Origin of the sequence: Flavobacterium sp. (assembly GCF_052437795.1) — a bacterium.
GTDB lineage: Bacteria > Bacteroidota > Bacteroidia > Flavobacteriales > Flavobacteriaceae > Flavobacterium.
The window spans coordinates 115,344-173,014 of the sequence record NZ_JBQVPA010000006.1 but is presented as its reverse complement, the minus strand read 5'-3'; the positions used below and the strand labels follow the sequence as shown (position 1 = coordinate 173,014).

The 57,671-nt window shown below is 47.0% G+C and carries 45 protein-coding genes (2 of these 45 cut by a window edge); 24 read left to right on the top strand and 21 right to left on the bottom strand.

The genetic code is table 11. The features are described 5' to 3' along the window. On the bottom strand, window positions 1-3,184 hold the 5' portion of the coding sequence (locus ACT6R0_RS17500; protein ID WP_444655161.1) for a choice-of-anchor L domain-containing protein. Its footprint begins 3,794 nt before the window's first position; the window shows 3,184 of its 6,978 coding nt (coding positions 1-3,184); its start codon is at window positions 3,182-3,184; the stop codon falls past the left edge of the window. Window positions 3,185-3,406: 222 nt separating this feature from the next. Between ACT6R0_RS17500 and ACT6R0_RS17495 the strand changes: the two genes are divergently transcribed. After that, on the top strand, window positions 3,407-4,153 hold the full coding sequence (locus ACT6R0_RS17495) for a UDP-2,3-diacylglucosamine diphosphatase (protein ID WP_444655159.1): 747 nt from the start codon (window positions 3,407-3,409) through the stop codon (window positions 4,151-4,153). A gap of 14 nt (window positions 4,154-4,167) precedes the next feature. Here the strand turns inward: ACT6R0_RS17495 and ACT6R0_RS17490 are convergent, their stop codons facing one another. From ACT6R0_RS17490 to ACT6R0_RS17480, 3 genes are all read right to left on the bottom strand, one after another. Beyond that, window positions 4,168-4,518, bottom strand: coding sequence for a hypothetical protein (locus ACT6R0_RS17490; RefSeq protein WP_444655157.1), 351 nt, complete (start codon window positions 4,516-4,518; stop codon window positions 4,168-4,170). 245 nt (window positions 4,519-4,763) lie between these two features. Further along, window positions 4,764-6,461: a single-stranded-DNA-specific exonuclease RecJ gene (gene recJ / locus ACT6R0_RS17485; RefSeq protein WP_444655156.1), complete on the bottom strand. Its 1,698-nt coding sequence runs from the start codon at window positions 6,459-6,461 to the stop codon at window positions 4,764-4,766. 1 nt (window position 6,462) lies between these two features. Next, on the bottom strand, window positions 6,463-7,527 hold the full coding sequence (locus tag ACT6R0_RS17480) for a hypothetical protein (protein WP_444655155.1): 1,065 nt from the start codon (window positions 7,525-7,527) through the stop codon (window positions 6,463-6,465). A 127-nt stretch (window positions 7,528-7,654) separates the two neighbouring features. Between ACT6R0_RS17480 and ACT6R0_RS17475 the strand changes: the two genes are divergently transcribed. Beyond that, window positions 7,655-8,776 carry a hypothetical protein gene (locus tag ACT6R0_RS17475; RefSeq protein ID WP_444655154.1) on the top strand — a complete coding sequence of 374 codons (1,122 nt, stop codon included), beginning with the start codon at window positions 7,655-7,657 and terminating at the stop codon, window positions 8,774-8,776. Between the two features lie 7 nt (window positions 8,777-8,783). Here the strand turns inward: ACT6R0_RS17475 and ACT6R0_RS17470 are convergent, their stop codons facing one another. The 3 genes from ACT6R0_RS17470 to ACT6R0_RS17460 all read right to left on the bottom strand — a co-directional run bounded on the left by ACT6R0_RS17470 (window position 8,784) and on the right by ACT6R0_RS17460 (window position 12,595). Then, window positions 8,784-10,481 (bottom strand): leucine-rich repeat domain-containing protein, encoded by a 1,698-nt coding sequence (locus tag ACT6R0_RS17470; protein ID WP_444655152.1) that lies wholly within the window; start codon window positions 10,479-10,481, stop codon window positions 8,784-8,786. Window positions 10,482-10,562: 81 nt separating this feature from the next. Further along, the gene (gene rsmI, locus ACT6R0_RS17465; RefSeq protein ID WP_444655151.1) at window positions 10,563-11,273 is read right to left on the bottom strand and encodes a 16S rRNA (cytidine(1402)-2'-O)-methyltransferase; all 711 of its coding nucleotides are present in this window, start codon (window positions 11,271-11,273) and stop codon (window positions 10,563-10,565) included. After that, the gene (locus ACT6R0_RS17460) at window positions 11,273-12,595 is read right to left on the bottom strand and encodes a hypothetical protein (protein ID WP_444655150.1); all 1,323 of its coding nucleotides are present in this window, start codon (window positions 12,593-12,595) and stop codon (window positions 11,273-11,275) included. The genes rsmI and ACT6R0_RS17460 overlap by 1 nt, the downstream gene beginning before the upstream one ends. 101 nt (window positions 12,596-12,696) lie before the next feature. Here ACT6R0_RS17460 and ACT6R0_RS17455 point away from each other — a divergent pair, with 101 nt between their 5' ends. The 13 genes from ACT6R0_RS17455 (at window position 12,697) to ACT6R0_RS17395 (ending at window position 25,808) form a co-directional block, all read left to right on the top strand. Next, window positions 12,697-13,335, top strand: a complete 639-nt coding sequence (locus ACT6R0_RS17455; protein ID WP_444655149.1) for a thymidine kinase — start codon at window positions 12,697-12,699, stop codon at window positions 13,333-13,335. Between the two features lie 5 nt (window positions 13,336-13,340). Further along, the gene (locus tag ACT6R0_RS17450; protein WP_444655147.1) at window positions 13,341-14,021 is read left to right on the top strand and encodes a hypothetical protein; all 681 of its coding nucleotides are present in this window, start codon (window positions 13,341-13,343) and stop codon (window positions 14,019-14,021) included. A gap of 40 nt (window positions 14,022-14,061) precedes the next feature. Next, window positions 14,062-14,205: a hypothetical protein gene (locus tag ACT6R0_RS17445; protein ID WP_444655146.1), complete on the top strand. Its 144-nt coding sequence runs from the start codon at window positions 14,062-14,064 to the stop codon at window positions 14,203-14,205. A 2-nt stretch (window positions 14,206-14,207) separates the two neighbouring features. After that, a complete protein-coding gene (locus tag ACT6R0_RS17440) occupies window positions 14,208-16,649 on the top strand; it encodes a bifunctional UDP-N-acetylmuramoyl-tripeptide:D-alanyl-D-alanine ligase/alanine racemase (protein ID WP_444655145.1) in 2,442 nt (813 codons plus the stop codon). A gap of 144 nt (window positions 16,650-16,793) precedes the next feature. Further along, complete coding sequence (gene mscL, locus ACT6R0_RS17435; protein WP_444655144.1) at window positions 16,794-17,195, top strand: large-conductance mechanosensitive channel protein MscL; 402 nt, start codon at window positions 16,794-16,796, stop codon at window positions 17,193-17,195. 409 nt (window positions 17,196-17,604) lie between these two features. Beyond that, window positions 17,605-18,594: an aspartate-semialdehyde dehydrogenase gene (locus ACT6R0_RS17430; RefSeq protein WP_444655142.1), complete on the top strand. Its 990-nt coding sequence runs from the start codon at window positions 17,605-17,607 to the stop codon at window positions 18,592-18,594. 138 nt (window positions 18,595-18,732) lie between these two features. Continuing rightward, complete coding sequence (locus ACT6R0_RS17425) at window positions 18,733-18,981, top strand: hypothetical protein (RefSeq protein ID WP_444655141.1); 249 nt, start codon at window positions 18,733-18,735, stop codon at window positions 18,979-18,981. After that, complete coding sequence (locus ACT6R0_RS17420) at window positions 18,981-19,379, top strand: PIN domain-containing protein (protein WP_444655140.1); 399 nt, start codon at window positions 18,981-18,983, stop codon at window positions 19,377-19,379. The genes ACT6R0_RS17425 and ACT6R0_RS17420 overlap by 1 nt, the downstream gene beginning before the upstream one ends. Before the next feature lie 71 nt (window positions 19,380-19,450). After that, window positions 19,451-19,795 (top strand): hypothetical protein, encoded by a 345-nt coding sequence (locus tag ACT6R0_RS17415; RefSeq protein ID WP_444655138.1) that lies wholly within the window; start codon window positions 19,451-19,453, stop codon window positions 19,793-19,795. Between the two features lie 183 nt (window positions 19,796-19,978). Beyond that, a complete protein-coding gene (locus ACT6R0_RS17410) occupies window positions 19,979-22,351 on the top strand; it encodes a TonB-dependent receptor (RefSeq protein ID WP_444655137.1) in 2,373 nt (790 codons plus the stop codon). A gap of 19 nt (window positions 22,352-22,370) precedes the next feature. Then, complete coding sequence (locus ACT6R0_RS17405; RefSeq protein WP_444655136.1) at window positions 22,371-22,934, top strand: type 1 periplasmic binding fold superfamily protein; 564 nt, start codon at window positions 22,371-22,373, stop codon at window positions 22,932-22,934. Between the two features lie 137 nt (window positions 22,935-23,071). Beyond that, a complete protein-coding gene (locus tag ACT6R0_RS17400; RefSeq protein WP_444655135.1) occupies window positions 23,072-23,446 on the top strand; it encodes a DoxX family membrane protein in 375 nt (124 codons plus the stop codon). A gap of 178 nt (window positions 23,447-23,624) precedes the next feature. Then, window positions 23,625-25,808 carry a prolyl oligopeptidase family serine peptidase gene (locus ACT6R0_RS17395; protein ID WP_444655134.1) on the top strand — a complete coding sequence of 728 codons (2,184 nt, stop codon included), beginning with the start codon at window positions 23,625-23,627 and terminating at the stop codon, window positions 25,806-25,808. An 82-nt stretch (window positions 25,809-25,890) separates the two neighbouring features. Here the strand turns inward: ACT6R0_RS17395 and ACT6R0_RS17390 are convergent, their stop codons facing one another. From ACT6R0_RS17390 to ACT6R0_RS17380, 3 genes are all read right to left on the bottom strand, one after another. Beyond that, window positions 25,891-26,832 (bottom strand): lipid A deacylase LpxR family protein, encoded by a 942-nt coding sequence (locus ACT6R0_RS17390; RefSeq protein ID WP_444655132.1) that lies wholly within the window; start codon window positions 26,830-26,832, stop codon window positions 25,891-25,893. After that, entirely contained in the window at window positions 26,822-27,514 is a 693-nt protein-coding gene (gene mtgA, locus ACT6R0_RS17385; protein ID WP_444655131.1) for a monofunctional biosynthetic peptidoglycan transglycosylase, read from the bottom strand. Before mtgA ends, ACT6R0_RS17390 begins: the two co-directional genes overlap by 11 nt. 135 nt (window positions 27,515-27,649) lie before the next feature. Next, complete coding sequence (locus ACT6R0_RS17380; protein WP_444655130.1) at window positions 27,650-31,252, bottom strand: GEVED domain-containing protein; 3,603 nt, start codon at window positions 31,250-31,252, stop codon at window positions 27,650-27,652. 253 nt (window positions 31,253-31,505) lie between these two features. On the opposite strand from ACT6R0_RS17380, the gene ACT6R0_RS17375 reads away from it, so the two are divergent. The 5 genes from ACT6R0_RS17375 (at window position 31,506) to ACT6R0_RS17355 (ending at window position 37,853) form a co-directional block, all read left to right on the top strand. Beyond that, window positions 31,506-32,738, top strand: a complete 1,233-nt coding sequence (locus ACT6R0_RS17375; RefSeq protein WP_444655129.1) for a dicarboxylate/amino acid:cation symporter — start codon at window positions 31,506-31,508, stop codon at window positions 32,736-32,738. A 24-nt stretch (window positions 32,739-32,762) separates the two neighbouring features. Then, on the top strand, window positions 32,763-33,494 hold the full coding sequence (locus ACT6R0_RS17370) for a DedA family protein (RefSeq protein WP_444655128.1): 732 nt from the start codon (window positions 32,763-32,765) through the stop codon (window positions 33,492-33,494). A 1-nt stretch (window position 33,495) separates the two neighbouring features. Continuing rightward, window positions 33,496-34,608 carry an NAD(P)/FAD-dependent oxidoreductase gene (locus tag ACT6R0_RS17365; RefSeq protein ID WP_444655171.1) on the top strand — a complete coding sequence of 371 codons (1,113 nt, stop codon included), beginning with the start codon at window positions 33,496-33,498 and terminating at the stop codon, window positions 34,606-34,608. Window positions 34,609-34,675: 67 nt separating this feature from the next. After that, window positions 34,676-36,577: a S9 family peptidase gene (locus ACT6R0_RS17360; protein WP_444655127.1), complete on the top strand. Its 1,902-nt coding sequence runs from the start codon at window positions 34,676-34,678 to the stop codon at window positions 36,575-36,577. A gap of 76 nt (window positions 36,578-36,653) precedes the next feature. Continuing rightward, a complete protein-coding gene (locus ACT6R0_RS17355) occupies window positions 36,654-37,853 on the top strand; it encodes an aminopeptidase C (RefSeq protein WP_444655126.1) in 1,200 nt (399 codons plus the stop codon). 51 nt (window positions 37,854-37,904) lie between these two features. Here the strand turns inward: ACT6R0_RS17355 and ACT6R0_RS17350 are convergent, their stop codons facing one another. From ACT6R0_RS17350 to ACT6R0_RS17340, 3 genes are all read right to left on the bottom strand, one after another. Further along, a complete protein-coding gene (locus ACT6R0_RS17350; protein ID WP_444655125.1) occupies window positions 37,905-38,300 on the bottom strand; it encodes a hypothetical protein in 396 nt (131 codons plus the stop codon). Window positions 38,301-38,463: 163 nt separating this feature from the next. Continuing rightward, the gene (locus ACT6R0_RS17345) at window positions 38,464-38,898 is read right to left on the bottom strand and encodes a hypothetical protein (RefSeq protein WP_444655123.1); all 435 of its coding nucleotides are present in this window, start codon (window positions 38,896-38,898) and stop codon (window positions 38,464-38,466) included. Between the two features lie 13 nt (window positions 38,899-38,911). Beyond that, window positions 38,912-39,289 (bottom strand): hypothetical protein, encoded by a 378-nt coding sequence (locus tag ACT6R0_RS17340; protein ID WP_444655122.1) that lies wholly within the window; start codon window positions 39,287-39,289, stop codon window positions 38,912-38,914. Between the two features lie 93 nt (window positions 39,290-39,382). Here ACT6R0_RS17340 and ACT6R0_RS17335 point away from each other — a divergent pair, with 93 nt between their 5' ends. After that, window positions 39,383-39,769, top strand: coding sequence for a hypothetical protein (locus ACT6R0_RS17335; protein ID WP_444655121.1), 387 nt, complete (start codon window positions 39,383-39,385; stop codon window positions 39,767-39,769). Between the two features lie 26 nt (window positions 39,770-39,795). Here ACT6R0_RS17335 and accC read toward each other — a convergent pair whose 3' ends face one another. The 6 genes from accC to pdxA form a co-directional block, all read right to left on the bottom strand. Continuing rightward, window positions 39,796-41,142 carry an acetyl-CoA carboxylase biotin carboxylase subunit gene (accC, locus tag ACT6R0_RS17330; protein ID WP_444655120.1) on the bottom strand — a complete coding sequence of 449 codons (1,347 nt, stop codon included), beginning with the start codon at window positions 41,140-41,142 and terminating at the stop codon, window positions 39,796-39,798. Between the two features lie 89 nt (window positions 41,143-41,231). Beyond that, the gene (gene accB / locus ACT6R0_RS17325; protein WP_444655118.1) at window positions 41,232-41,717 is read right to left on the bottom strand and encodes an acetyl-CoA carboxylase biotin carboxyl carrier protein; all 486 of its coding nucleotides are present in this window, start codon (window positions 41,715-41,717) and stop codon (window positions 41,232-41,234) included. Window positions 41,718-41,742: 25 nt separating this feature from the next. Further along, window positions 41,743-42,741, bottom strand: coding sequence for a beta-ketoacyl-ACP synthase III (locus tag ACT6R0_RS17320; RefSeq protein WP_444655116.1), 999 nt, complete (start codon window positions 42,739-42,741; stop codon window positions 41,743-41,745). Window positions 42,742-42,902: 161 nt separating this feature from the next. Further along, window positions 42,903-43,097 carry a 50S ribosomal protein L32 gene (gene rpmF / locus ACT6R0_RS17315; RefSeq protein WP_108735870.1) on the bottom strand — a complete coding sequence of 65 codons (195 nt, stop codon included), beginning with the start codon at window positions 43,095-43,097 and terminating at the stop codon, window positions 42,903-42,905. 13 nt (window positions 43,098-43,110) lie between these two features. Then, window positions 43,111-43,650, bottom strand: a complete 540-nt coding sequence (locus tag ACT6R0_RS17310) for a YceD family protein (RefSeq protein WP_444655115.1) — start codon at window positions 43,648-43,650, stop codon at window positions 43,111-43,113. 102 nt (window positions 43,651-43,752) lie between these two features. Next, window positions 43,753-44,817, bottom strand: coding sequence for a 4-hydroxythreonine-4-phosphate dehydrogenase PdxA (pdxA, locus tag ACT6R0_RS17305; protein ID WP_444655114.1), 1,065 nt, complete (start codon window positions 44,815-44,817; stop codon window positions 43,753-43,755). A gap of 53 nt (window positions 44,818-44,870) precedes the next feature. Here pdxA and ACT6R0_RS17300 point away from each other — a divergent pair, with 53 nt between their 5' ends. Continuing rightward, window positions 44,871-45,461 (top strand): riboflavin synthase, encoded by a 591-nt coding sequence (locus ACT6R0_RS17300; protein ID WP_444655113.1) that lies wholly within the window; start codon window positions 44,871-44,873, stop codon window positions 45,459-45,461. 105 nt (window positions 45,462-45,566) lie between these two features. On the opposite strand, the gene ACT6R0_RS17295 is transcribed toward ACT6R0_RS17300, so the two are convergent. Next, window positions 45,567-54,482, bottom strand: a complete 8,916-nt coding sequence (locus tag ACT6R0_RS17295; RefSeq protein ID WP_444655112.1) for a choice-of-anchor L domain-containing protein — start codon at window positions 54,480-54,482, stop codon at window positions 45,567-45,569. Window positions 54,483-54,904: 422 nt separating this feature from the next. Here ACT6R0_RS17295 and ACT6R0_RS17290 point away from each other — a divergent pair, with 422 nt between their 5' ends. Further along, entirely contained in the window at window positions 54,905-56,164 is a 1,260-nt protein-coding gene (locus ACT6R0_RS17290) for a putative DNA modification/repair radical SAM protein (RefSeq protein WP_444655111.1), read from the top strand. Between the two features lie 11 nt (window positions 56,165-56,175). Beyond that, window positions 56,176-56,952 (top strand): TIGR03915 family putative DNA repair protein, encoded by a 777-nt coding sequence (locus ACT6R0_RS17285; protein WP_444655110.1) that lies wholly within the window; start codon window positions 56,176-56,178, stop codon window positions 56,950-56,952. A gap of 149 nt (window positions 56,953-57,101) precedes the next feature. On the opposite strand, the gene ACT6R0_RS17280 is transcribed toward ACT6R0_RS17285, so the two are convergent. Further along, window positions 57,102-57,671, bottom strand: partial view of an AsmA family protein gene (locus ACT6R0_RS17280; protein ID WP_444655109.1) — the end only. Its footprint extends 1,896 nt past the window's final position; the window shows 570 of its 2,466 coding nt (coding positions 1,897-2,466); the start codon falls outside the window, past its right edge — the gene reads right to left on this strand; it ends in the stop codon at window positions 57,102-57,104.

Below are 57,671 nucleotides of genomic sequence, written 5' to 3'. Positions count from 1 at the left end.
CGGCTGTAGTAAGCGCCAGCGCATCTACGAAAAGATCCTGCGGCTTAGGACATGGCGGAGGTGTACAGTCTGCCTCATCGTTCTCATATAGTATAGTACCCTGAGCTCCCTGGCCCGGAAGCTTAGTGTAAAGGTCTTCTTCAAATGGAGTATACACAACAACTCCTACCTCATTAGCAAAGTTACCTCCGAAATTCCATTGTAGTTCAAAACCTACGCCAGGACATAGCGGTACTTCAACAGTTTGAGATGTTCCTGTTGTAAATGTAGAACCAAATGTACCTACCGGTACGCCATTTTGGAGAACCGTCATTGTATTGCCATTCCAGCCATCGCCGAAAGAGTCAACCATTTCAAACACATAATTACATTGGTCGGCCTCAGCACATACAAGGCTGTGGAATTCGAAAGGACCGGCCCATGTACTGTTGGTAGATGCATCACAAATTACCCTCACATAGTAGTCATAGTTGATACCAGGTGTTGGAAGTGGCACTTCAACAGGGTTAGTAGTAGTAAGTGTGCCTGTAGAAGAAGCTGTTGGTGCAGGGTCGTTCGCAGGAACTACATACACTTCCCAGTTACCTGTAGCAGGGCCATCCCACTCTAGCATGGCTGAATCTACTTCAAAATCATAAGCCGTAAGGCCGGTTGGAGGAAGACACAGTGGATTATCACAATCGATCGTTCCTGAATATAGTACACTATTTTGCGCACCGGTACCCGAAGGCTTCGTGAATATTGTCTGGCTAAAGCCGTTAACAATAGACACACCTACTTCACCAGGGAAGTTACCGCCTGCATTCCAGAACAATTCGAACGGCTGGCCATTACACATGGCCACGTTAACCGTTATAGGGCCCTGGCCTGTAGTGAACGTAGAACCGATAGTTGCAACGGTCGCGCCGTTCTGTGTTATGGTCATAGTGTTACCGTTCCAGCCATCACCCCATGAATCTGTCATGATAAAGCTGTAGTTACACTGTTGTGCCAACGGGCATACAGCTGTTGTGAACGGGAATGGGCCTGCCCATGTACTATTGGTCGAGCCGTCGCACACGATCCTTACATAATACACATAGTTGGTACCGGCAACCAGTCCGGTAGTTACGTCCACCGGTTTTGTGGTCGTGTTAACACCTGTTGTAGATGATGTAGGCGCCGGGCTTCCGGCAGTCACAACATAATAATCCCAGTTACCCGTGTTAGGGCCAGCCCAGTCAAGAGTAACGGATGTTGTTGAGATATTGGATACACTAAGTCCGTCAGGAGGAAGACACGCAGGGGTATCACAATCGATAAGACCTGTGAAAAGCGATGAGTTTTGCGCTCCTGTTCCGGCAGGTTTTGTGTAAATGGTCTGTCCAAAGTTATTTTGGATAGATACGCCTACTTCGCCTGCAAAGTTACCACCCGCGTTCCAGAATAGCGAAAGCGGAAGGTCATCACATATAGGGACCGTAACCGAAACAGGGCCAACACCTGTAGTAAATGTTGAACCGATAGTTGCAACAGCAATGCCGTTTTGCGACACCGTCATGGTATTGCCGTTCCAGCCGTCGCCAAATGAGTCGGTCATTATAAATGTATAGTTACACTGGTCATTAGCCTCACAAAGAGTAGTATTGAACGCATAAGGGCCTGCCCACGCACTAAATGTGCCGTTACCGCAATTTGCCCTTACATAATATTCATAAGGAGTAGACGCGACCAATGCAGTACCGTCAAACTCGGCAGTTGTAACATAGTTCGTATTTGTATTCACAGTTGTACCTGCTCCCGCCGGCATACCGTCGCCCGGATCCTGCACCACTACCTGCCATGAGGTAGCGCCGCTTGGGTTAGTCCATGAAAGCTGCGCCGATGTCAGCCCGCCTACTGATGGCAAACCTACAGGAGGCGCACAGTTCACAGGCTGTATAACAAGAGTATAAGGAGTTGTTTGAGGAGCAGCCCATGTAGAAATAACAATGATATAGGTCTGGCCTGCAGTAACTGCAAATGTTGGGATCGCAAGTGGCGCCGGGGTAAAGCCTGTTACAGCACCACCCGCACAGCTCACACCTACATTGGTACAGCTATTATATACGAATACACCTGAATAGGCACCGTTGTTCGTTACATTAATACTGATAACACCTGTAGTGGCAGCAGTATAGGAGTAGAAAACATCATTACCGTTAAGGTACTGGTTGGCAGTACCACAACCTGCAGCGCCACCGGGAGAACCATCTACCGTGTCGCCATAGTTCCCTGTGTTATCTGTAGTAGAGTAAGAAGGCGTCGTAATTACGATCGGGGCCGTACAGCTTTCGCCAAGAGCCACCGTACTAAAATAGAATGGCCCTACCCAGTTACCGGTATTACCACCACCACAATCGGCCCTTACATAATACTTATAGTCAGTATTTGGCTGAAGCGGGTTGCCCGCGCTATCGGTAGTAGCCGTATATGGAGGAATACCTGTATACGATATACCCACCTGAGTAGGGGCCTGAAGCGCTCCTACGATATCAATATCCCACTCAGTAGCGCCACCCGGGTTAGCCCAGTTAAGCACTGCCTGGTTAAGGCCCACACTGTTCACTGCCAAAGTCGTAGGGTCAAGACACTGCGCGCCTACCATTACGTTATCAACAAGCCAGCGATCACCAAAGTCGCCGTTCATTACAAAGGCAATGTATGCCTGCTGCCCAAAGCTTGATGCAGGAAGGTTAAATACCTTTTCAAGATAGTCTGTCTGGAATGGGTCCGGGTTAATGTCAAGTTCACCCATTGTAGGCACGATAGGTGTATAAGCACTCGGATCGCCTGGCGTATTGCCGGTATGGATCATCAACCTGTAAGTGTTACCGTCATTACCGATTATGGTCAGCCTTGACTGAAAACGGAGTTGTCCGTTGGTAGGCACAAGGAACTGCTTGGTCACCAACCAGTCTTCTGCAGTACCGGTAGCCACGTTCTCCCTGTTGATAAAGGCCACCTTGCCCGACCCGCCGTATGCAGGTGACTGAATGGCATTGTGGTTCACCACATTCCATTCCTGTCCCGGCCCCGAAACGTTGATCTTGGACCAACCGGTTGGGAGGAGGTTACCGTTACTTTCAAACGTTTCCAATGCGAGCTGGGAGTAGCCACACCAGGAAAGTAACGACATGAAAAATAATAGGGTAATTTTTTTCATAGAATTATATTTAGTAGTTTATGTTTAAGTTCTCGAAAATAAACAAAAAATTTAACTTATAACTTAATATGTTAAAGATTATCTATCATTTATTTAAAAAAAACAAAATTAATTGTATTTGTTATGAATGTAAAACTCCCGCAACAATCTGCAAATAATCCAACAAAATTGTTAATTCCGCAATACTCTCGCTATATTTGACAGAATTATTGACCTTTGCGTATGGAAAATCGAATCAGGATATATTTCGCTTCAGACCAGCATTTTGGTGCCCCTACACCCGAAGAGAGTTTCCCGCGGGAACAAAAATTCGTAAAGTGGCTTGACGAAATAAAACATGATGCGCACACCCTGTTCTTACTGGGCGACCTGTTCGATTTCTGGTTCGAATACAAGACCGTTGTACCCCGCGGATTCGTACGGGTGCTGGGCAAGCTGGCCGAACTGCGCGACAGCGGTATCGAGATCCATTTCTTTACCGGCAACCATGATCTGTGGATGGGCGACTACTTCGAAAAAGAACTTAGCATTCCCGTATACCACAAGCCAAAAGAATTCACCTATAATAATAAGGTGTTCCTTATAGGGCATGGCGACGGGCTGGGACCCGGGGACAAGGGATACAAAAGGATGAAAAAGGTATTTACCAACCCGTTCTCCAAATGGCTGTACCGATGGCTCCACCCGGACATTGGCGTCAGGCTCGCACAATACCTTTCTGTTAAGAACAAGCTAATATCCGGGGAGGCAGATGTGAAATTCCTTGGTGAGGATAATGAGTGGCTCGTACTCTATTCAAAGCGTAAACTGGAGTCGAAGCATTACGACTACTTTGTGTTTGGCCACCGCCACCTGCCCATGGTAATTAAGGTAGGCGAAAACTCGTCCTATATCAACCTGGGTGACTGGATAGGCTACTTTACGTACGGGGTTTTTGACGGGGAGAAGTTTGAACTTAAAGAATATTAGACCCGGAACAGATCCTAATTCCTCCCTTCATTTTGTAGATAGTTGTAAAGCCCCATCTTAAAAAGAGTCCCCTCTACAAGGTCTTTAATGTGTTTCAATTCGCTTTTGGTCACGGCGAGGTCTATTTGCTGCAACGGGGTTTTAAGCAGGGATCTCTGACAGTTCCTCCGGCAACCGGCACAGCCTTGGAGTTCGTCGAACGTTTCGTCGATGATCAGTGCAAAGTCCCGGATCTCACGATGGGAAAAATACAACCCGGTCTCCTTAAACACCAACTGCACTTTTTCCTTCAGTACCACATCGTTCTTTTTCCAGTAAAATGCTACACCAAATTCATTATAATATATCTGCTCAACTTCCCTCATTGCTTTTTGGTTTTGAACAAAAGTAAACATTTATTTAAAATGATTCTAAATAGATGGTGGTTTTTTAATGATGATCTTTCAAACATTAAGAAAGGGAGGCGGATGACACGGATCAGGCAGATGACCGCAGACCTGCACAAGTTGGTAGATGGCAGAGTTGTTGAAAGAGCTAACTTCAACCAATGCAGAATGAAAAAATCCGTATAGACCTGCTGTATCCGCATTACATATCCTCAAATTGGAATTTACCCTTCACACCTGATGTCCCTAAGCCTCAATTGCAAGTTCGCCTCCCCGTTCCAAACATTTTCATCAATTGAATAGGCCGCTTCAAAAACCTCTCCGCCACAGGCCAGATCCATTTTTGAAGCAAGGCCGAAGCCAATGGCCCCAAACCCTTCCTGCCCCTCCTGGCGTACGAACAGCCGGAGGTGGCTCTCATCACTGCCGATGGGCTTACCAAAGCCAGTGTCCTTTAAATTCCGGGTAACGAAAACAGGCGTCATGTTGCCCGGTCCGAACGGTTCGAACTGCTTTATCAGGCGGAAGAACTTTGGTGTAATGTCGGTAAGGTCTATTTCCGCGTCAATGCTTATTTCGGGGGTAAGCAGTTCCGGATCGATAGTTTCGGACACCACCTGCTCAAACTTATCGCGGAACAACGGGTACTGCTCCTCCAACAGCGTAAGTCCTGCAGCATACATATGCCCGCCAAACTGCTCCAAATGTTCGGCGCAGGCCTCAAGGGCGTTATAAATATCGAAATCCTTGACCGACCGTGCCGAAGCCGCCAGCCTGTCACCGCTTTTGGTAAATACCAGTGTTGGGCGGTAATACGTTTCCGTTAGCCGCGATGCCACAATGCCTATCACACCCTTATGCCAGCTTTCCTTATATACGACTGTCGTGAACTTATCATGGTCGCTGTTCTCATCTATCTGCGTCAGCGCCTCTATGGTGATCTGTTTATCGAGGTCCTTGCGGTCAGCATTCAGCGATTCTATCTGCGCGGCGAACTCCTCTGCCTGCGTCAGGTCAAATTCTGTAAGAAGTTCAACCGCATAATTACCATGCTTTATACGTCCGGCGGCATTGATGCGCGGCGCGATAACAAAAACCACATCGCTTATGGTAAGCACCTGCCGCTTTAGGTTTTGTATCAGCGCTTTGATGCCCGGCCTTGGAGATGCATTGATAACATCCAACCCGAATTTTGCCAGCACACGGTTCTCTCCCGTTATGGGCACGATGTCCGCAGCAATAGCCGTAGCCACCAGATCGAGGTACGGCATCAGATCGGTAATAGTTAGCCCGCGCCTGCCAGCAAGAGCCTGCACCAGTTTAAAGCCTACGCCACAGCCGCACAGTTCGTCATAAGGATAGGTACAATCCTCCCGCTTAGGGTCAAGCACTGCTACAGCTTCCGGCAGTACGTTGCCGGGGCGGTGGTGGTCGCAAATAATGAAATCGATCCCCTTATCATTAGCATAGGCTACCTTATCAACAGACTTTATGCCGCAGTCGAGCGCAATGATCAGGGTACAGCCGTTATCGTCGGCATAATCTATTCCGGCAAAGGAAACGCCATAGCCTTCCCTGTAACGATCAGGAATGTATGTATCTACATTGGGATAGTACGACCTCAAATAGGAGGAAACCAATGAAACTGCCGTAGTACCATCAACATCATAATCGCCAAATACAAGTATATTTTCTCCTTTGGCAATAGCCGCCTCAATACGCTCCACAGCCCTGTCCATATCCTTCATCAGGAAAGGGTCGTGCAGGTCGTCCAGCGATGGACGGAAAAAGCTCCTCGCCTGTTCAAACGTTTCCACACCGCGCTGTATCAGCAGTGCTGCAATTACATCATCCACTTTTAGCGCTTCTGCCAGGTGTTGTACTTTTTCGGAGGGTGGTGAGGGTTTGAGGTTCCAGCGCATTTTAATAATATTGAATTTCGTAAGACATTTGCGAAACGATCTTGTCTTCGAGATATTGGGTGATCCTTGTAATGTTGCCTTTCATATCGTAGGTATAAACTTGCCTGTAATTGGATGGGCTTTTGGTAGGAAGGCCATAGGGCATAAGCTTGAAAACATCCCTGAAAGATGTAAAAGAATTTGTTGTTATTGCTTTTTCCGAAACTTTGCCCCGATCATTGTACTTTAATGCTATCGTAATCACACCATCTTCTTTTGTAACAACAATGCTGTCAGGTGAAGTTCCTGCATATCGATAATCTACAATGGTCTCGTTTAGAGGTGAAGTATACGTTGTGAATTTTTCCTTTACCAATAGTCCCTTATCGTAAAAATATTTGTTGTAATAACTAAGCTTCCTTACAGAATCAACCTGATGGTATACATTGTATTCAGTTAATTTGTTGTCATTATCATAGCTATAAATATATTCGAAATAATTAAACTTCATTGCCTTATCATTGGGTGCACTTTGCGCCCTGATACATGTAAGCCTGCCATTTTCCCATAAATATTCTGTTGCAATGTTCACCCTGTTATTCATCCTGTCTTCCCTGTTCACAATTTTACCATTTTCATATTTTAAGACAGCCCATTGTGTATTGAGTGTATCCTTATCCTTCATCTGATAGGTATACATTGCGATAATATTTCCATCTTTATCGTATACCGTTCGCGCAACACTATTATCTTTTTTTCTGTCAAGTGGTTCCCATGCCATTTCTCTGGCTCCTTTGTAACTGTAGGAATACACTTGATCAGCTTTGTTTTTTTGGTACCGGGTTGTCCTGATCTTCCTCCCGTTCCTGTCATATTCAAATTTGGACAGGGTGTCAGACTCCTGATACCCGTTAAGCGCATATTGAGTTCTAACCTGCGATACCTGCCTTATATTTTTGTCCACTTTATCCTCATAATATTCCTCGACGGGATAAGGCTTCGGCTCAGCAGAAACATCAAGTATAAATTGTGCATTCGCTACAGGGGAAAGGCAGAAAAAGCATAGCATTTGAAATATTTTCGTCATTATAGCAGGTTATGGTCCGGTTTAATGTTACAGCCCAAAAATACACAATACATTCCCGATTTCTCCATCGCATTGATAATCGTGTGAAAGATTCTTTACATTTGACGAAAACAAATTTATCACGGTAATGAAAGACAGCCAAACCCTCCTGATCCGCATCACCTGCCTGTTTTGGATCATGACCAAGCTGCTCAGTTACAGGGCATGGCTCGCCCATGGCAGGCAGTACCCTGTCGTACCGCCTTTTGAATTCCTTGATGTTGTCCCACCCGTGGCGCACGCTGCCAGTTTCTTCCTGTCATTGTCGGGGTTGGTACTATTATTTATATTTCCGCGCAAAACAGGTCTGATGGTCGCTCTGCTAACCATTATATTATTCTCCTGCCTGCTGGATGTTGTCCGTTGGCAGCCATGGGAATACCAATGCCTTTTTTTCCTGATCATATTCATCATCAACCGCCACAAACCCGCCGCCCTGTTTAGCGCCATAATTTTTGTCATGGGCTGCATTTACATTTACAGCGGCATCCATAAATTAAACGGCGGATACCTGTTCGTGGTTTGGGAGCAGCTGATATTACGCAGGATCATCGGACTATCAAAGGCCAATATCGCGCAATGGAACCTGCATTACATTGGGCTGATAATGCCAATCGTAGAAACACTGGCGGGCGTGCTGCTGATCACGGTAAAGAACAAAAAGATCCCATTGTTCCTACTAATGGCTATGCACGTGTTGCTGCTTTTCATGCTGAGCGCGGCAGGAATAAGCAAGAACAGGATCGTACTGCCGTGGAATGTATTCATGATGCTCATCCTGACCCTGTATTATTACCGTGGCAGCCAAAGCTTCTCGCTGCAATTGGTTTTGAGGGGACCTAACCTTGCCATACTGCTGTTTTGGGGAATTTTGCCTTCGCTGCACCTTGCGGGATATTGGGATAAAAAGCTTTCGGCAAGCATGTACTCCGGAAACATGAAATTCATGGATGTATGCGTAAAAAACCCTGAAACGATGCCTGGGTTCAAAAGACTGTTTACTGATAAAAACCCATATAATACCTGTACTGACGGCGAGGCCAGGCTATCCCTATCGAACCTGTCCGCAAAGGAATTCTACCTGCTTCCCTATCCGGAATACTGGTACTACAGAAAGTTTAAAAAGAAATGGGAAAAGCTGTACCCCCAAGCTGACATGGAATTCCGGGTGTATCAATATCCTTATAAGGAAGTTGTGGAGATCGAATGATCAGGATTTACTCAAATGATACTTTCATCTTCAACCCACGCAAAAACTTCACTACCTCTTTGTTATTCCCCATCAGGGTGATCTTCTTCAGATTAGGAAAGTACTTTACATCTTCGGCCGAACCCACATCGAATACCTCATCTTCGCCGTCCCAGTGCGGGATCAATTGGTGGTATATCTCATCACCTCCATCAGCCCTTAATTCCTTAATGTCCCAGAGAAGCTCCAAAGGAATGTCCAGATCTTCAAACCATGCCTTTACTTCCGGGATCATCTCGTAACTGATCTCGTTAAGGTCGATCTCACGGCCTTTGTAGTTTTCGGCAAATTCATATACGTCGAATTTCGGAAGAAGCACCTCATCATCATACATCAGGCGCTGTACGACCATAAGCTTAAAGTTCAGGTCGGCATTCATTTTCACGTAGCCCCTTGGCAATTTTTCCAGCTTCTTCTTTACTTTAGGGTTGTACAAGGCAATGTTGCGCTCTTCAAGGTCAATAGCTTTGCCCATGTCCAGCATGGCGGCAGGCAGCGTTTTGAACGGGTTCTTTTTAAGATAGACCGTACCGCTCACTTTCAGGTTCACGAACGATTCCGGCACTGTTTCCAACTGCGTTTGCGACAGGTTCAGTTCCTCCAGACTGGTAAACTGGCCTATCCACTCCGGCAATTCCCTCAGCGGGTTGTTGGCAAGGTTCAGCACCTTCAGGTTTTTCAATTGTAAAAGCGCTATGGGCAGTTCGGTAATTTTGTTGTTGGAAAGGTCGATGATCTCAAGCGAATCCATATTCGTAATTTCCGCCGGTATCGATGTTATGAAGTTATCATGCAGGTCCAGCTTTTTTATCTGTGTAAGATTCAAAAAGCCTTCCATATCCATAAAATTGTTATGCCTCAGGACAACCCTTTTCAGGTCGGCCAGCGTGTCGAGCCCCGGCGGCACGGCATTGAGATTGTTGTCGGTAAGGTTAAGTTCCGTAAGGTATTTGTAACCCTTTATCAGGTTGAAGGCTTCCGGCAGCAGCGACTTGTTGTTGGTCACCGATAAAACTACCATGTCCTTTAATGATGCATAGTATTTATTAAACCATTGATTGTCTGACCAGCTGGTACGCGGCTCGCCGAGGCTATAGCTCCTGAAGTCGCGCAGGTTGATGCATTGCAGTACCCTTTGCACACCGCCGTTGAAAAGCGCCAGCACGCGCTTGTCATCCTCGACATAATTCCCAAGTTCGTATAGCCTGTTCTTATCCCACGGATGTGTTGAAAACCACTCCGTAACTGTAGCAATGTAATCGTCCACCTTAAGCTTGTACACATGCTCCATCGGGTCGGGGTGGCTGTGGTAGTTGCTTTCCACAAAATAGGTTTCGCCTTTGCCCAAAGGCCCCAGCTTGTCCTGCAGCATCTGTACCGTGTCGCCGCCTAAATGGTTATGGTGGTATCTATAGATCGCTTTTTTATCCTCGCGGTATTTCCGGAATTCCTCCTCATTGGTCGCCAGCACTTCTGCCTCCGCCCTGAAATCCCTGCCATAAGTAAACGAGTTGATGTCGATAATTAAATATACACGCTCCCTTATCGGATTGAGTTCACTGTAAATGATGTGGCCTACCGGCGTGATGAATTCGGGCGTACGCTCTTTGCTGTTTTCAAAAAACAGGTTGAGGAACGGGAGATGGGATTGAGAGAGGGGCTGCATTTTGAAAAAGAGGGATCAGATATTTAAGCGGTTAATTACAGATAAAATGACAATTATCTTTTTAGGTGTTGTGGAGCATCATTAATCCTCTTTGCCAGGATGTTTAACCTTATTTTTATTACCCAAAAATCCCCCCACAATAACCACGATCTCCCCCTTTGGTTCTTTCTTCGTAAAATGCTCCAGTACCTCAGTTGCAGTACCGCGCACTGTTTCCTCATGCAGCTTGCTCAGCTCGCGGGAAACGGATACGGGGCGGCTTTCGCCAAAATATTGTACGAACTCACCCAGGGTCTTTACCAGCTTGTGCGGCGATACATAAAATATCATGGTGCGGGGTTCTTCAGTAAGGGCGAGGAAGCGGGTCTGCCGACCTTTTTTATCCGGCAAAAAGCCTTCGAAGACGAATTTGTCGTTGGGCAGGCCACTATTGACAAGTGCGGGCACGAATGCCGTAGCGCCGGGCAGGCACTCCACAGGAATGTTGGCCTCCACACAGGCGCGCGTGAGCAAAAACCCGGGGTCGGATATGGCCGGTGTACCCGCATCGGAAATAAGGGCGATAGTCTCGCCGTTCTGTATGCGCTGAATAATACCCTCCACCGTTTTATGCTCGTTGTGCATGTGGTGGCTGTGCATGTGGGTGCCAATGTCAAAATGCTTCAGTAGCTTGGCGCTGGTACGCGTGTCCTCGGCCAGGACCAGGTCAGCTTCTTTAAGCACCTTAATGGCACGGAAAGTCATGTCCTCCAGGTTGCCTATGGGCGTGGGAACGATATATAGTTTCGACATTAGCTAAACCTTTTCTCTACCAGTTCCATGAAGCGCGTTTCGTAATCTTCCTTACCCACCCAGTTGTTGTAATCGGGCTTTACAAGGTCTTCTATAAAGGCTTTGGCTTCATCATATGAGTTTTGCGTGTTGATCTGCGACACCACGCGGTTCAGGTCTTCACTACTGCCTCCGAAAAGGTTCTTCTCAAAAGCTATGCGGTCGTTCAGCCCCAGTGTTATCGTTTTCCCAAAAGATTCGCTTATCGGGCGTGATGTAGCAGGCTCTGCCGCCATTGTGGGCTTGGGTGCTTCCTGCTTAGGTTCCTCTTTTGGGATTTCTGGCTGTGGGTCTTTTTTAGGCTCCCAGTTGCGCCAGTTATCTTCCTCTTCAGCCTTTGGCTCTTCTGTTTTCTCCTCCAACGGTTGTGCCTGTGACTGCTTATTTGGCTCCCAGTTGCGCCAGTCGTCCGCTTCTGCTTTTGGCTCCTCCTTTTTCGGTTCTCCCGATTTAGGTGGCTCTACTTTCTTTTCGTCCTTTTTTATAAACTCCGGTTCTTTATAATCATGGAAATCCTCAAATGATATTTCCTTTTGCTTCTTCGGCTCTTCCGGCGCCGGCGTTCTTTCAAAAGCAAAGTCAAAACCTACATCCGACTTATCCGTTTTGGCATTGGCATCCGGCTCGATCGTTACCACTTCGGCATCGGCGGCTTTTTCCTCTTCGGCTATGGTGGCATTATCTTCCTTTTCGAAGACAGCTGCCGCGCTTTCTTCCATGGCTTTCACCTCAGCTTCAGGCTTTACCACCTCAACTTTATTTTCCGGCTCTTCAGTTGCTTCCTCTTTCTTCTCTTCTTTTACTTCAGGCTCCTTTACTTCAGGCTTTTCTTCTTTGGCAGGCTCCTCAACTTCTTCAGGTTTCTCATCCGCTTCCTCATCACCCCCTTCGCGGGCTGGGGGGCTTTGCTCCTTCTCCCCTTCAGATGCCTGGTATTCCTCTACTTTTTGTGTGGGGTCGGCGCTGCCTTCCGCTTCTCCCTCTTGGGGGGTCGGGGGGCTTTTCTTTTCGGCACGTGCCTTATCTTCGGCAGCCTCTACTTCATTAGCATGCACTTCCGGCACCTCCTCGATCCCGTAGATCTCCTCCAGCTTCCCTTCCGCCGAAGCATATCCGATAGTTGGCTTCACATCGGCAAAGTTATCCTCCACAAACCGCAGTACTGATATCTTTTCATACAGCTTCAGCGTCTCGGCCTGCAGCTGGTCAAGCTCCGACCTGTTCTTCAATTTCAGGATTCTGTGGGCTATGCTAATGAGTTCGGCTTCTAACTTTTTCTTCATAACTTTTGGGATTGTAAGGAGTGGCGCACTACTTTTTTAATAAATTTGTTTTATACAAAGTAACAGAAAATGTTTCTGTTTTACTGCCAGAAAAATACAAAATGTTTCTCGAAAATACTGTTAACCATAAAGAACAATTCGGGTGGATAGAGGTCATCTGCGGGTCGATGTTCTCGGGCAAGACCGAAGAGCTGATACGCAGGCTGAAACGTGCGCAGTTTGCCAGGCAAAAGATCGAGATATTCAAGCCATCCATCGATACCCGTTACCATGAGGAGATGGTAGTGTCGCACGACTCCAACGAGATCCGCTCTACGCCCGTAACCTCCTCGTCCATGCTGCGAATTTTGGCACAGGGATGTGATGTGGTGGGCATTGACGAGGCGCAGTTCTTTGATGATGAAATAGTAGCAGTTTGCAACGACCTTGCGAATAATGGCATCCGTGTTATCGTAGCAGGGCTGGATATGGACTTTAAAGGCAATCCTTTCGGCCCGATGCCCGCGCTTATGGCTACTGCCGAATATGTGACAAAAGTCCATGCCGTATGCACCCGTACCGGCAACCTGGCCAACTACAGCTTCCGTAAGGCGAACAACGACAACCTTGTGCTTTTGGGCGAGACCGAAGAATATGAGCCATTGAGCAGAGCAGCTTATTTTGAGGCGATGAGAAGCCCACTGGCCCCAAGCCCCCTAACCCCCGAGGGGGGGACTACAGGGAATGCGGAAAATTTGTAGCTACTATGAAATACCTTATTTTTCTGCTGTTGCTCATAACCGGCTGCAGCCTTTACAGGAACAGTTCCGGAAAAACATATAGTGCTGGCGCGTTTACAGGTGCCCATCGCCTTATACCCATTGCCGCGAATGACACCAGCTATACCAACTATTTTAACGTACGTGACACCACTACCCGCGATGGCTGGAAGATACAGTATTTGGTGATGGATGATGCCACACGCCATACCGATGCCTACATACAATGGGAAAAAGGCGATGTGAAAAGGGTATACAGATACAATAACGTGCTGCAATACCGCGGTTCGTTCATGCCGCAGCTGCTGGAAGAAAGCGATACACATATCTTTATGGAACACTGGTGCGCAACCGACTGTATGGCAGTATTAGCCTTGCCAAAAAACGGCCGCGATGATGCCATGGATATTGAGGCGATCATTGATCATAACCTTAGATCCGGGCAATTTGTGTATCGGGAATATAAAGATAACGGTGCTATAGCTGCCACGGCTATCGACCTGAAGAGACGGAAAAAGAGATCGGTGACTTTTAAAAATAAAATCTACTCAATGGGCAATTCTTTTGTAAAAAGCATCATTTTTAAAGGTAGCAGCATTGTAATTGAAGGTGAGTTTTTTGATAAGGACGGGGAAACGGTTAAGGAAGTACAGACGATACGGTTTTAATGAAAAACATAGTATCTTAGCATTGATCAAAATTCTATCCATGGACGAAGAACTAACATTGTATACCGATAGTGATATTTTCAAAAAGGCAGAAATATTTTCAAAGGAAAATGGGACTACAATTGAAGATTTTACAGCAAATATTATTAAAGATATTGCTGCCGGTACTACTGAAATTATTTAGCCTTGAGCATCCTCATAAAAAACATGATCCCCGCCCTGCATTCCGGTTTCGAAGGAATGCACCCCGGCGTGGCCATCGACAACGTTTCCATCGACAGCCGTTCATTGCAAAACAATTCCGGTACTTTATTTTTCGCGCTGGGCGGACAGAACCGTGACGGCCATATTTACATAAAAGACCTTATTGATAAAGGCGTGATCAACTTTGTGGTAAGCCACATTCCGGTTGACGTTCGCGGTAAAGCGAATTTTTTGGTCGTTGGCAATACACTGAAAGCCTTGCAGGATTTTGCGACATACTGCCGCAACCTCTACGACTTTCCTGTGATCGCCATTACGGGCAGCAGCGGCAAGACCATCGTTAAGGAATGGCTCAACTACCTGTTGGGGCCCGATCACAACATTATCCGCAGCCCGAAAAGCTACAATTCGCAGGTGGGTGTGGCATTATCGGTCATAGGCATTAACGAAAAACATAACTTAGGGATATTTGAGGCAGGCATTTCCACCGTGGGTGAAATGGAAAAGCTACAGCCCATCATCCGCCCCGACATCGGCATTCTGACCAATATTGGCAACGCACACGATGAAGGTTTTACAGATCGGCAGGAAAAGATACGCGAGAAGCTAAAATTGTTCGCCGGTGTTAAGCTGCTTATCCTTCAAAAAAATGCGGATGTGGAAAGGGAGCTCAACCCTGATATAAAAACATTTACCTGGAGTTTTGGCGAAACCGCCGATGTGGAGGTAGCGCAACAGCATGACGGCGGCAACACGATCCTGTCGATCGCATATTACAATGGGGCTTTTGATGTTACTGTGCCGTTCAACGATGCGCCATCGATAGAGAACGCCATTAATTCACTAATGGTACTGCTTCACTTCGGTTACAGCCACGACATCATACAAGAGCGAATGGCAGGCCTCTACCCTGTCGAATTGCGATTGCAGGTGAAGAACGGCATCAACGGCTGTACGCTTATCGACGACAGCTATAGCAGCGATTACCAGTCGCTCAAGATCGCGCTCGACTTCCTTGAGCAGCATAAAACGCATACCAAAAAGGCTATCATACTGTCTGATGTGTTCCAGAGCGGATTTGAGACCGAAGAGCTTTACGCAAAGGTCGCCAAAATGCTGGCCGGGCATAACATCAGCCAGGTTATCGGCATTGGCGAGACCATCAGCAAACAGCTGGCCGACTTCCCGAACTTTTACCCTTACGCCACCACACAGGAATTCCTGTCGAATTATAAAGCCGGCTCATTTGACCATGAAACGATACTGATCAAAGGGGCAAGGAGCTTTCGCTTTGACGAGATCGTGGTATTCCTCGAGGAAAAGACACACGAAACCGTTTTGGAGATCAACCTCAACGCCATTACGCACAACCTCAACTTTTATAAAGGCAGGCTGAAGCCGGAAACCAAGATCATGGTTATGGTCAAGGCGTTTGGTTATGGCAGCGGCAGTTACGAAATTGCTAAAGCGCTGTCCCACCAAAAGGTCGATCACCTGGGTGTGGCTTTCGCCGATGAGGGCATCGCCCTGCGCAATGCAGGCATCAGCACCCCGATCATCGTGATGAACCCGGAAAGCAGTGCCTTTGCGGCCATGGCAGCGTACAACCTCGAACCGGAGATCTACTCGGCGAGGGAACTGCGGGCTTTCATTGCGGTGGCACAGCAGAAGAACCTTTCCAACTACCCTATCCACATCAAGCTCGATACAGGTATGCACCGCCTGGGCTTCCAGGAAAACCAGCTGGAAGAGCTCATTGACCTGCTGAAGAACAACAACCTCGTTGCCGTGAAAAGTATTTTCTCGCACCTGTCGTCAAGCGACAGGCCGGACTACAGGGATTTTACATTAGGCCAGATCGGCAAGTTCGAAAGCTGGTCAACCCAATTGATGGAGGCACTTAAAATAACCCCATTACGACACATACTTAACACCTCGGGCATTTATAACTTCCCGGAGGCACAATATGACATGGTACGCCTGGGCATCGGCCTGTACGGCGTGGGCAATGATGCCACCGAGCGCAAAAGCCTCGAGACCGTCGGCACCCTGAAAACCGTCATCCTCCAGATAAAAGACATTGAGCCCGGCGAGAGCATTGGCTACAGCCGCAGGTTCATCGCACCCGGAAAAATGCGCATTGCTACGCTGCCCATAGGCTATGCCGACGGCATACGCCGAGGTTGGGGCAATGAGAATGGGTACGTAACCATCAATGGGAAAAAAGCAACGATTACGGGCACCATCTCCATGGACATGATGATGGTGGATGTTACCATTATCGATTGCAAGGAAGGTGACAGGGCTGTTATTTTCGGGCAATCGCCTACCGTTGTGGAAATGGCAGAAGCATTGGGAACTATACCGTATGAAATACTTACGAGCATTTCGCAAAGAGTGAAAAGGGTGTTTTATAAAGAGTAGGCTGTGCCAGCCCGCCAAATGATCTTTGACGCCGATCAATCTACTTATTTAACCCACTTTCACATCCATTTAAGCCTTTTTGAAGAAACTGTAGCATTTTCTTTTGTATCTTAGCAATACATCAAACCAAAAAATTACACGCTTATGGGATTAATGAAAGAATTTAAGGAGTTTGCCCTCAAGGGCAATGTGCTCGACCTTGCGGTGGGTGTTGTCATTGGTGCTGCCTTTAGCGCCATCGTAAAATCATTGGTAGAAGACATTATCACACCGCTTATCCTTACGCCGCTGCTGGAACGCGCCGGGCTCAAGAACATCCAGGAACTCACATGGGGCGCCGGGGTAAAGTACGGTAACTTCCTGAGCAATGTAATATCATTCCTTATTGTGGCATTTGTATTGTTCATGATCATCAAAGGTGTGAACGCACTTCGCAAAAAAGAGGAAGCCAAACCTGCCGCGCCGCCTGCACCTACCAATGAGGAGAAACTGCTAATGGAAATTCGCGATGCCCTAAAAGCCAATAATGGCAGGCCAACTGTTTAAAATTACGTTTCCGCTACATTACATATTCGAATGTCTAACTAAACCGTCCCATGAGGACGGTTTTTCTTTTTAGCCTGAAAACATACCCCTAACCCCTCTCAATGAGGGAAGAGCTTCACTCTTATCAGAAAGTCCTCACCCCGGCCCTCTCCAAAGGAGAGGGTGACGGGACGTAACACTCTTGCCGAAAATTCTTTCGGGGTTGAGTCAGTACGTCTGAGTTTTTCCTTTATTGAGTGGGGTTAGGAGTGTGTTCACCGCGATCTAACCTTTGTGGATCTTTGCGCCTTCTTTGCGCAACTTTGCGTAATAACACCACCCGATCGGATAATTTGTTGAATTCGTGCGATTCGTGGCAAAAAACAAATTCATTTATTACTTTTGGCATTCACTTAATTCATTCAAAATTATGAAAGTTGCTGTTGTAGGCGCTACCGGAATGGTAGGCGAAGTAATGCTGAAAGTACTGACCGAAAGGAATTTCCCGATAACCGAACTTATACCTGTGGCTTCGGAGAAGTCGGTAGGCAAGGAGATCGAATTCAAGGGAAATAAATACAAGGTGGTAAGCCTTGAAACGGCCGTAAGCATGAAGCCGCAGATAGCGCTTTTCTCAGCGGGTGGCGATACCTCTAAAGAATGGGCACCAAAGTTTGCTGAGGCGGGTACAACGGTTATCGACAACTCTTCGGCCTGGAGGATGGACCCAACCAAAAAGCTGGTGGTGCCGGAGATCAACGCGGGTGAATTAACGAAAGACGACAAGATCATTGCCAATCCTAACTGCTCTACCATCCAGATGGTACTGGCGCTGAACCCGCTGCACAAAAAATACAATATCGAGCGCGTGGTGGTATCGACGTACCAGTCGGTTACCGGAACAGGCGTGAAAGCCGTGAAGCAGCTCGAGAACGAATATGCCGGCATTGAAGGCGAAATGGCCTACAAATACCCGATACACCGCAACGCCATTCCGCAGATCGACGTGTTCGAGGACAATGGCTACACCAAGGAAGAAATGAAAATGACCCGCGAGACCAAGAAGATCATGGGTGACGATTCGATAAAAGTTACGGCGACTACCGTGCGCATCCCAACCGTGGGCGGGCACAGCGAGTCGGTTAACATTGAGTTCACCAATGACTTTGACGTGAACGAAGTACGCACATTGTTAAGTGAAACACCGGGCATTACCGTACAGGACAACTTGGCCGCTTTCGACTACCCGATGCCATTATACGCCGAAGGTAAGGACGATGTGTTCGTGGGCCGCATCCGCCGTGATGAGACGCAGGACAACACCCTCAACATGTGGATCGTTGCCGATAACCTGCGCAAAGGCGCTGCTACCAATGCCGTGCAGATAGCGGAGTATTTGGTTGCTAACGGTTTAGTATAAAAGAAATTAAAGTATATTTATAACCTGCAATACTGAGAGGTGTTGCGGGTTTTTTTATTTTAAAACAATTGGTATGCTTATTGAACACAAAATACATCACGTCACATAATTTCCTATCTTTGATACAAATGCATTGCTATGGCAACAATAACATTAGATAATTCTTCACTAAAAAAATACATTGATCTGCTTCGAAAATTGGATGTGAAGTCGAGGAAGAAAATCGTGTCCGAACTTACTGATTCCATTAAAGAATCAGAAGATGAAAAAAAAGATAATGATTTCTTTTCACTATTCGGATCATGGAATGATAAAAGAGATCCTGATGAAATTATTAAGGAGATAAGAGATTCACGTATCAATAACAGAGATATTGAAACTTTCTGATGAAATATCTTTTAGACACTAATATTTGCATTCATTTCTTCAGGGGTAAGTTGAATCTTGACAAAAAACTGAAGTCAGTCGGTTTTTCCAATTGTGCGATTTCCGAAATCACATTAGCCGAACTAATTTATGGTGCAGAATACAGCGCCAATCCCGAAAAAAATCTTGAACTAGTTGATGCCTTCACTAAAGACATCGCCATAATCCCGATAATCAATTGCATTGCTTTATATGGCAAAGAAAAAGCAAGGCTAAGGAAAACAGGTAAAATGATAAGTGATTTTGACTTGTTGATTGGCACTGCTGCAATTTCTTCTGATATGATCATGGTTACGGAAAATGTTGCTGAATTTGAACGCATTGAAGGAATTAAAATTGAAAACCGGATCGTCAGGTAATTATTTCCCAAACTTTCCCTAAATGCAACATAATTGCATTTTGTAACTCTTTTTGATTTACCTTTGTGGTAATGAAAAGAAAGTTCGCCTTATTCAACCTGGCCCTGATGGCTGTTGTGCTCCTTGCTACTGCCTATCAGTCTTTTCATGCTTTCAGCCATCACCACTTGGCGGAAAGCACCCATCACCACGAACATAAAAAAGACGGCAAGCACTTCGGCATGGACAGCCATGACCACGAAGATGAAGACTGCTCTGTGTGTGATTTCCATTTCGACTACTTTGTCGCGCCGCAGGAATTTTGCCTCAGGCTCGACTTCGTTTTCAAACCCATCCCTTATACCTTTAGCAGCATAGAAGACGCTTCGGCATTCGCCGGAAGCCTGTTCTCGCACAGGGGGCCGCCGACTACATAAAAGCCTCACTATTTGACCTCACCCCCAGCCCCTCTCCAAAGGAGAGGAGAGCCGGAACGTGACAATCACACTTTAACTCAAGATGGCTTATTTGGTTGAGTAAGCGCATATGGGTGTCCCTCTCCTTTGGAGAGGGGCTGGGGGTGAGGTCTGAAGCTATGCTAATACTTTATCCAAATCCCAATGCGAATTTACATCCTCCTCCTAGCCTTATTGGCAGGAAGCTGGTGCGCGCATTCCCAGCATACCATAAGCGGGAAAGTGGCCGCGCCCAACAACATACCCCTTGACGGGGCACACATCCACATAGGCCTGCTGCACGGCAGCAGCGCACCCGATGGAAGCTATGAAGTTCATAATGTGGCCTCGGGGGAACAGCACATGTACATTTCCTACATCGGATACAAAACAATGGATACCCTTGTGAACATGCAGGGCGATGTACGGTTGGATATTGTGCTCTCGCCCGAGACCATGCAGCTTGAAGAAGTGGTTTTGGCAGAAACAAAAGTTTCAAAAAACACCACCCACGAGCAGCGCCTTACAACTGAAACTATAGAGAAATACAGCAATGCCTCGTTGGGGGACGCATTAAAGGAAGTGGCCGGGGTATACAGCTTAAGAACAGGCAGTACCATAGTAAAGCCTGTCATCAACGGGTTGCACAGCAGCAGGGTTCCGGTCATTTCCAACAACGTGCGCCTTGAGGACCAGCAATGGGGCACCGAGCACGCGCCCAACCTCGACATCAATTCGGCGGGACGGGTATCGGTCATCAAAGGCGCACCAGCACTGCAATATGGCGGCGATGCCATTGGCGGGCTGGTTTTGGTGGAGCCGGTTTCGGTGATGCAGGATACGTTATTCGGGAAAACCATCCTTACCGTCGACTCTAACGGGCGCGGCGGGAGCCTCTCCTCCTCCATCCACAAAGGCAATACTAGTGGCTGGGCATGGAATGCGGGTGGCACTTTTAAATACATGGGCGACCGCGAAGCACCCGACTATGTACTATCCAACACCGGCAACAGGGAAGCCAACTTTGCCGGGGATGTAAAATATTTGGGCAACGATTATGATACTTCTGTTTCCTATAGCTTTTATAATGCAACGATCGGTATTGCGAAAGCGACCCATATTGGTAATGTGGCCGACCTGGTACGTGCCATCAATAACGGGCAGCCGGATGTAGCAGTGCCTTTTACCTATACCATCGGTGCGCCGCGGCAGGAAGTGCAGCACCATTTGGCGAAGGCGAACTTTAATAAGCAGCTGTCGGATGATGCATCGCTTTCACTTCAATATTCCTTTCAGCTGAATAACCGAAAAGAATTTGACATGAGGCGGGGTGACTATGCCAATATACCAGCACTGGACTTAGTGCTGGCGACACATTCGGTTAATGCCGACTGGAAGAAAGTAACCAACGGAACGGAATACAAAACCGGAGTAAGCACATCGGCACAATTCAACAATGCCAGTCCCGATACCGGAGTGCGCCCGCTGATACCTACATATGATAAATATGATGCCGGGGTATATGGCATCGTTTCGCATTCATTTTCTAAAAGCCTGTCTGCGGAAGCGGGATTGCGGTATGACTTTTCGCATATCTCGGCAATGAAATATTACCAGAAGACCCGCTGGAACAGCCTTGGGTATAATGGCGTGTATGATCATTTTATCATTAAAGATACTGTAAGCCAATGGCTGACCAATCCGAGGTTTACCTACCACAATGTTTCGGCAAGCCTTGGCATCCGGAAAAGATTGTCGGCAAAATATGACCTTATGGTGAATGCCGGGTTGGCCATGCGCAACCCCAACCCGTCGGAGCTTTTTAGCGATGGCCTGCACCACAGCAACGGGACGATAGAGCTGGGCAACCTTGGCATAGAAAAGGAAAAAGCCCTGAAGCTTTCGGCTACTTTACTGAAGCATGAGGGCAACTTCAGGATGGAGGCTACACCTTATCTCAACGCGATACGCGATTTCATTTACCTGAGCCCTACCGGGGTGGAATATACCATACGCGGCACCTTCCCTGTTTTCAATTACCGGCAGGACAATGTACTGATGGCGGGGCTGGACCTGCATACCGACTGGGACATCACGAGCCATTTTCGCCATAGCTTTAATTTGGCTTACGTGCATGCTGATAATACCACAAGAATAGAACCGCTCATCGACATGCCGCCGCTCAATATCAGCAACACCTTTCGCTATACGCTTGACTGGCACAGCCTGTTCCTGGAACTGCGCAGCGAAGCGGTATTTACCCAAACCCGATACCCCGACAATAACTTTTATGCCGATGTGCCTGTAAACGGTGAGCTTGTACCAACGTATGTCGATATCAGCACACCGCCACCGGGCTACCACCTGCTCCATTTTGCTTCGGGGATGCAATTCGCTTTGGGTAAAACACTGGCATCGGTAGGCTTTTCGGTCAATAATATCTTTAACACGGCGTACCGTGATTATCTTAACCGGCAGCGGTTTTATACTGACGACGTTGGCCGTAATTTTCAATTGCAATTAAAATTCAATTATTAATCATTTAAATATTTTACAGATGAAAGATCTAAAGACCCTGACACTTGCCCTAATTACAATAACCACATTTTCCTCCTGCAGCGATGACGACAGCAACGGCCCGGTTAACGAGGAAGAAGTGATCACGACCGTATCGGCAACTTTTACTCCCCAGAATGGAGGAACACCCGTAGTACTCATATCGCGCGACCTTGACGGCGACGGGCCCGATGCACCGGTAGTTTCAGTATCTGGGCCATTTACAGCGGGAACGGTTTACGAAGGAGCGATCCATTTCCTGAACCAACTGGCCAGCCCGGCGGAAGATATCACGACCGAGATCCAGCAGGAAGGCGACGAGCACCAGGTATTTTTCCAGCACAGCGGAATAGGCACTATCGCCTACCTTGATGAGGACATGAACGGGAACCCCCTTGGCCTGTCAGTTTTGTACACTGCCACCACTACCCCGGGCGCAGGCAGCCTGACCATTACACTAAGGCACGAACCCAACAAAACCGCAGAGGGCGTTGCTAATGGCAATATTACCAATGCCGACGGAAGTACCGATGCGCAGGTAAATTTCTCTGTAGTCGTACAATAATTCAACAGAATTCTTTCCAAGAAGATCTCCCGAAATGTCGGGAGATTTTTTATTTACATAAAATTTCTTAAAATATTTATAAATATTTATTAACTTTATTAAAACATAAGAACATTGCATGACAAAACTTTACCTTTATGAATTCACAATTTACAAAGATCGTCAGGATATTGCTTGGGCTTATCCTCATTGCATTCGGCGCCAATAAACTTTACCCATTTATCCCGTTACCACAGCCATCGCCGGAAGCGGCAGATTTTATGGAATCGCTTGCGAATACAGGTTATGTGCTGACCATCGTAGCCGTTTTTGAGATCATTATTGGCCTCCTGCTTCTTTTAAAGATATGGGTACCTTTCGTACTGCTGCTGTTGATCCCGCTATCGCTAAATATCCTCATGTTCCACCTGTTCCTTGATGTACCTTCTATAGGCACAGCCATACTTGTGGTGGTGATGAACGGTATTTTGCTGTATAAGCACCGTCAAAAGTACAGGCCGCTCTTTACATAGGCCAAAGAAGCTGAAAACTGCGCGAAGGGCTGCAAAGGACCGAAGATATAGGCTATCCCTTTTTATGTCCCCAAATAAATGCTATGTCTTGCAACACTTTGCGGCTTCCTTGTGCAGTTCCATTTCCTGTTGCAGGGTATCTTCAAATTGTTATTTTTGTAGATATAACAATTTGACAATGAAAAACACCGTAGTGGCGCTCGCGGCGGCCTTCGGCCTTACTATGAACGCACAAACATCCAAACCCCCGATACAATATCCCGAGACTAAAAAGGGCAGTGTTACCGACGATTATTTTGGCACTAATGTTCCCGATCCGTACCGTTGGCTGGAAGACGACCGCTCTGCCGAAACCGCAAAATGGGTAACCGAACAAAATAAGGTCACTTTTAGCTATCTCGACAAGATCCCATTTCGCGATGCGATAAAAACCCGCATGGAAAAGCTGTGGAACTATGAAAGGATCTCTGCACCTTTCAGGGAAGGCGATATTTACTATTACTATAAGAACAATGGCCTCCAAAACCAGTCGGTACTGTACCGTAAGGATAAGAACGGCAAAGAGGAAGTTTTCCTTGACCCGAATACTTTCTCCAAGGACGGCACAACATCGCTGTCGCAGGTACAATTTACCAAAAAAGGTGAATTGGCAGCCTATATGATCTCTGAAGGCGGAAGCGACTGGGGAAAGATAATCGTGATGGATGCCCTTACCAAAAAGCTTACCGGCGAGACTATTGAAAATGTGAAGTTCAGCAGCATATCCTGGAACGGAAGTGACGGCTTTTATTATTCTACTTACGAAAAGCCCGAAGGCAGCCTGCTTTCGGCGAAGACTGATACCCATAAACTGTACTACCATAAACTGGGCACACCGCAAAACAGTGATAAAGTTATTTTTGGAGAAGGCCAAAAGCGCAGGTACGTGGGCGGCTATGTAACCGAAGACGGGAGTTACCTCATCATCACGGCCGCCAACTCAACATCGGGCAAAGAACTGTTTTTACTTGACCTGAAGAATCCTAAAAGCGGTATCGTGACCCTTGTGGACAACATGAACAACGACAGCTCGGTGCTCGACCACCGCAACGGCAAACTATACATCTATACCAACTACAATGCGCCTAATGGCAAGGTGGTAGTTGTTGATGCCAAAGCCCCGCAGCAAGCCAATTGGAAAGACCTTATACCTGAAAGCAAAAATGTGCTTTCCCCTTCAATGGGTGGCGGGTATATTTTTGCCAAATACATTAAAGATGCGGTTTCTGTGGTAACTCAATACAACTATGACGGCAAGCCGGTGCGGGAGATAAAGCTGCCAGGATTGGGTTCTGCAGCCGGATTTGAAGGCAGGCCTGACGAAAAGATACTCTACTACTCCTTTACCAACTACATTGTGCCCGGCACCATTTACTCGTACGACACATCTACAGGATCTTCAACTATTTACTCAAAGCCCGATGTTAAATTCAACAGCGATGATTATGTATCGGAGCAGGTATTTTACACTTCCAAAGACGGCATAAGGATACCAATGATCATTACCTACAGAAAGGGCCTGAAGCGCAACAAGCACAATCCGACCATGCTTTATGGCTACGGCGGCTTCAACATAAGCCTGACCCCTGCTTTCAGTGTGGCCAACCTGGTGTGGATGGAAAATGGAGGCATTTATGCTGTAGCCAACCTTCGCGGGGGCGGCGAATATGGCCGCAAGTGGCATGATGCGGGGACAAAACTGCAGAAGCAGAATGTGTTTGATGATTTTATAGCTGCTGCCGAATATCTCATCAAAAATGACTACACCTCACCAAATTACCTTTCCATAAGGGGAGGAAGCAATGGCGGACTGCTTGTTGGCGCGACCATGGCACAGCGTCCTGAACTATTTAAAGTAGCGCTTCCGGCAGTTGGCGTACTCGACATGCTGCGTTACCACACCTTTACATCGGGTGCGGGCTGGGCTTACGATTACGGTACATCAGCCGATAATGCCGAAATGTTCCATTACCTGAAGGGTTATTCGCCGCTTCACAATATTAAGGCAGGCACAAAATACCCAGCGACACTGGTCACTACAGGTGACCATGACGACAGGGTGGTACCGGCGCACAGCTTTAAGTTCGCCGCCGCATTACAGGCTGCCACTACTGCCAATTCTGCCCCGGCACTCATCCGCATTGATGTGAACGCAGGCCATGGAGCAGGTAAGTCGGTAGCACAAACAATTGCCGAGCTTACCGACATACAGGCATTCACGCTTTATAATATGGGAATAGAGCCGCAAGCAATGAAAGGCAGAAAAGGCAGACCGGCAAGGCGCATCCCTTCGGATAAAAGTATCAGGAATAAAAAGGGCTAGATAGTGATCAACTTTTCATCGCACCTTACAGGTTTAAAAACCTGTAAGGTGTTTTGCTTAGAACTTTTACTTAAAGCAGATATTACAACAAATACCCCAGCTGTATCGACCCATAATAAAACCCGGTGATCACATTATTGGAAAGTTCCTTGCCACGGTAATGTAAGGAATAAGAGAAATTCCACCGGTCACGGCGGTACTTAATGCCTGCATCGGCATTGAAGCGGAAAGGGATCAGCGGGAAGGTTACGGGGCTGTCGTCATTAAAGGGGCTGCCCTCAATGGTGGCGTCATGGTTCATGTACTGCACAGTGGGATTCAGGTAAAGGAACAGGTCGCGCTTTTTATAGTCACGGTCGCGGCTCAATGTGGCACCGTGCAATGCCGAATCGTACATGGGCACCAGCAGGCCACGCAGGCTGATGCGCGCCATCGGCCCAACGCAAACACTCGTCCAGATCGTACCGGCGTTTATTTCCCCCTGAAGGTGGAGATCAATTTTCTCATGGTATTTTTCCCTGAGTACTTTATGCGAATACACTACCTGAAGCTGCGCCACAGGCGTAGTCACGATCTGGTACTGCCAGCCTTTTACAGTAGGATAGCTAAAAAGCTTGTGCAGTCCTTCCTGGAATTCCTCAGCATAGGACTCCGGCCCCACTACCCCACCCTGCAAATTAATTTTGAGGACGCTCTCATTCGTATAAAAAGTATTGATGCCCGCTTCAGCAAAAAGATACCCTGCGAACGGCCTGTCGTTTACATTAATATCGCCTGCGCGGACGGATTGCGGATTGTAAATGTATTGCCCTATGCGAAATTCAGTAATTTTCTTTGCGACCTTATCATCGCTCCTTTTTCCGAGATACCGGTAAAAGAATTCGAGCCCATTGGTATAATACTGGTCGTTTATTGGGGATGAATACAGGTCGTTATCGGAAATTATGCCGATCTCTGCCGGCTTTTGTGCCCATGCCACAGCACAGCACAACAAGGTTATGGTGGCGGTAAGGCTATTTTTCATTGCGGTGTGCATCAAGGTCAACATAGCGCATCAGCTTAATGATCCTGCCCTTGCGCCTTTCGGTATATCCGGACGAGCGCGTAGCCCTGAATTTATATGGGTTAGGAAGGATAGCGGCAATACCGGCGGCCTCATTTTTAGTAAGCCTAGAGGCGTCTTTGTGGTACCAGTGATGCGAGGCGGCCTGCGCGCCATATACATAAGGCCCCATCTCTATGCTGTTCAGGTACACCTCCATAATGCGCTCCTTGCTCCACAGCAGCTCTATGAGCACGGTAAAATAAGCTTCAAGCCCTTTGCGGACATAACTCCTGCCCTGCCAGAGGAAAACATTTTTTGCCGTTTGCTGCGATATGGTACTGCCACCCTTTAACTTTTTACCCTTTTCATTGTTGGCATAGGCCTTTTGCATGGCTTCGAAGTTAAAACCGTGGTGTGTCAGGAACCTGTCATCCTCACTGGCAATGACCGCCTTTTGAAGGTTGGGCGAAATTTCCTCCAGCGGCACCCAGTCGTGGCTGGAAGTCATTTCCTTTCCGTCAAACTTCTGTTCCAGGGCGCGCGTCATCATCAGCGGTGTGAACGGCACCGGGACAAAACGGAACAACACTACCGACCCAACCGACAACACGATGAACCAAAGGCATAATTTGAAAAGGAAGCGGAAAATTTTGCGAAACATACTGAGGGGTTTATGGCTGCGAAATTACGAATTATTATAGCACGTAATATCTGGGGCAATAGAATAACCCTAATTATAAAGATAAAAAAACTGCCCCATTCCTGAGGCAGTTTTGCGATCTAAGTTAGTGAACGATCATTTTTTGATGAAACGCAATATCGTACGTGTGCTATTATCATTGACCTCGATCAGGTAGTTGCCTCCCGCAAGGCCCGATATATCTACCGAACCGTTCATCGGAGTGCCTTTTCCTGCCTGCTGGCCCGAAATGGTATAGATCACATACGTTGCTTTTTCTGAAATATTGGTAATGTTCAGTACACTTTCCGATGGGTTAGGATACAGGGAGATCGCCACGTCAGACAAAGATCGTCCATCTTTAGCCGAGCCACCAATGATCACCGTATAATCTTCCACCTCGCCATACGAGAAGGTTTCGCAGGCGGTCGGCACGGCATTGTATTTCATCGAGACCCTAATTCGTGTAGAACCGTTCGTTGCCGATGCCGGAATAGTAAATGTACCACTCACAGGCGTAGTTGTCGAAGCCGTCCTGCTCCACACCAGTTCGCCCGGATCAGAGAGATCACCATCGCCATTGTAATCGATCCATACCGCATAGCCTTCGCTGTAGGTGCTGCCCGTCCAGGCAGGTGTAATGGTAATGGTGTAGGCAGTGCCCTTGCTTACCGAAGTGGAAAGCGATGTAAAGTTGCCATACCCTGCATTGGCTCCCGACAGGTTGTTGATGGTACCGAACTGCACCCTGTTAATGTACTCATCAGCTACGCTGTTGCCCTTGGAGGTACAGTAGGTTACGGTATTGCTCAGCGTCGTTACATTCACCACATTGCTTGACGCAGAAATATTGCCTGCCGCATCTTTCGCTTTTACAGAGAAGGTATAGGCCGTAGCAGCCGTAAGCCCTGTCACGGTATAAGTAGTCCCTGTTACGCTGGTTAACATTGTCGAGCCCTGGTACACATCATACCCGGTCACACCTACATTATCTGTAGCACCGGTCCATGCGAGGCTGGTCGAGGTTTGGGTCGTACCCGAAGCTGTAAGTGTTGGTGCCGTCGGTGCGATGGTATCGGCTGTGGCAACCTGTATGTTGACGGTATAATCTTCCACCTCGCCGTAGGAGAACGTTTCGCACGCTGTTGCCACGCCGTTGTATTTCATTGACACCCTCATCCTTGTCGCACCTGTAATGGCAGTAGCCGGCACGGTAAAGCTTCCGCTGGCCGGAGTTGCCGTAGCGGCCGCCTTACTCCAAACCAATTCACCTGCATCGTCAAAATCCTTGTCACCGTTGTAGTCGACCCATACCGCATAGCCTTCTGCGTAGGCAGTGCCGCTCCACGTTGGCGTAACAGTAATAATATAGGCGGTACTTTTGCTAAGGTTGGTTGAAACCGATGTAAAGTCCGTATACCCACCTGCACCTCCGGCAGAAGCATTATTGATAGTGCCCAGCTGCACGCGGCTGATGTATTCGTCGGAAACATTAGTCCCTGCCGATGCGCAATAGGCTGCGGCCACGGCAAGTGTAGTTACATTCACGGTATTGCTCGAGGCCGATGCATTCCCTGCCGCGTCTTTGGCTTTCACCGAAAAAGTGTAGGCTGTAGAAGCTGTCAATCCAGTTACGGTATACGTTGTGCCGGTTACATTCGCTTTTAGTGTTGTGCCCTGGTACACATCATAACCTGTCACACCGATATTATCGGTAGAAGCCGACCAGGATAAGTTGGTTGTCGTTTGTGTTGTGCCTGAAGCCGTAAGGTTAAGCGGGGTGCTTGGCGGGGTTACATCGCCACCACCGCCTGTAATGGTAAAGTTGGCATTCGAAATATCAAAGAAGATATGGCCCGAGCCTTTTACCATGATCCGGTTCGTTGTCCCCGGGTTGTTCGGTACCGTGATGGCTTGCGTGCCGTCATTTGGTGTACCGCTTAGTATTGTTATCGGGTAGGTATCGCCGCCATCGGTAGAAAGCAGGATATCCACATTGGCAGCATTTACGCCGTTTGCCGTTGTACCCGCCACATTCCACGTTACGGTTTGCGTTGAGCCTGCAGCCCATGAAACCGCGGTATTCGGTGCGCTTACGGTGAACGGCCCTGCAGTGCCGTTTACGGTCACAACCATATCATCACTATTGTTAGCCGGGCCGCCAATGTGGTTATCGCGTAAGGTAAGCCTAAAGCTCATGGTACGTGCTACATTAGGTACAGCTTCCCATTGCCATGAAGTAGCCCCGGTCTTGATGGTTTGCATCCGTGGGAAAACACGGCTCGGGCCTGCTGACGGCACATACGAGCGGAACGCCGGCCCAGATGTAGCCGAAACACTTGGATAGGTCGTAGAAACCGTACCTGAGTTCATCTGCTCCCAGCAATAGGTGAGCCCCGTGTTGTTAGCATCGCTGCCTGAGCCTGTCAGCATGAACGGCGTGCCTTTCGGTATGGTATAGTCCGCACCGGCATTAGCTGTAGGTATGGCATTGCCGGTCGTGGTATTGGTTTGGCAGCTGGTGGTCTTTACATAATTGGTCACCTGCTGTATGCTCACCGCATGGAAGAACGGGTCGCTGTGCGGCTGTACATCTGTAGCGCCGGTAATACCCGCGTACCCCATAATGGTCGTGCCGCTACCCGGCTCATTTTGCACACCCGTACCTTCATTGCTAAAGGTAAAGGTATGGTTTGCACCAAACTGGTGTCCCATTTCGTGCGCCACAAAGTCGATATCAAAGTTATCGCCCACAGGCACGGTACTGGTAGTGAAACCGCTACCCTTGCCGCTGGCGCATACGCAACCGATACAGCCCGCATTGCCATTATTGCCAATAGCCGACATGAGGTGGCCGATATCGAAACTGGAGTTGCCAAGCACACTGCTGAGCGTCGACTGCAATTCGCTGTTATAGTTGGCATCGCTGCTTCCGTATGGGTCGGAAGATGCGCTGGTATAGATCACCGCATCCGTATTGGATATCAGCACCATATTTACGCCAAAATCCTTTTCGAACACACCGTTCACGCGGGTCATAGTCGCATTGATGGCAGCAAGGGCAAAGGCTTTCGTGCCTCCGTGATAGGAGGTATATTCGCCGGTTACGCTCATGGCGAGACGGTAGGTGCGCAGCTTCCCGTCATCGGCATTAGGACGCGCCTCAAGGTCGGCAGCGATCTGGCGCTGGGCGTGATCCACAACTTCACATTCAAATTTGGTAAATGGCTGCGCTTTTTGCGTACGCTTATAAACCGTGTAGGTTTTAAGGTCGGCCGAGTACGGCTCGATGAACATGGCAGGCCTGTCGGCAGCTGACAGCATCATCTGCAGGCCAAGTGGCGAAACACTGAAGCGTATCACCGCGGTGGGATCGTCGATACCCTGGCCCGCATAGGATCTAATTTCAGGATAGCGGGCAGCGAGCTCGGGATCCATGACCGGGGCTTCAACGATCCGGAATCGCTCAAGGCTACCTTCAGCGTTCGGGAACATGATAACAGTGTTCGATTTGACGGTCCCCCTTAGCGGCGCTTTGGCAAGCTCGGCCTTCATGGCAGGAATGTCAAGGTTGAATAAATGTTTAGAAGGCAGCACTTCCCTATTCTTAATTGTTGGGATACCGCTCCTTTCAGGTGTGGCTTTCCAGAATAATTTGCCCTCCTGTGCAAATGCAAAGCCGGAAACAGCCAATGCGATGATAAGTAATTTGTTCTTCATATTTAAAGTTTCATGTTGGCATAAAAGTATAATATTTTACAAACAAAAAATAAAATATTTGTTAATAAAATAACGATTATATCAAAATAGACCGAAATAATCACAGATTAAATAATTATCTAAAAATAACATATAGTTAGATAATGTGTTAAAACCGTAATATATTTTTAAAAAGGCAGTTAAAATGGCGACCTTGGAAATGGATTGGAAAAATATCAGTAATTTCACGGACTTAAAATCCCCCCATTTTAGGATGAAAAGCAACACTAAACTATTCATAGCCATACTTGCGGGCCTCGTTTTAGGCGTTGGCCTCGGCTATTTTATATACAAGGGCTATCCTAAAGAGGACGCTAAAGAGTTTGCCACCAGGATAAAGCTGCTTGGCACTATCTTTATCCGCTTGGTCCAAATGATCATCGCGCCGTTGGTGTTTTCCACACTTGTAGTGGGTATAGCCAAAATGGGAGATATGAAACTGGTAGGCCGTGTTGGCGCCAAAGCCATGGGGTGGTTCCTTTCGGCATCACTGGTTTCACTACTGCTGGGAATGGTGCTGGTAAACTGGCTCGCACCGGGCAAGGACACTGACGTAACTATGGAAAGTGTCGCTTCGGCAGATGAACTGGTACAGAATGTCGACGCTTTCTCACTCGAAAAATTCATTACCCACGTAGTACCGAAAAGCATTGTAGAGGCCATGGCCACCAATGAGATATTGCAGATCGTGATCTTCTCCATACTCTTCGGCATCGCGCTTTCATCCATTGGCGAGATCGCGAAGCCGGTAATTAAAGTCCTGGACACCGTTGCGCACGCCATCCTGAAAATGGTAGGCTACATTATGTGGGTAGCGCCATTTGGGGTGTTTGGAGCAGTTGCGGCCGCAGTTGCAGTATATGGGTTCGACATCTGGAAGCTATATGCCAACTACCTTGCCGCCTTTGCCTTTGGAATACTGATGTTATGGGTACTACTTCTTGGAGTAGGCTACCTGGTACTTGGCAACAGGCTCTGGACATTGCTGAAAAGGCTTGCCAGCCCGCTGCTTATTGCCTTTTCGACTACCAGCAGCGAGGCCGTTTTCCCGAAACTTACCGAAGAACTGGAACGATTTGGGTGTGACCCTAAAATAGTTTCGTTCACTTTACCGTTAGGATATTCGTTCAATCTCGACGGCAGCATGATGTACATGACCTTTGCGAGCCTTTTCATCGCGCAGGTATACGGCATCGACATGCCCATCGAAAAACAATTGCTAATGCTCCTCGTGCTGATGCTTACCAGCAAAGGCGTTGCAGGCGTACCTAGGGCATCGCTGATCGTTGTGGTAGCCACATGCGCCATGTTCGGCATACCACCGGAGGGCATCGCGCTGATACTGCCGATCGACCATTTTTGCGACATGGCACGAAGCATGACCAACGTATTGGGCAACGCACTGGCTACAAGCGCGGTGGACAAATGGGAAGCAAAAAATACATAATCAATCATCAAACACACATAATTTATGGACAGTTTTCACTGGACGCAACTTTTAAACCCTGAGTTTTATATTAACCTCCAAATTGGCGGCGTGCCCGTAGGCATCTACGTTGTTCTGTTTATCGTTTTTGCCGAGACCGGCCTTTTTGCAGGCTTCTTCCTTCCGGGCGACAGCCTTTTGTTCCTTGCGGGCATTTACAGCAATGAGCTTATGGCAACGGTCATGCCTATGGACAGCGATTTCCTTAACGTAACGGTGCTTTCTGTATTCGTTGCCCTTGCCGGTATCGTAGGCAACACTTTTGGATATTGGTTCGGCTCAAAAAGCGGCACGTACCTTTACAAGAAAAAAGATTCATTCTGGTTCAAGAAAAAATACCTCATCCAGTCGCAGGAATTCTTTGAAAAACACGGCGGCAGGGCCATCATTTTTGCACGTTTCCTTCCGGTGATCAGGACATTCGCCCCTATCATTGCAGGCGTTGTAGGCATGGAAAAGAAAAAATTCATGCTATTCAACATCGTCAGCTCTGTACTTTGGGCCTTTACACTGATATTTGCCGGGCATTACCTGCAGGAGCTTTTCCTTAGCTGGTGGAATATCGACCTTAAGTCGTATATTGAGTACATCATCATCATTATCGTTCTTGTAACTACCGTGCCATTGGTTCTTAACGCCATAAAAGGCAACAAGGTAACTGAGCAGGAGGCTGTAGAAGAAGCTACCGATGATGAGACCAACATCATGCCTAAATAAGGTGCAGCTTAGCTATTGGGAGATCGAGCACTGGTTTACGAATGTTGACTACACCATTGTGGGTAGCGGTATCGTAGGCCTGCACACTGCGCTAAGACTGCGTGAACGTTTTCCCAACAGCAAGATACTCATCATAGAAAAAGGGCCTTTGCCACAGGGAGCGAGCACCAAAAATGCCGGCTTCGCATGTTTTGGCAGCCTGTCAGAAATTATTTCCGACCTGAATAACCATACCGAAGAGGAAGTTATCTCCCTCATACAAAAAAGGTGGCAGGGATTACAATTACTTCGTAAAAGGCTCGGCGATACTGTGATTGATTTTAAACCCTATGGCGGTTATGAGCTTTTCCTAAAAGATGATGCAGCGGGATATGAAGATTGCCTGCGTAGGATGCCTTTTGCGAATGAGGTGCTGAGGCCGCTTTTTAAAGCCGATGTGTTTGCTAAGGAGGTTGACCGCTTCGATTTTAAGGGAATTCAGGAATACCTCATATTCAATCCGTTCGAAGGCCAGATTGATACCGGCCTTATGATGCAGGCACTCCTTAAGGAAGCCGTAGCACAAAATATCCTTATACTCAACTCGCAAACCGTTACCTCCTACCACGAAAGTCAGGATGGCGTCTTTGTAGGGCTTGGCGATTTCAGCTTTACCACAAAAAAACTGCTATTTGCTACTAACGGCTTTGCAGGCGGCATTACCAAAGGCGCCGTTACACCCGCACGGGCACAGGTGCTTATTACCAAACCAATACCCAATCTTGACATACGGGGCACATTCCATATTGACCGTGGCTATTATTATTTCCGGAATATCAACAACCGGATCCTTTTCGGGGGCGGGCGAAACCTCGACTTTGAGGGCGAGACCACGACCGAATTCGCACAGACGGAACTTATCCAGAATCAATTAGATAAAATGCTTCGCGATGTGATACTCACAAATACCGACTTTAAAATCGACCATCGCTGGAGCGGTATTATGGGCATGGGCAGCCAGAAGAACCCAATTGTTCAGCAATTATCTGACCATGTATATTGCGGCGTAAGGCTGGGCGGCATGGGTGTTGCGATAGGCAGCATAGTGGGCATGGAGCTGGCGGATTTAATATAGGCCTCACTTATTCCAATTACCAGCCAAAAGTTTAATTTTGGTAAACTTTATGTAACCAAATCATATCATGAAAAAAATTTTATTACTAACCATCAGCATCATGGGATTATCGGCTTCGGCACAACAGCACATGACGCCCGAACTGCTCTGGAAAGTGGGCAGGGTAAGCGCCCTGGGCATTACGAAAGACGGCAAAAGCATTGTTTATAAAGTAGCAACACCCAATCTTGCCGAAAATAAATCCGATTCAAAGTTCTACACCATTCCGGTAAACGGCGGCAATGCCGTGGAAGTAAAGGATTATAAGGAACTACTGAAAGACAAATCCCTTTCTCCGGATGGCAAATTTTCACTTTCATCGAAAGAAATAAAAGTTGAGAAAGTGAACGGTTCGGATTTTTACCCCCAGCTGGACAAATCGACCGTACAGGTGTACAACGGCCTGGACTACCGCCACTGGGATACATGGAATGACGGAACGCACAACCACGTAGGCTACTCGCCTGTGGATAATAAGGATGGGTTTATCGACATCATGCCAGACGAGCCGTATGATTCCCCTCAAAAACCTTTTGGCGGCGAGGAAGACTATACATGGTCGCCAGATGGTAAAAGCATCATTTATGTAGCCAAGAAAAAGGCAGGGACGGAATATGCCACAAGCACTAATACCGACCTATACCAGTATGACCTTGCCACAAAACAGACGAAAAACCTCACGCCAAACAATCCGGGGTATGATACCAATCCTGCCTTTTCGCCGAACGGCGACCTTACCTGGCTGCAGATGAAGCGCGACGGCTATGAGGCCGACAAGAATGACATCATTGTACGCCATAAGGGCATGGATATTAACCTGACTGCCGGATGGGATGGCACCGTAGACAGCTTCACGTGGAGCACCGATGGCAAAAAAGTATATTTTCTCGCCGCGGTAGATGGCACCAAGCAACTGTTCGAAGTGAACTTCCCGGGACTGACCAAGATTGCCGTTAAGGTTACCCAGGTGACCGATGGCTATTTCGATGTGAACAATGTGGTAGACTTTGCAGACGGGAAAATAATCCTGGAAAGGGCCGACATGAATCACGCGTCGGAAATATACAGCTATGAACCGAAGAAAAAAGTGTGGACACAGCTGTCTAAAGTGAATGACAAGTTTTACTCGGGCATAAAAATGAGCAAAACCGAAAAGCGCTATGTAACCACTACCGATGGCAAAAAAATGCTGGTATGGGTCATATTGCCGCCCGATTTTGACGCTAAAAAGAAATACCCAGCGATATTATACTGCCAGGGCGGACCACAGAGTGCACTAACGCAGTTCTATTCCTACCGTTGGAATTTCCAGGTGATGGCGGCACAGGGTTATATCGTAGTTGCACCAAACCGTCGCGGAATGCCGGGCCATGGCGTAGAATGGAATGAAGCCATCAGTAAGGACTGGGGTGGGCAGGTAATGAACGATTACCTTTCCGCGATTGACGATGTGGCCAGGGAACCATATGTGGATAAGGCGCGTTTAGGAGCCGTTGGCGCAAGCTACGGCGGCTATTCGGTGTTCTACCTTGCCGGGATACACAATAACCGCTTTAAAACGTTTATTTCGCACTGCGGGGTATTCAACCTGCAAAGCATGTACGGTACTACCGAGGAAGTGTTCTTCAACAACTGGGATGCAGGCGGGGCTTACTGGGAAAAGGAAAATGCAGTGGCCCAAAAAAGCTACGGCGAATTTAATCCCATCAATATGGTAACAAAATGGAATACTCCCATACTAATTATCCAGGGCGGTAAAGATTACCGTGTGCCTATCGGGCAGGGCCAGGAGGCTTTCCAGGCAGCGCAATTGCAGGGCATCAAGAGCCGCTTTATCCTGTTCCCTGATGAAAACCACTGGGTGCTCAAGCCGCAAAATGCGCTCGTTTGGCAAAATGAGTTCTTCAAATGGCTCAGGGAAACTTTGTAGAATATTCATTAAAAGTTAAGGTTTTGTAAATTTTCTGTACTTTAGCGCCTTGACTGTAATTAAACAAATAAAAACTATGTACAACTTTTCAGTAAAACCGTTTTTAGCAGCAACACTGCTCGTAGCGGGAATGCAGGCGGGCTTTGCGCAGGATTACCTGGTTAACTCGCTCAAGAACAACCAGAGCGCCAACAGCGCTGAAGCATTTAAATTCACAGATGTCATCAATATCGAAAATACACCGGTAAAGAACCAGGGATCATCGGGTACGTGCTGGAGTTATTCAGCCAACTCGTTCCTGGAATCGGAGATGATACGCATGGGCAAGCAGCCTATCGAGATATCTCAGGTATATACCGCACGTAACGCTTATGTTGAAAAAGGAAAGAACTACGTAAAGATGCACGGCGCCATTACATTAGGCGATGGTGGTGCGCTGCACGACGTGATCAACATGTACCGCAAGTACGGCGCGCTTCCGCAAAGTGCCTACACCGGACTTAACTATGGCACATCGAACAATAAATTCGGAGAGATGCAGGCTATGGCGCAAGGCGTTCTTGAAGCCGCGGTGAAGAACCCGAACGGTGAGCTTTCGCCAAACTGGGTCAAGGCATACACTGCTGTTCTTGACAGCTACCTTGGCGAAGTGCCGCAAAGCTTTGACTATAAAGGCAAAAAATATACCCCACAGACTTTTGCTAAAGAGGTGGTAGGCATTAACCCGGATGAATATGTAGAGATATCTTCGTTCAAAGAGCACCCGTATTATTCTAAGTTCGTACTTATGGTGCCGGACAACTGGTCGCTGGATATGGTATACAACGTAAAGATGAACGACCTGACAGCCATCATCGACAACGCACTTAAAACAGGCTACACTGTAGGCTGGGCAGGCGACGTTAGCGAGAAAGGCTTTAGCTGGAAAAATGGTGTGGCATACATCCCTTCCAAGAACTTTGCGGATATGACTGCTGAGGAAAAAGAGAACATTTTTAAAGGCCCGCAGGCTGAAATGGAGATCACTGAAGATATGCGCCAGATCGCATTTGACAACTACCAGACACAGGACGACCACGGTATGCACATTGTTGGCCTTACTAAAGACCAAAATGGCAAAGAATACTACATCATAAAGAATTCATGGGGCGCTACCAATGACTACAAAGGTTACATGTACATGAGCAAGAACTTCGTGAAGTATAAAACTACGGCTATCCTGCTTAATAAAGGCGGCATACCAAAAGAACTCGCAAAAAAGATGGACATTAAATAATTTGATGCCTATAAAAACAAAACCCGAAGTTGTTACTTCGGGTTTTGTTTTTTAAACCTTTGCGGCCTCCTTAAGCTTATTCACAAAATTCCGGGCATCTTTCCTGTTATTTTTAGAAACTGTAATGCTCAGCAAGCCTTTTTCCGTTTCAATTGTAATTCTGTATTTCCTTTCTATATTATATATAGCAAGCAAAGTCAGGGCTATAGCTATTCCATAACCGGCGGCTCTGTGAAAATTATGAAAATTTCCTCTAAGGTCCATTAACGCTGCAATAGCAAGCGGGAGAAATAGTAGCAATATCGATCTAGGCGTAACTCTACTTCTAAAGTCTGCCGCTTTGATCTTCGGAATGGCGATCTGCTTCTCACCGTTGTCAAAAGCAAAAACCACCCGGTCACTGAATATCATCCCACAAGTATTGGAAAAAATCGGGGTATCTTCCATGCCGCAAATGTAATATAAATCTTAAAAATTTAAGTATTGTTTAACCTTTTGTTAAGTTAAAGTTAAGGTATTTCCAGATGCTAAATTTTAAATAATTGAAATATTACGCTGTTTCACAGACATGTATAAAAAATCCCGCCGAAGCGGGATGGTATGTTTACGACTAATTGACCTTTTCTATCTTATCGACAAAAATGTCGCACCAATCTTTGGCTGCGCCACTCACTTTGCCGGTAACGCGTATCTTGTCACCCAGTTTTACCGCCTGCCCCTTATCATCGTATATCTTAACGTCATCGTCAGAAAAACCGTTTTTAAGAGGTTCCATCATGTTCTTTTTCTCATTGTCTTTATTCCACGTCAGTATAGCGATCTTAGGCAGCCTGTATTTTCCTGCAGGAGCTTCTAAAACCATGGTTACCGTTCCGCCGGTTGTGTAAAAATTATTTGGCAGGCGCACAATACCCTCTGTAGTTACCAGAGCATCTTTATACTCTTCGTTACAAATATCCGAAGCTGTGACTTCTACCGGTGCATCAGAACAGGATGCTGTTGAAATAATGGCCAAAACTGCGATCGCCTTTATGAATTTTCTCATGTCTGTATTTTAATTATTGGTAATAAGCCCTCAGCTTTTTAGCATTGCCTGCCCTTCCTGCCTGGTAAGTTTTAAACTGTGTTTCATTAAGCACCGACTTTAGCTTTGCATCCCTGTCATCAGTCAGCGTTTTTAGTTTTTTAGCCTTATCAGTGGCATTGGCCACCTTTTCTGCCTCTGCTGCTTTTTGCAGGAATGTTTTGTTGATGTCCATTACTTTGGCATACTGTCCATCATTTAGCGAAAGCTGTGTTTTCATCTCTGTAGTAACTGCTTTAGCGCCTTCTCCGGCCCTGTCCTTCTCCTGAGCATACAATGTAGTGGCCGACATTGTTAAAAGCAGTACGGCGCCTGCAAATAACCTGAATGCAGGTTTGAAAGTCTTCATCATAATTGTTTATTTTTATCGTTAATGATCAAGTGCAAGATATATAAAATAAAAATACACATCCCGAAATTATAACGGTTCAACCTGCAAATAATTATGAAGCTATTTGTCACACTATTAACTTTTCTACTATTGAATTTTTCTTCAAATGAAGAAGTAAGGGATATTTATACTGTCATCAAAATTTATGAAACCGATGCTGACCCTTTGTACCTGATAGCGAATGAAAAAGATACAGAACTGATCGTCGGGACAAACGACAGCCTTAATGTGGATGATTCGTTCAAAAAAGTAGCGGTAGGGAATACATATCTGTTCGTCATGAAAGAAAGGAAGTTCCGCGGCGAAACGAGTGGTTATCGCATTCATAACGAAAACGGTGATGAAGAAGAGATCTGGAACGTAAAAAAGGATGGTGAAATGCCATCAATATACATCGCTGAAAATGTAACTGGACAATATATTCAGATCGTTACAAAATAAAAGATCCCGCCGAAGCGGGATCCTTATTATTGTTGCTCTTTCATATGGAAAGACTCCATGAATTTTGTGGTGTAGTTACCGGCTACATAATCCGGCTCATCCATCAGCTGCCTGTGGAATGGTATCGTGGTCTTGATACCCTCGATAACGAACTCATCCAATGCACGCTTCATCTTGTTGATGGCCTCCTGCCTTGTCTGCGCAGTTGTGATCAGCTTAGCGATCATCGAGTCATAGTTTGGTGGAATGGTATAGCCCGAATATACGTGGGTGTCAAGCCTTACGCCGTGTCCGCCCGGCATGTGCAGGGTAGTGATCTTACCCGGAGACGGCCTGAAGTCGTTATACGGGTCCTCAGCATTGATACGGCACTCGATAGAATGCAGCTGCGGAAGGTAGTTCTTGCCCGAAATAGGCACACCTGCGGCAACAAGTATCTGCTCACGTATCAGGTCGTAGTCAATTACCTGTTCGGTAATGGGGTGCTCTACCTGGATACGGGTGTTCATTTCCATGAAGTAAAAGTTCCTGTGCTTGTCTACCAGGAATTCTACCGTACCGGCTCCTTCGTATTTAATGAATTCAGCAGCTTTTACAGCGGCCTCGCCCATTTTCTCACGAAGCTCGTCGGTCATGAATGGCGATGGTGTCTCTTCGGTAAGTTTCTGGTGGCGGCGCTGTACAGAACAGTCCCTTTCAGAAAGGTGGCACGCTTTACCGAAGGAATCGCCTACCACCTGTATCTCAATGTGGCGTGGCTCCTCGATAAGCTTTTCCATGTACATGCCATCGTTACCGAAAGAAGCTGCAGCTTCCTGCCTGGCGCTTTCCCATGCCTTTAGCAGTTCTTCCTGCTTCCACACAGCACGCATGCCTTTGCCACCACCACCGGCAGTAGCTTTAAGCATTACAGGATAGCCGAATTCGCCGGCTAGCTTCTCAGCATGCTCATACGAATCCAAAAGCCCATCCGATCCCGGTACACAAGGTACGCCGGCTGCCTTCATGGTAGCTTTGGCTGTAGCCTTGTCACCCATTTTGTCGATCATGTCCGGCGAAGCCCCAATGAATTTGATACCGTGCTCGGCACATATTTTTGAGAACTTGGCGTTTTCAGACAAAAACCCATAGCCCGGGTGTATGGCATCTGCGTTGGTAATTTCCGCAGCAGCAATAATATTTGGTATTTTCAGGTAGGAAAGGTTGCTTGGCGGCGGGCCGATACAAACGGCTTCGTCAGCGAACTTTACGTGCAGGCTTTCCGCATCAGCAGTAGAATATACTGCTACGGTCTTAATGCCCATCTCCCTGCAGGTCCTTATCACGCGTAGCGCGATCTCTCCCCTGTTAGCAATTAATATCTTTTTGAACATCGTTTTTCTATTTTAAATTTTGAATGATAAATTTTAAATTCATTTAAATGCCATTACATTCAGCATCTAAAATTCAACATTTAAAATAATTACGACGGATCAACAAGGAATAATGGCTGATCGAACTCTACCGGCGACGCGTCGTCTACCAGTACTTTCACGATCTTGCCGGATATTTCCGATTCGATCTCGTTGAAAAGCTTCATCGCCTCGATAACACAAACCACATCTCCTTTAGAGATCGTGCTGCCTACTTCAACAAAAACAGGCTTGTCCGGTGATGGCTTTCTGTATAACGTACCAATGATCGGTGACTTGATAGTAATGTATTTCGAATTGTCATCAGCAGCTGGTGCAGACGGGGCGGCAGGAGCAGCCACAGGAGCAGCTTGCGCAACAGGCGCCTGGGCAACCGGCTGGCCCATTGGTATGTGCTGAACGTAAGCAGTAGCTTCAGAGGCAGCAGCATCTGTAGTTTTAATGGTGATCTTGAAGTCATCCATTTCCAGCTTAACTTCTGTAGCACCGGATTTCGCCACAAACTTGATCAGGTTTTGAATCTCTCTAATATCCATAATTTCCGAATTTTGTTTAGGTTGTTTATTTTTTGTCGTAAGCCCACTTAAGGTAGATGGAACCCCATGTGAACCCGCCCCCAAAGGAAGCGAATATAAGGTTGTCCCCTTTTTTGAAAAGGTGTTCAAAGTCGTTAAGCAACAGTGGCAATGTAGCCGAGGTAGTGTTGCCGTATTTTTCGATGTTTACCAATACTTTAGATTCGTCAAGGCCCATGCGTGACGATGTGGCATCGATGATCCTCCTGTTCGCCTGGTGCGATATCAGCCAGTTAACATCGTCATTGGTAAGGTTGTTTCTTTGCATGATCTTCTCGCTTATGTCGGCCATATTGGAAACCGCATATTTAAAAACGGTCTTGCCATCCTGGAACACATAATGCTGCCCATTATCGATCGTTTCATGCGATGCCGGCAGCAATGATCCGCCTGCCGCGATCTTAAGGTATTCACGGCCAATGCCATCGCTCCTCAATATCTCGTCCTGAAGGCCAAGGCCCTCTTCATTCGGTTCGAACAACGCTGCGCCCGCGCCATCGCCAAAGATGATGCAGGTAGCCCTGTCGGTATAGTTAATGATGGATGACATTTTATCGGCACCGATTACAAGTACTTTCTTGTAACGTCCTGCCTGTATGTAGGCTGCTGCTGTGCTCATTCCGTAAAGGAAGCTCGAGCAGGCCGCCTGGAGGTCGTAGGCAAATGCATTTACCGCCCCTATTTGAGTGGCTACGTAAACAGCTGTTGCGGCTACGGGCATGTCCGGGGTCGTGGTAGCAAGAAGCACCATATCGATCTCCTCCGGATTGGTGCCGCTTTTTTTCAGCAGGTCTTCGGCTGCTTTTATGGCTAAAAAGGATGTCCCTTTATCTTTATCTTTCAGAATGCGCCTTTCTTTGATACCGGTACGGCTCGTGATCCATTCGTCATTGGTGTCTACCATTGTTTCGAGCAGCTTGTTCGATAACACAAAATCAGGCACATAAGCACCTGTCGCGGTAATGGCGGCTGTTATTTTACTCATAGGATAGATCTTTCAAATCGGTTTAGGGAATTTGAAAAGTGGTTGAAATTACAAAAAAAATTACAAATCGGCCTTACGAAAGCCGGCTTAATGATAAATAAATGGTCGTTAACAAAAAAACTCCCACATTGTGAGAGTTTTACCCATGTATCTTTAAGCAATTAAGCAACCGCTTCCTGTTTGTCGATAACTACCTGGCCCCTGTAGTACATTTTGCCTTCATGCCAGTAAGCCCTGTGGTACAAATGCGCCTCGCCTGTAATTGGGCATGTAGCGATCTGTGGTACAGAAGCTTTATAATGTGTCCTTCTCTTATCTCTTCTTGTTTTCGAGGTCTTTCTCTTAGGATGTGCCATTTTCTATATTATTTTATCCGTTTAACAGTTTTTTTAATTCGTCCCAACGGGGATCGGTATTCTCTTTTTGTTCTTCTTTCTTTACTTTTTCTTTCGGAGCAAGCTCGTTCAGTTTGTCTAATATCACGGTATCCAGCGTACCGTCCTTTATTCCGGGATGCACCCGCTTTGAAGGGACCGAAAGTACGATCGATTCATAGATGTATTGTGATACGTCTACCTGGTATTCGCCATGCGGCAGTACCAGTATCTCGTCGTTGTCGTTGTTGAACTCATCACCAAATTTCACGATCAGCCTGAGCTTCCCTTTTACAGGAAGGTCAAAATCTTCATTGGTAATGTCGCACGGAACATTTACCGTACCCTTATGCTTAAAGTTAAGTTCAAGCATAGTGCTCATTTTCTCCAAAACCAGGCTAACTTTAATATTGACGTTGTTATATTCATCAAAACCAAAGCCCTCAAAGAACTTTTTATCTATTTCAAACTCAAACTGGTGCTTCCCCTGCTTTAACCCCACGAAAGGGATTAAAAATTCTTTATTCGCTTTCATTTCGCCAGTTTTAAATATTTTTTCGATTAAAATGCCGCAACTCATTCATTACAACATATTTCGAGCGTGCAAAGATAGAAAATTATTGCAAACACAAAACTGTTAACCGTATTTTTTTTCTTCCTGCTTTTCCCTGATCTTCAGAGGGTTTTTTGTAATTTCTTTGTAAATCGCCCTATTCTGGTACACATCGAGCGCCAGATAAACCGCTTCTTTGAACGAATTATGATCAGCCTGCCCCTTACCCGCTATCTCATAGGCGGTTCCGTGATCTGGCGAGGTGCGTATCGCCTCCAGCCCCGCAGTATAATTAACGCCGTTTCCGAACGAAAGCGTCTTGAACGGTATCAGTCCCTGATCGTGGTAGGCTGCTATCACGGCATCATACTTTTCATATTGGCCACTGCCAAAAAAGCTGTCGGCAGAAAATGGCCCGAATACATGCACGCCTTCTTCAAACAATTTCTTAAGCGCAGGCTTTACTACCTGATCATCCTCACTGCCTATCACACCATTGTCGCCACTATGCGGATTTACCCCCAGCATTGCGATCTTTGGCTTGCCAATTGCAAAATCCTGCTTCAACGTTCTATTGATGGTCAGTATCTTTTTACGGATGAGTTCTTCGGTCAGGTGTGCCGAAACCTCGTTTACCGGAATATGATCGGTAAGCAATCCTACGCGCAGGCTATCCTGCACCATCAGCATCAATGCATCGCCTTCGAGTTGCTGATCAAGATAGTCGGTGTGACCGGGGAATTTGAACTCTTCCGATTGGATATTGTACTTATTGATGGGTGCTGTAACCAGCACATCTATAGTTCCTTCTTTTAATGCAGCCACCGACTCTGTAAATGACTTTATAGCATACTGGCCGGCCGCTTCATCGTTCTTGCCGAACTCGATATTGAAAGGCTCTTTCCAAACGTTAAGCACATTGATCTTACCAATCACCAGCTGTGACAAATTATCAATGCCGTGCAGGTTGCAGGTAAATTCGAAGGTTTTCTTTACGAAAGACAGGGTTTTTACATTGGCAAAGATCACCGGGGTACAGAACTCGAGCATTCGGCTGTCCTCAAAAGTTTTCAGGATCACCTCGGCCCCGATGCCGTTAAGGTCGCCCACGGATATGCCCAGTATTACATTCTCTGCCTTTTTTGTCATGATGCTTATTATTGCGTAATTTTGAAGCTACAAATTTAGCAAAATAAATCAGCATGTTTACAGGAATTATAGAAGCATCGGGCACTATCAAAAAAATAGTGCATGATAACAGCAATTATCACATAACCATCTCCTCGCCCATTACCCATGAGCTCAAGATAGACCAGAGCGTGTCGCACGATGGCGTGTGCCTGACGGTAGTAGCCATTGACGGCGAAAGCTACACTGTGACCGCTATTAAGGAAACCCTAGACAAGACCAACCTGAAGGGCTGGCACGAAGGCGGCATCGTAAACCTGGAGCGCGCCATGAAGCTGGGCGACCGCCTCGATGGGCATATCGTGCAGGGGCATGTAGACCAGACAGGCATCTGCTCTTCGGTCGAGGAAGCAGGCGGCAGCTGGTACTTTACCTTTGGCTATGACAAAATGCAAAATAACATTACCATCGAAAAAGGTTCCATTACAGTGAACGGGGTAAGCCTGACGGTGGTGAACTCCAAAGACCACGAGTTCAGCGTAGCGATCATCCCTTATACATTCGAGCATACCAACTTTAAGAACATACGACCGGGCAGCATCGTTAACCTGGAGTTTGATGTTGTCGGCAAGTATGTCGCAAGGCTTCAGGCCCTGAGGGGGTAATACTAAAAAGTCCAAAGTCTTAAAGCCCAAAGTTTTTAAAGTGACGGCACTAAAAAAAAAGGCATCCGTTCCCGGATGCCTTTTTTAGTATTCAATAATCTTATGTTATCTCTTCAGGGCGAAGTGGCCTTTGAATTCCCTCTTCTGATCGCCTACGGTGTACTCAATGGTGAACCAGTAATCGTCCCCTGGCATTGGCGTACCGTTATAGGTACCGTCCCATCCACGACTTTCAGGACTTGTGCTTATCTGCTTCAGCAGTTTGCCATATCGGTCAAAGATATATACAACAGCCGGCTGGTTGCCCAATCCGAATGGCTGCCAGTAATCGTGGTAACCGTCGCCGTTCGGCGTAAAGAAGTTAGGATAGTCTATAGGCCTTACTCCTTCAAGGTCAAGTATCAGCTCAAGGTCATCACATGGGTCTGCTGTAGCAATATCCCTCACGTGGATAACGTGGTCACGGTAGGCCGATACGTTCTCGAATACGTTCGAGTTTTGCCATGGGCCATTATCAAGGCTGTACTGGTATTCACCAAATCCTTGCGCAAGTACTGTAATGATCTGGTTCTCACCAAACGGATTACCTACTACATAACCAAATCCGATAGGGCTTGCAGGACCGCTCTTCTCTATAACGATCGGCGCGATCGGGTCAGACACACATCCTGTTGCACTGGTAGCCACTACATTGTAGCTTCCCGGTTCCAGCACTGTTAATGTAGGGCCCGTTTCGCCTGCCATTACAACACCGTCTTTGGTCCATACAAATGTATGCGTTGCATCAAGTCCTGTATCTATTATTGCAGCGCGAACATTTTCACCTGTCACAAAGTCGATACAAACCGTTGTATGGTCAGCATCAAGGACCGGTTCCGGGATACGCTCTACGAACAGTTCCAGTGTGGTTATATCGTTGCATCCGCTTACTGTGCTCTCATTGGTCACCCTTACCCAGATCATCTGGTGATCAGGCGCGCTAAGATATGCCGTTGGCGTAGGGATGGCGTTCACACCATCCTCTGCATCTGCAAGGCTTGTGTAGTACGTCACGCTATATGTCGTTGGGCTTTGTCCGCCCAGTACCTCAGGCTCAACAACAGTCAGGTCAAAAGTAAACTCACCATCATTGTCACCGTCGTAATCACATTCAAAGAACGTAGTAGTGATAGGGTTGGCAATAGCAGCCTCTTCTACCAATAGTGTAAGCGGTGCGGTATTGATACAACCTGTATCATTATTTTCTACCCTTACGATTATGTTCTGCACGTTAGGCGACGAAGTATTCGTATAGATGTAAGGCATTGCAATATTCGCTGCCATATCGCCCGCGTTCCTGAAGAACCTGATCGTGAATCCTGCAGGATCAACACCCGCTCCAAGTATCTCGTCCATGTGCGTATTAAAGTCGAAGGTAGCGATACCATCCGTATTCTGCTCACATATCGCGTACGGCTCTATCACGCCTGCATTACCCAATTCAGGAAGCAGGTTCACGATCACTTCGAACGATACGATCTGGAAACATACGGGATCGGAAGCATTGCCTGTGTTGGCTTCTGCCCTAACCCATATTGTCCTGGTAGCCGTGTTGTATGCAGTGATGTTCGTGATCTGGTTTATCCTGTCTATCGCATCCTGCTCGGTCGTATAATACGTGAGTATCATTGTAGCATCGCCGTTCCTGATATCTGCCGCGGCATCTGTCAGGTTGAATATCTCCATGCCGTCTGGCGAGTTGTTGTCATCACACTTCACCAGCGGATCTGGTGTAGTATCCGGCACCGGCAGCGGAAGCACTTTTATGGTAAGCGTTGTATAGCTAAAACATCCTTTAGGAGTTGTCACCCTAACGAACAATGTCTGCGGATTGTTAAGCGGTGGCCCAATGTTCTGATAAGCTGTAGGATCCCCTATCGGAAGCGCCGCCGGATCAAGCCTCGGATCGGTCACAAAGTACTCTACGAGCATTCCCTGTCCTATACCTAATGGCCCCAGTATCTCCTCATCTTTCACTGTAAGGTCAAATTCTGTTATTCCATCGTTATTCGTCCCTGTTGGCGCAAGGCTCTCATTACAAAGTGCCAGCACTGTAGGCTGTGTAAGCAGCAGCGGCTGGTCAAGCAGCAGCTGGAAGCTTTCTACGCTGTAGCATTCAGTATCAGGATCTTCTACCCTTACCCAAATAAACTGCTCATGCGTACCTAAATAGTGTACAGGGTTGGTTATTTTCGGCATGCCATTATTGGCACTGTTCAGGCTGGTATAGTATTCTATGGTCACTACCCTTGGCGCAAGCGCAGCTGTGATCACAGCATCCTGAACCGTAAGGTCAAAATAAGCCTTGTTATCCTGTCCGTTGTTATCCTGATCATCGCACTGCACAAGGTCCTCAAGGTCTTCCGGCGCCTGTGGCGCAGGTTCAACAATAAGAGTAATCATGTACGGCTCATTCCTTGTACATTCTGTAACAGTGTTCTCTACCCTTACATAAAGGAACTGGATGAATGGATCCACGTTGTGGTAATTGGCAAGATCGCCTGTTATCGGGTTGTTGCCATCCATGGCATCCTGCCATGTGGTATGGAAAGTAACCTGAAGGTTCGGGCCATTGTTCACCATGTCCTGCACAAGCGCGTCAAGGTCAAATATGCCAAGGCCGGTCCCGTTAGTATCACACACAGTAAGTTCATCCTGTGTAGGCAGCGTAAGCACAGGTACAGGCTCTACCCTTACGTCAAGGAGCACTACCCTGTAGCAACCGGTCTCTTCAATGGTTACCCTTACGAATATGGCTTCAACAGCCAATGTGTTCGAGTAAGCCTCTGGATTCAGTATCTGGCTCGGGCCGGTCCCTGCATTGGCATCGTTAAAGTTCTTAAAGAACGTAACAATGATGCCATCCTGGGTACCACCCGGTATTGCTATTATTTCGTCAATTTTAGTATTAAGGTCAAACACCTCGATCTCATCGCCTGTGTTGTTAATATCACACAGCGTATATGGCGTCGGAGCATTGGCTACCGGCAGCGGGTTCACTATAAGCTCGACTTCCACTACATCGTGGCAACCGGTCACATTATTGGTCACTCTCGCAAAAATAATATCGCTTGGGCTGTTGTAGCTTGCAGGTGTTTGTATCGCACCAGTATTATTGTTAGCTCCGTTAAGATCTTCAAAGAAGGTAACTACGAACTGTGCAGGGTTAAGCGTGCCCAGTATTTCGTCCTCCAGTGTGGTCAGGTCAAAGTTAGCGATGCCATCGGTATCGTTACCACCGTTATCGCACATTTCGTATGGTTCAGGAGTGGTAGCTACAGGGCGGGGATTAACAACTAACTGTATAGTGCCTACAGTATAACAATCCGAAAGTGTCGATTCCAGCCTTACATAAAGCGTTTGGGTATATGCAAATGCGTTATGGTATGCAGAAGTATTGTTTGGCAACGATACGCCATCATTTGGTATCGGTGCATTATCCCACTGTGCATCGGCAAGCGTTTCATGGATCGATATCACAGCGTTAGGCTGTCCGCCCAGCGACTGCTGCATTGCAGGCACAAGGTTGAAAATGCCATGGCCAAGGTCATCTATACCACATACCACTACAGGATCTGTAGGTTGCGGTACCGGTGCCTGTATGATCGTTACGATAAAGTCTGACTGGTCCGTACATACCACCGTTGTTCCGGCTGACTTGAATATGTAGATCGTATTCGGGCCTGTAGCCGTGATCGCGTCACCCGGGTTCAGCATTGTCCCGGTACCGTTCGGGCCTGTAAAGTAGTTGCCTTGCGTTGCAGGCAGTGCAGGCAGTATAAACTGGCCGCAAGCTGTAACATCCGGCCTTTCAGGAACATCTACAATGTTCACATCTACAAAGTAGCTGTGCTCATCAGAACACATGTTGTCAGTACCAACTGCCGCATAGATGTATACGGTCATAGGGGTTGTTATCTCAAAGCCTTCAGCCATTACAGTACCTGTTCCACCAGGACCTGTGTAATAACTTCCAGCTGTAAGTGCAGGAAGCGCATACGGAGTACATTGTGCCACGTCTGCAGGGGTAGCCACTACAGGGGTCTCGTTCACCGTAACGTGGAATATATTCTCTTCATTACAGTTGATCCTTGTTCCGCCTGTTTGAGAGTACACATACAGATCGGCATCATAAGGGGCCGTTAGTACCGTACCTGCCGGGATCTCAGGATTTGCGGTCGGGTCAACAGGGTCCGGTCCTCCCGGATTAGCAAAATAGCCACCTTCGGTAAGGGCAGGAAGCGTATAGCTGTTACATACCTCTACATCGGCAGGGGCATCAGGGTTTACATGGAACACTTCTACAAGGAAACTGTTCTCACCAGGACAGTTAGGGGTCGTGCCCGAATCTGCATAGATATACACCGTCATGGTATCAGTGATCACATTGCCTTCGAACATTGGCGTCCCGGTACCGCCCGGGCCTGTAAAGTAGTTACCTACTATAAGGTGGTCCAGCGTATAGCTTTCACAAGCCAATACATCCGAGCGCGCATCTACAAGAGGCGTGTTGTTTATTGTTACCAGGAAGTCGTCTTCGCTAACACATTGCGGCGAAGTACCGTTCACGGCATAAACATATACAGTTTGTGTAGAGGTCACATAGCTGCCTCCCGGTAGCATATTGCCTGTTCCGCCCTGGCCGGTATAGTAATTCCCTACAGCCAGTGCCGGAAGCTCATAATTGTCACAAACAACTACATCTGTTACCGGGGCCAAAACAGGGTAAGGTGTAATGGTTATCGTAAATACGTTGTTGTCTGTACAGTTCACTCCGGGGCCCAGGTCTACATATACGTACATATCCTGTGTGGTTGTAATGATGTCCCCGGCGAACTTAGGCGTACCTGTTCCGGCAGGCCCTGTGAAATAGTTCCCCACCTCAAGTGGCGGAAGCTCATAGCTGCCACATTCAGAAACGTCTTCAGGAGCAGCTGGATTGATAACTACCAGGAACGGATTCTCTGAACTACAGTTTGGCGTACCACCAGTATCTGCATAAATATAAAGTTGGGTGGTCTCAGTTATGACCTGGCCTTCAAAGTACTGTGTACCCGAGCCTCCAGGACCTGTAAAATAGTTACCTCCCGTAAGGGCAGGCAGCACATAAGGTCCGCAAGAGCCTGCATTGCCAGGATCATCAATAACCGGAGCCGGCTTGATAACCACTTCGAAAGACTCCTCATCGCTACACGGCGGCGTTGTATTTGTTTCACCGTAAATATATATCGTCTGGTCAGCATCGATAAGATCCCCTTCGTTGAGCTGCGTTCCTGAGCCTCCCGTACCGGTATAGTAGTTACCCGAAGTGAGTTCCGGCAACACATAGCCACCGCAAACCAAAACATCTGGCAGGTCTTGGACATCTATAGTTTCTATTGTTATAGTAAAGCTGTTCTCGGCAGCACAATTGACAGTGTTGGGAGTTGTGTTATAAACATACAGCGTCTGGCTTTCGGTAATTATCGTACCGGCGGCTATCTGCGTACCACCGCCATCAGGGCCTGTAAAATAGTTCCCATTGGTAAGTGCAGGAAGCTCATATGGCGTACATGTAACTACGTCTGCCGGATCGTCTGCCACTACCTGAGGATTTATTGTAACAGTAAAGCTGTCATCTCCTGTACAGTTAGCTCCAACTGTAGTATTCACATAAGTGTAAATTGTCTGCGATATATTAATAACAGTACCGGCAGGTATTATTGTACCTCCTCCGTTGGCCGATGGATAATAATTTCCGACAGGTAGCGCAGGAAGTGTATAAGGGCTACAAGAAATCACGTTTGGCGGAGCAATAGAGTTATTCTCTACAATGGTCACATTGAACTGCCTTTGGCGAACGCAGTTTGGCGTGCCTCCGGATTGCGCATATATATATACTGTTTGCGACGAAGTAAGCGCAGTGCCGGCAGGGATCATAGTACCTCCACCCTGAGGGGCAGTATAGTAGCCTGCAGTACCATTAGTAACTGTTATTGCAGGCAGGGTATAACTTGTACATGCTACAACATCCGGAATGGTCGTTACTGTAGGTATTGGCTTAATGGTAATCGTAAAGCTATCCTCAGCAGTACATGGCGGTGTAGAATTCGAAACAATATATACATATATAGTCTGTGTACTGTTGATCACAGTGCCCGGAGCCAAAACTGATCCTCCGCCACCCGGCGCAGTACGATACTGCCCGAGGCTTAATGCAGGAAGTGTATAGCTTCCACACACAGTCTGGTTATTAGGTGTTATTGCCTGGGCATCTATGATAGTAACAGTAAATACCCTTTGCCTCCTACAGCCAAATTCGTTTGGATCAGTGTAAACGTATATGGTCTGCGAGTTAGAAATGATAGTACCCGGGGCCAGCATCGTACCCGTACCCGTAGTTCCAGTATAATAGTGGGCATACGACGGCAGGTTATTTGGCAGGCTATATGTTCCGCAAACGGTCACATTTGGATAAGCAGGTAGTGTAGGAAGTGGGTTGATAGTTACAACGAAACTGTCCTCATCAGTACAAGCACCAACTTGCGCAAATATGTAAACTGTTTGGCTGGCGCTAATGGTAGTGCCTGCAGCGATCATCCCTCCAGTACCGCCCGGACCGTTATAATAGTTGCCCACTGTAAGTGCCGGGAGCGGATATCCGTTACACCTCACGATATCGTCAGAGTCCACCACCTGAACACCGTTTATGGTTATAACAAGGTCGCTTTGTGCTGTACACGCAGGGTTAGAAGGGTTGTTCACATAAATGTAAATAGTCTGGGAAGTAGAAATTGGTGTTCCCGCAGGGATCTGGGTCCCGGAACCGTTAGTGCCTGTATAATAGTTCTGTCCGTTCGGCAATATCGGTAGTACATATGGCTGGCACTGGTTAACATCAGGAAGTTCTGTTACCGTAGGAGTATTAGTTATGGTAACAGTAAAACTGTTGTTTTGTGTACATGATGCCGCAGCCGGTATAAAAAAGTATACGGTCTGTGTACTCGTGATCACATGGCCGGCAGGATAGGTAGTACCTCCACCATTTGGCGCACTATGATATTCTTCACCCGGGTTAAGTGCCGGAAGCGTATAGCTTTGGCAGGCCGTTACGTTAGAAGGCGCAGTAGATGCCGAAACGATATTGATAGTAAGCGTAGACTGGTTGGTACAATTTGGCGTACCGCCGGATTGTGCGTAAACATATACGATCTGCGATGTTGTGATCGCTGTACCTGCAGCCAGTTGGGTGCCCGTACCGCCATTACCTGTATAATAAGCACCTGTGGCAAGCGCAGGAAGTGTATAGCTGTTACAAGCATTGATGGTTTGAGAAGCCGGCAGTACCGGAAGCGGGTTCACAACAAGGTTAAAGGTAGTTATTGAAAAACACTGGGGATCGAATGACTTTTGGACCCTTGCATATATTGTCTGGTTGGTACCCGTAAAACTGGCAGGCGTGTCTATGGCAGGAGTACCAAGGTTAGCCGCAGCCATGGACGTAAAGTAGCTGATAGTGTTTTCTGATATAGGCTGTGCCCCCAATATGATAGGGTCCTGAAGGTTCAGGTTGAATATCGCGCTGTTAGAGCTTTGCGCGCCTTCGCACAATACCAAATTACCCGGCTGAGTAGCGGTAGGCGGTGGCGAAGTAAGCAACTGGAATGACCTGAGCGTATAACATCCGTTATCCGGGTTCTCTACACGCGCCCATATCGTAGCACCGCTTGGGCTCGTGTAGTTTGAGGGCAATGCCACGCCATCATTCTCTGCAATGGTTTGCGAGGAGTGATAGGTAACTACCGTATTTGGATTAAGCCCCTGTGTCAACAAAGGTGTGTTTACCGAAAGGTCATATGTATAAGTACCCGCCTGGTTTTCACACCTGTATAGGTTATTTGGCTGCCCTGCAGGGATCTCGGAGGTATATTGCACAACCACAGACTGTGTGGTTACACAGCCAATGTCAGCACGGCTCAGGGTTACTGAGTAAGTTCCGGGACCATCGATGGTAAGTGCAGGGCCAGTCTCCGCAAGCACCTGATTTCCAAGCTTCCATTCAAAATCATAAACGGCAGGGTCAAGGCCGGTATCAAGCACATGCGACTGCCCGTAGCAAAGCGCGTTAGGCCCTGTATAATTCACACCAAATATCTGGTGGCCAAGATTAAGGCTTCCAGAAGGTATGAAAACAGCTGAGTCATAATCACCATCTGTTCCATCATCACCGCCATCGTCAGCAATTATAAGCTTTATGCGGTAATGTGCATTGGGAACCAAAACACCACCCACATGCATAAGCTTTGTCTGCCCATTATAATTTATGGCAGCGCCGGCAGCATTGGAACCACCATTAAATGCACCAAAATAATTGGCATTGACAGAAGGACACGCGGACAGGTATAGATTATTACGGATATTGCTTACCGTTACAGGATCGGTCGTAGAGGGCACCATTGCCACATTGTATGGACCGGCCGCATCATCAAGATTATCAAGCAGTACTACGAACGCATCATTCGAAGTACACTGGAAAGCACCATATTCCTCTGAAGCGAACAGGAAATCAAGGCCAAAATTGCTTGAATTCGGCACAAAGTCGAACTGGAATACTGTAGCATTTTTAGAAGTTATGTTCACTCCCTGCGCTGCAAGCGCCGTTTCAAGCTCGGCATTGCCTCCCCATGCAGCCGAAGAACCTCCGTTGCTCAAGATCGTATTGTTCGGTCCCGGCGAAAGTACCGCCTGTCCGGTGGTAAGCAAAAGACCGGAAGCACCCGCAGGAAATGCAGGATTGGTGTTTTGGTAGGATCCGATACCGTTAGACGAACCAAAGTTCGAGCCGGTACTTGTGGTAACGTTCGTGATCTGAACGAGGCACGAGTTATTAACTAACACGTTGTTTACCAATTGCCCGGATGACTGATTTGTATTAACAGTGATCACCTGACAAAATCCTGTTAAAGAAGATAACAGGACAGCAAAAAATAAAATTTTCTTCATAACTTACAGCTTAATCGCATGTTTTTTTTTCGGGGCCTTCCATTTCACTTTTAAGAACTTCGTTTACAGCATCTTAATTCAGCGGGCAAATATAATCCGAAAAGTTGTTCGTTTTATAAGCGACCTTAAGATTTTACAAGCTGTTTACGTCTTTTTAATATTGTTTAAAATCTAACCATTAAATACTCTATTTAGCACAAAATCCGTATCATATTTGTTAAAATATATTTTATGACTACTAATTTTTGCTAAAGAGACGCTCTTACACGGGTCAATATTAACAAAATTTTAGCATTTACACATGCTATTTAGAGAAAAATTGTTACATAAATAACAAGTTACCCTACTTTCACCCTAATAATTTCACTGTTAATTTTTGATGGTAAATTATTTTCTATTATTTTTGAAGAAAATATTCTACCATGCATGACAGGATAAGGGAAAAGATGAATATATTGGCAGATGCCGCGAAGTACGATGTTTCCTGTGCTTCAAGTGGTGGCAACCGTAAGAATGACAATAAAGGGATTGGCGATAGCAGCAATGGCATATGCCATACCTATACTGAGGATGGCCGATGTGTATCGCTGCTAAAAATATTATTAACAAATCATTGCATTTTTGATTGCGCGTTTTGTGTATCGCGAAAAAGCAACGATGTGAAGCGTGCGGCCTTTACGGTAGATGAAGTTGTGGCACTTACCATTAGTTTTTACCGCCGCAATTACATCGAAGGGCTTTTCCTTAGTTCGGGTATCTTTAAAAATGCCGACTATACTATGGAGCGTTTTGTGCGCATTGCTAAAAAATTACGCCTGGAAGAGCGCTTTAACGGATACATCCATCTCAAGACGATCCCCGGGGCCAGCCCGGAATTGCTTACAGAAGCAGGGCTATATGCGGACCGGATGAGCATCAACCTTGAGATGCCTACCGAGGCCGGCCTGAAACTATTGGCTCCAGATAAATCGCACGAAGATGTAAAGCGTCCGTTAGGCTTCATAAAAGATACCATTACCCAATTTAAGGACGAGAAAAAGACCGGGCTGATCAAGCATGTACCAAAATTCGTCCCGGCCGGGCAAAGTACCCAAATGGTGATCGGCGCTACGCCCGAAACTGACATGGAGATCATGTACAGCGCTGACCAGTACTACAAGAATTTCAGCCTTAAGCGGGTGTATTATTCCGGGTACATTCCTATAAGCTACGATGACCGGATGCCAATGATAGGCAGCCAGCCTCCCCTTCTCCGCGAGAACAGGCTGTACCAAACCGACTGGCTCATGCGGTTTTACGGGTTTGGGGTAAAAGAGCTGCTTAACCGGAAGAACCCGCACCTGGATACTGACATCGACCCCAAGCTCAGCTGGGCCCTTCGCAACCTGGAGCAATTCCCGATAGACATCAATACCGCCGATCACCGAATGATACTCCGAGTACCCGGCATAGGCGTAACGTCAGCACACAAGATCCTGCAGGCGCGTAAGTTCGGGAAATTACGAAGCGACCAACTGCAAAAAATAGGCATTGCCTATAGCCGTGCGAAGCATTTCATCCGTTGTGCCGACAGTCCCTATATTCTCAATGAACCGGATGCCCCACACCTTAAAAACCTTATCCTGGCAGAAAGTTCCAGCAAATACCTGAAGGTGCCGCAAAACCAGCTTAGCTTATTCTAACTTTCCAAGCCATGACCATATATATATTCGACGGCTCCTTTGAAGGGCTGCTGACATCGATATTCGAATTTTATGACCGCAAGCCCGGCCGGGTACACCTGGTGTGGCAAAAATACTATGTGCCCGGACTTATGCAGGATAGCCTGGACGTAATAACCGATGAAGCAAAGGCAAAACGTGTATGGGCAGGGCTGCAAAAAAAGCTTGTGCCGGAATGGCAGAAGAAATTCTATTGGGCTTACCTGTCCGAAGACCCAAAAACCTTCCAGGACCTCTTTGCCTTCGCCTGCTATATTTTTGACAATGCAACTGGCGCATACAATAATTTTGGGAATGCGCACGTCATGGCGATATCTAAAATGGAACGGGGCGTGAGCCGTGAGCGCCACCGCATGAAGGCATTCATACGTTTCCAGCAGACGGCTGATGGCATATATTACTGCCCCGTGGAACCCGATTTTAATGTATTGCCGCTCATCGTGAAATTTTTCCGCGACCGCTATGCCGACCAGCGTTGGATCATATATGACGTGAAAAGAAAGTACGGCATGTATTACGACCTGCATAACGTAGAGGAGATAACATACGAGTTCGTGGCTAATGTAGATACGCGCAAGGTGCAGCTTCCCGCTGCATTAGCAGATGAAAAGGAGGAACTGGCATCAATGCTTTGGAAGGACTACTTCAACAGTACTAACATACCGGCGCGCAAAAACATGAAGCTTCATATACAGCACGTTCCGAAACGGTACTGGAAATATTTGAATGAGAAGGAAGGGAAGAATTAATGCAATTGATAGGGTAATTGGCTTATAGCCGTGGGTTGCTATTAAGTGGTAAACTGTCAGAAGTAGAGGTCTTTAAGCCTATAATTGCTTTTATCATGGATTTTCGCCTTTCATTTGTGGTTTGACTTTGAGGGTTTGACTTTTTAAGATCAGTCCTTCTTTCCGCCAAGTTTCACTTTAACCTTGCCATCTTTATCATCTACCGCCTTCAGGTGAAGCACAATGCCGCGGTTACGGCGTTTTTCCAGTTCCTTTTTGTCGGTAATGCCTTCATCACGCTTGGGGTTGCGTAAGGGCACATCCACATAGATCGCTGTACCGTTCCCAAACGAATATACCCCCTCAATATCCATATTAATGACGCTTGAATTGATCTTCATGGGATGAATGGTTACCTTTTCGCCCTTAACATCAAATCTGCCGCCCAGATCAGAGAATTCGATATTATCGATATCACGGTTAGGGAAAGCCAGTTTGCCAACGCTGCGTAACGGTTCAAAATCGAGCAGCCTTCCCTTTTTCAGGGCAAATGACATTGTGCCGTTCATTGACTTTGGCACAATAGCCCCCGCATCGGTCATGCTACCACTTATGTTGGCTTTGGACGAGATAAAGCCCTTTAGGTTCTTGGAGCCAAGTGTTTCCATCCCGAAATTATTAAAGGCATAAAAAAACTTGTTGATATCGACGTTGCTTATTACGGCATCGAGGTTGTAACG

Bases quoted from the DNA above. Each gene is read 5' to 3' on its own strand.
- ACT6R0_RS17495 (WP_444655159.1), top strand. From the start codon at position 3,407: ATGGAAAATCGAATCAGGATATATTTCGCTTCAGACCAGCATTTTGGT.
- ACT6R0_RS17490 (WP_444655157.1), bottom strand. From the start codon at position 4,518: ATGAGGGAAGTTGAGCAGATATATTATAATGAATTTGGTGTAGCATTT.
- recJ (WP_444655156.1), bottom strand. From the start codon at position 6,461: ATGCGCTGGAACCTCAAACCCTCACCACCCTCCGAAAAAGTACAACAC.
- ACT6R0_RS17480 (WP_444655155.1), bottom strand. From the start codon at position 7,527: ATGACGAAAATATTTCAAATGCTATGCTTTTTCTGCCTTTCCCCTGTA.
- ACT6R0_RS17475 (WP_444655154.1), top strand. From the start codon at position 7,655: ATGAAAGACAGCCAAACCCTCCTGATCCGCATCACCTGCCTGTTTTGG.
- ACT6R0_RS17470 (WP_444655152.1), bottom strand. From the start codon at position 10,481: ATGCAGCCCCTCTCTCAATCCCATCTCCCGTTCCTCAACCTGTTTTTT.
- rsmI (WP_444655151.1), bottom strand. From the start codon at position 11,273: ATGTCGAAACTATATATCGTTCCCACGCCCATAGGCAACCTGGAGGAC.
- ACT6R0_RS17460 (WP_444655150.1), bottom strand. From the start codon at position 12,595: ATGAAGAAAAAGTTAGAAGCCGAACTCATTAGCATAGCCCACAGAATC.
- ACT6R0_RS17455 (WP_444655149.1), top strand. From the start codon at position 12,697: ATGTTTCTCGAAAATACTGTTAACCATAAAGAACAATTCGGGTGGATA.
- ACT6R0_RS17450 (WP_444655147.1), top strand. From the start codon at position 13,341: ATGAAATACCTTATTTTTCTGCTGTTGCTCATAACCGGCTGCAGCCTT.
- ACT6R0_RS17445 (WP_444655146.1), top strand. From the start codon at position 14,062: ATGGACGAAGAACTAACATTGTATACCGATAGTGATATTTTCAAAAAG.
- mscL (WP_444655144.1), top strand. From the start codon at position 16,794: ATGGGATTAATGAAAGAATTTAAGGAGTTTGCCCTCAAGGGCAATGTG.
- ACT6R0_RS17430 (WP_444655142.1), top strand. From the start codon at position 17,605: ATGAAAGTTGCTGTTGTAGGCGCTACCGGAATGGTAGGCGAAGTAATG.
- ACT6R0_RS17425 (WP_444655141.1), top strand. From the start codon at position 18,733: ATGGCAACAATAACATTAGATAATTCTTCACTAAAAAAATACATTGAT.
- ACT6R0_RS17420 (WP_444655140.1), top strand. From the start codon at position 18,981: ATGAAATATCTTTTAGACACTAATATTTGCATTCATTTCTTCAGGGGT.
- ACT6R0_RS17415 (WP_444655138.1), top strand. From the start codon at position 19,451: ATGAAAAGAAAGTTCGCCTTATTCAACCTGGCCCTGATGGCTGTTGTG.
- ACT6R0_RS17410 (WP_444655137.1), top strand. From the start codon at position 19,979: ATGCGAATTTACATCCTCCTCCTAGCCTTATTGGCAGGAAGCTGGTGC.
- ACT6R0_RS17405 (WP_444655136.1), top strand. From the start codon at position 22,371: ATGAAAGATCTAAAGACCCTGACACTTGCCCTAATTACAATAACCACA.
- ACT6R0_RS17400 (WP_444655135.1), top strand. From the start codon at position 23,072: ATGAATTCACAATTTACAAAGATCGTCAGGATATTGCTTGGGCTTATC.
- ACT6R0_RS17395 (WP_444655134.1), top strand. From the start codon at position 23,625: ATGAAAAACACCGTAGTGGCGCTCGCGGCGGCCTTCGGCCTTACTATG.
- ACT6R0_RS17390 (WP_444655132.1), bottom strand. From the start codon at position 26,832: ATGAAAAATAGCCTTACCGCCACCATAACCTTGTTGTGCTGTGCTGTG.
- mtgA (WP_444655131.1), bottom strand. From the start codon at position 27,514: ATGTTTCGCAAAATTTTCCGCTTCCTTTTCAAATTATGCCTTTGGTTC.
- ACT6R0_RS17380 (WP_444655130.1), bottom strand. From the start codon at position 31,252: ATGAAGAACAAATTACTTATCATCGCATTGGCTGTTTCCGGCTTTGCA.
- ACT6R0_RS17375 (WP_444655129.1), top strand. From the start codon at position 31,506: ATGAAAAGCAACACTAAACTATTCATAGCCATACTTGCGGGCCTCGTT.
- ACT6R0_RS17370 (WP_444655128.1), top strand. From the start codon at position 32,763: ATGGACAGTTTTCACTGGACGCAACTTTTAAACCCTGAGTTTTATATT.
- ACT6R0_RS17360 (WP_444655127.1), top strand. From the start codon at position 34,676: ATGAAAAAAATTTTATTACTAACCATCAGCATCATGGGATTATCGGCT.
- ACT6R0_RS17355 (WP_444655126.1), top strand. From the start codon at position 36,654: ATGTACAACTTTTCAGTAAAACCGTTTTTAGCAGCAACACTGCTCGTA.
- ACT6R0_RS17350 (WP_444655125.1), bottom strand. From the start codon at position 38,300: ATGGAAGATACCCCGATTTTTTCCAATACTTGTGGGATGATATTCAGT.
- ACT6R0_RS17345 (WP_444655123.1), bottom strand. From the start codon at position 38,898: ATGAGAAAATTCATAAAGGCGATCGCAGTTTTGGCCATTATTTCAACA.
- ACT6R0_RS17340 (WP_444655122.1), bottom strand. From the start codon at position 39,289: ATGATGAAGACTTTCAAACCTGCATTCAGGTTATTTGCAGGCGCCGTA.
- ACT6R0_RS17335 (WP_444655121.1), top strand. From the start codon at position 39,383: ATGAAGCTATTTGTCACACTATTAACTTTTCTACTATTGAATTTTTCT.
- accC (WP_444655120.1), bottom strand. From the start codon at position 41,142: ATGTTCAAAAAGATATTAATTGCTAACAGGGGAGAGATCGCGCTACGC.
- accB (WP_444655118.1), bottom strand. From the start codon at position 41,717: ATGGATATTAGAGAGATTCAAAACCTGATCAAGTTTGTGGCGAAATCC.
- ACT6R0_RS17320 (WP_444655116.1), bottom strand. From the start codon at position 42,741: ATGAGTAAAATAACAGCCGCCATTACCGCGACAGGTGCTTATGTGCCT.
- rpmF (WP_108735870.1), bottom strand. From the start codon at position 43,097: ATGGCACATCCTAAGAGAAAGACCTCGAAAACAAGAAGAGATAAGAGA.
- ACT6R0_RS17310 (WP_444655115.1), bottom strand. From the start codon at position 43,650: ATGAAAGCGAATAAAGAATTTTTAATCCCTTTCGTGGGGTTAAAGCAG.
- pdxA (WP_444655114.1), bottom strand. From the start codon at position 44,817: ATGACAAAAAAGGCAGAGAATGTAATACTGGGCATATCCGTGGGCGAC.
- ACT6R0_RS17300 (WP_444655113.1), top strand. From the start codon at position 44,871: ATGTTTACAGGAATTATAGAAGCATCGGGCACTATCAAAAAAATAGTG.
- ACT6R0_RS17295 (WP_444655112.1), bottom strand. From the start codon at position 54,482: ATGAAGAAAATTTTATTTTTTGCTGTCCTGTTATCTTCTTTAACAGGA.
- ACT6R0_RS17290 (WP_444655111.1), top strand. From the start codon at position 54,905: ATGCATGACAGGATAAGGGAAAAGATGAATATATTGGCAGATGCCGCG.
- ACT6R0_RS17285 (WP_444655110.1), top strand. From the start codon at position 56,176: ATGACCATATATATATTCGACGGCTCCTTTGAAGGGCTGCTGACATCG.